This window comes from Paenarthrobacter nitroguajacolicus, assembly GCF_007786235.1.
Classification (GTDB): Bacteria; Actinomycetota; Actinomycetes; order Actinomycetales; family Micrococcaceae; genus Arthrobacter; species Arthrobacter nitroguajacolicus_A.
In genome coordinates this window covers 115,344-159,233 of the sequence record NZ_VNFK01000011.1, presented here as the reverse complement: position 1 = coordinate 159,233, position 43,890 = coordinate 115,344, and the positions used below count along the sequence as shown (strand labels likewise).

Here is a 43,890-nt window from a genome sequence, read left to right as displayed (position 1 = left end):
CCTGGCAAAATTCAACCAATCAAAAAACAATCGGTATCAACAAACTTGGCACACTATTGAGTTCTCAAACAACAGACACAACCGGCACCACCCACACCCCACAGGGTCCAGGATCGCTCCAGAGCAACTTTTCAAACTTACCGGCTGGCTTCCTCCGAGTCAAATCGGCAAGCTTGACTTGATTTTTCCTTGCGGTTTCTTGTCAGCTTGCGATCTCTACTCGTGGAGCAGCGCGGGTACTAACTATACCCCTACTCCGCCCAGATGGCAAAGCCAGTCAATGACGGCTCGCCTCGCATCCCCGAAACCCCCGGAAACAAAGGGAAGAGGGCCCGGAAGCCAAGGCTCCGAGCCCTCCAACCCTGTGGGTGTTACTGAGCCAATGTGAACCAGGAGGCTCCCAGCGGCGGAAGCGTGACGGTCAGCGCTGCCGGCTGACCATCGGTCCCCGGCGTCGAGGCCTTCAGCGATCCTGCATTGACTACACCCGACCCGCCATACGTTTCGGCATCGGTGTTCAGCACTTCGGTCCACTCCCCCGCCGCCGGAACACCCAGGATGTAGTCCTGGTGCGGTCCGCCCGAGAAGTTCACGGCACACACCAACGGCTTGCCGTCCTGGTCCCAGCGAATAAAGGTGAGGACATTGTGGTCCGCATCCCCTCCGTTGATCCACTGGAATCCGCCGGCTTCGTTATCCCGCTGATAGAGAGCCGGGGTGGAGGCATACAGCTCGTTGAGATCCTTGACCAGCAGCTGGAGTCCACGGTGTGCGGGGATGTCGGCGAGGAACCAATCGAGTCCGTACTGTTCGGACCACTCGGCTTCCTGGCCGAACTCGGTGCCCATGAAGATGAGCTGCTTGCCCGGGTGCGACCACTGGTAGGCGAAGAAGGCGCGGAGGTTGGCCAACTGCTGCCAACGGTCACCGGGCATCTTGCGCAGCATGGATCCCTTGCCATGGACTACTTCGTCATGGCTGATGGGCAGCAGGAAGTTCTCGGTAAAGGCATAAACCATGGAGAACGTGATGGTCCCGTGGTGCCACTTGCGGTTGATGGGGTCTTCGGAAATGTACTTAAGGGAGTCGTGCATCCAGCCCATGTTCCATTTCAGTCCGAAACCCAAGCCGCCGTGGTTGGTGGGTGCGGTAACACCAGGGAAGGCCGTGGACTCTTCGGCGATGATGATTGCCCCGGGGTGGGATTTGTACACCGTGGCATTGACTTCCTGCATGAAGGAAATCGCCTCGAGGTTTTCGCGGCCACCGAACTTATTGGGCCGCCATTGTCCTTCTTCACGGGAGTAGTCCAGGTAGATCATCGAGGCCACGGCGTCCACTCGCAGGCCGTCGATGTGGAACTCCTCAAGCCAATACAGGGCATTCGCCACCAGGAAGTTCCGGACCTCGCTGCGGCCGAAGTCGAAGATCAGGGTTCCCCAGTCAGGGTGTTCTCCCAGTGCCGGGTCGGAGTGCTCGTAGAGTGCCTGGCCATCGAACTGCGCCAAGGCCCAGGAATCCTTGGGGAAGTGTGCGGGCACCCAGTCCAGCAGGACGCCGATTCCGGCCTGGTGCAGGGTGTCAACCAGGAACCGGAACTCGTCGGGATGCCCAAAGCGGGAGGTGGGCGCGAAGTACGACGTCACCTGGTAGCCCCACGAACCACCGAACGGGTGCTCGGCCACCGGCATGAACTCCACGTGCGTGAAGCCCAGCCATTTCACGTAGTCCACAAGTTCCTTGGCCAACTCTTTGTAGCCAAGGCCCAGCCGCCAGGAGCCCAGATGGACTTCGTAGACGCTCATTGGCGAATTGTGGGGGTCCCTCTGCGCTCGGGCAGCCATCCACTCTGCGTCCTTGAAGCGGTAGCTGGGGTCCACTACGCGTGAAGCGGTCAGCGGCGGAACCTCGGTACCGAAAGCCAGGGGATCGGCCTTCTCCACCCAGTCCCCGCCCTTGGTCAGGATCTCGTATTTGTAGCACGCCCCTGCTACAACGCCGGGAATGAAAAGTTCCCAGACACCGGAGGAGCCCAGCGAGCGCATGCCGTGGGAACGTCCGTCCCAACCGTTGAAGTCGCCCTTGACGCGGACAGCCTGCGCGTTGGGCGCCCAAACAGCGAACGAGACACCGTCCACTTCGCTCAAGGCGGAGCGGTAGTGCTGGACGTGCGCTCCGAGAACATCCCAGAGGCGCTCGTGCCTGCCTTCGCCGATCAGGTGCAGGTCCACCTCACCTACGGTAGGCAGGTAGTGGTACGGGTCATCGATGGTGACCGGTTCGGCGTCGTACACCACTTCCAAGCGGTAGTCCGGCACATGGCCGGCCTGAAGCGGTTCCAGGACAGCTGTCCACACTCCGTGCGACTCATGCTCCATGGGGGTTCGGCCGGCCTCGGTCACCACCGCCACGGACTTGGCCAAGTGCTTCACGGTGCGGACGGTGACGTGGCCATGGTCGTCCAGGTGGGCGCCGAGAACCGAGTGCGGCGCATGGTAGGCGCCGGCTGCCACGCGTTCCAAGGTCTCGGAGTCCACGTGCAGGGGAACTCGGGGCCGTTCGGTGCGTGCAGAGCCAGTCATGTCATTACCTTCCGCTGTAGCTGCCGCATGCTTGCCGCGGCTTGTAGTGTCGAGGATTCGTCGCGAAGCGTTCACCGGGATCGACAACCAGTCGGGCCGGTTACGCAGCTCGTAGACCACCTCATATAAGGCCTTGTCCAGCCACAATGCCACAAACAGTGGCGAGCGGCGGTCTATGGTTCCCGGGGTGACTTCGCTGTATCCCTCAAGGAACGCAGCAGAGCAGTCATCCACCCAGGTTTCGGGCACCTTGGCGTCCGCGTTCTCGCGTACGGCGGCGCCCGCGGCGTAGTCGAACGAACGGAGCATGCCGGTGACATCCCGAAGCGGGAGGTCGGGTGTGTTGCGTTCGTCGATGGTCCGCAGCGGCTCGCCTTCAAAATCGAGGATTGCCCACCGGCCCGGTTCTCCCTCCGCGCCTGGCACCCTGAGGATCTGCCCCAGGTGGAGGTCGCCATGGACGCGCTGCAGCTGCCCCACGTCCCGGGGGTCCAAAGCCGCCAGCAACTCTTCCAGGTTGTCGTCATAAGGCCCGACGGCGGATGCGGCCTCAGCCCACGACTGGCGGACCCGCCGGGCTACCGTCGCGATGATGTCCAGGCCTTGCGCCTGTCCGTCTTCGGTGCCGAAGGTTTCCGCGAGCCTGGCGTGAACGGAGGCGGTAGCGGCTCCAAGTCCGCGGGCCTCGGCCGTGAAATCCTCGCCGGCCGCCGCGGCATCGACGGCCAACCGCCAAGCATCCAGGCCGCCGAGCAGGAATTCGTGGGCAACGGTCAGTTCACCTGTCGCGGCAGTGGAACCGTTCGACGCCGGTTCGCCCCAGGAACCCGTAATCCAACCGAGCGTCGCGGGAACCTCGCTGGTCCCGGCCGCGGTCAGGGCTGCGCCAAGTTCCACTTCGGGGTTCCTGCCTGCGGCCAGCACACGGAAGATCTTCACGATAGCTGCCGAATCGCCGTCGTCGATGATCACGGACGTGTTGGACTGCTCGCCGGACAGGACCCGCACGGATGTGGGGTTTTCCGGAAGCGCCACACGGCCACGGGTGAGGTGCCCCTGGGCGCCGGCCGCAGTGCCTTCACTCCGCATGAGCTCCAGCCAGGCGGTGACGAATTCGGAATCGTAGACGGCGTCGTACACCAGTCGGAGGCCCAGCTCAGGGTCAGTGAACTCACCCAGCAGCGCTGACGGCGCGTCCGCCAGCGGCTGGCTGTGGAAGCTCAACGGAACCTGGACAACGTCAGTCCGGGGACCGCCGTCGGCCGTCCGGTAGGTGACCGCCAGCAGTACGACCTCCAGCGCGGCGTCGCCGCCGGTGCCCGGCAGGCTGAAGCCGCCCACCCGCTTGATCGCAAAGTCCGGGCTCTTGACCGGGAACCAGCGCTTGCTGGGAAGCCAAGAGCGGAGAAGTCCTTCAATGGAGGGGTTCAAGTTGTCCTTGCTCATCTCATCCTTTGGAGGTCACCACGGGAATCGCCTGGGTGAAAGGCGACGCGGGATTGGAAAACGCCGAGCGCACCCGCAGCCAATAGAAGCTGTGGCTGCCCAGCATCACGGTCAGGTGACCGTTGTCGCCGACGGCCGGGAAGGGCTGGCCGCCGAAAATGTCGCGCAGGCCGCGGCCGGCAAACTCGGGCAGGTCAAGGGTGGCGGCCACGGGGTGCTGCGAGAGGTTGAAAACGCAGAGGATGGTTTCCGCGTCCTCCCCTTCCGGGTTGCCCGGTGCCAGTTCCCGCACGTAGGCCAGGACCACCTCGTGGTCCGCCTCAATGTGCCGGAAGCCGCCCAAGCCAAAAACGGGATGGTTCCTGCGGACGCTGAGGATCTGCCGGGTCCAGCGCAGCAACGAACCGGAGTGCGCAGCCTCTGCCTCAACGTTGGCCATGCTGTAGTTGTAAACCAGCGATTGAATGACGGGAAGGTAAAGCTTGCCCGGATCAGCCCCGGAAAAACCGGCGTTACGGTCCGGGTTCCACTGCATCGGAGTGCGGACGGCATCGCGGTCATCGAGCCAGATGTTGTCGCCCATGCCAATCTCGTCCCCGTAGTACAGGAAGGGACTGCCGGGAAGGGAAAGCAACAGGGCATTGATGAGCTCTATCTCGGACCGGGAGTTGTCCAGCAGAGGAGCCAACCGCCGCCGGATGCCGATGTTGGCGCGCATCCGGGGATCCGGGGCGTACCAGCCGAGCATCGCGGCACGTTCTTCCGCGGGAACCATTTCCAGCGTCAGTTCATCGTGGTTCCTCAGGAAAGTCCCCCACTGCGCGCCCTTGGGAATCTCCGGGGTGTCCCGCAGGGTGTCGATGATAGGCCCTGCTTTCTGGTCACGCAGGGCGTAGTAGAGCCGCGGCATGATGGGGAAGTGGAAGGCCATGTGGCATTCAGGAGCTTCCTCGGTGCCGAAATACTCCACAACCTCGTGCGGTGGCTGGTTTGCCTCGGCAATGATCACCCGGCCCGGATAGTTCGCATCCACCATCCGGCGAAGATCCTGCAGGAACAGGTGCGTAGCCGGCAGGTTCTCGCAGTTGGTGCCGTCTTCTTCGAACAGGTAAGGAATGGCGTCGGCGCGGAAACCGTCGATCCCCTGGTCCAGCCAGAACCGAACCACGTCATAGAGGGCTTCGATGACCTTGGGGTTCTCGAAGTTCAGGTCCGGCTGGTGGCTGAAAAAGCGGTGCCAGAAGAACTGCCGACGGATGGGGTCGAAGGTCCAGTTGGACTCTTCGGTGTCCACGAAGATGATGCGCGCGTCCTGGTACTTCTCGTCCGTGTCGCTCCACACATAAAAATCGCCATAGGGTCCTGTGGGGTCCTTGCGGGATTCCTGGAACCAGGGGTGCTGGTCAGAGGTGTGGTTCAAGGGAAGGTCGATGATCACACGGACACCGCGGGCGTGGGCCTCGGCAACCAACCGTTTGAAGTCGCTGATGGTGCCGAACTCATCCAACACGGACGTGTAGTCCGCAATGTCGTAGCCGCCATCGCGCAACGGGGAATGGAAGAACGGCGGCAACCAGAGGCAGTCCACACCCAACCACTGAAGGTAATCAAGTTTGTCGATCAAGCCGTGGAAGTCGCCGGAACCATCTCCATTGGCATCCGCAAAGGCCCGCACCAGTACCTCGTAGAAGACTGCCTTGCGGTACCAGTGCGGATCATGCTGGAGACCTGGGGCGTTCAACTCGAAGGTGTTCTTCGGAGTGAAGTACTGGCTGGGGTTCTGCGGAGAAAAACTCACTAAGGCTGCCTCCGGATGCTCAGGATGTGCGCGGGCTCAACATGGGCATCCAGCCGAACGTAGTTGTGCTCGCCCCACTCCCAGCTCTGGCCGCTGATCAAGTCATCCACCCTGAACCGACCGTCCTCATTGAGGTCGGAGGGGTCCAGGTGCAGGGCGGCCAGGTCCAGGGAAACCGTGCTCTCGCGGGTGCTGTGGGGGTCCACGTTCACCACGATGATCAAGGTGTCCTTGGTGCCGTCCGGCAACGTCTTGTGCTTGGAGTAGACGATCGTGGCATCGTCCGTGCTGCGGTGCAGGGTGAGGTTCTGCAGGTCCCCCAAAGCCAAGTGGTTCTTGCGGATGGTGTTGAGCCTGGTGATGTACGGCGCCAGGGTCCGTCCGGACTCGGCGGCCCCCTCCCAGTCCCTTGCCTTGTACTCGTACTTCTCGTTGTCGATGTACTCCTCGGCGCCTGGACGGGCCACGTGTTCGTACAACTCGTAGCCCGCGTAGACACCCCAGAGCGGGCTTGCTGTCGCTGCCAGAGCGGCACGGATACGGAACGCCGCCGGGCCGCCGTACTGCAGGTACTCCGTCAGGATGTCCGGGGTGTTGACGAAGAAGTTGGGGCGGAAATACGCCGGGCTTACATGGCTGACCTCGTGGAAGTACTCTTCCAACTCGGTCTTGGTGTTCCGCCACGTGAAGTACGTGTAGGACTGCTGGAATCCTGCACGGCCCAACGCGTGCATCATCGGCGGGCGGGTGAAAGCCTCCGCCAGGAAAACAACTTCGGGGTTCTTCTTGTTGATCTTGCCGATCAGCCATTCCCAGAACCACACGGGCTTGGTGTGGGGATTATCAACGCGGAAAATCTTCACGCCATGGCTGATCCACAGCTGAACGATCCGAAGAATTTCCTTGGAAAGGCCCGTCGGGTCATTGTCGAAGTTCAGGGGATAGATGTCCTGGTACTTCTTTGGCGGATTTTCGGCGTAGGCGATGGAACCATCCACACGGGTGGTGAACCATTCGGGGTTGGACGTGACCCAGGGGTGGTCCGGCGCGGCCTGCAATGCGAGGTCCAAAGCGACTTCGAGTCCCAGCTCATTGGCCCTGGCCACAAAAGCGTCGAAGTCCTCGAACGTTCCCAGTTCCGGGTGGATGGCATCGTGGCCACCGTCCTTGGAACCGATGGCCCATGGCGAACCCGGATCCTGGGGTCCCGGCGTCAGCGTGTTGTTGCGTCCCTTGCGGTGCTGGAAACCGATCGGGTGGATGGGCGGCAGGTAGATGACGTCGAAGCCCATGTCCGCAACGGCGTCGAGCCTCCTGGCTGCCGTGCGGAAATTACCGGAGGTCCACACACCGGTGGCGTGGTCCACCACGGCCCCCTCGGAGCGCGGAAAGAACTCATACCAGGAACCGCGGCCAGCGAGATCGCGCTCCACCTGCAGCGGGAAACGCTCAGAGACCGTCACCAGTTCACGGATCGGAAGACGTCCGACGGCGGCCAGCACCTCGGGGCTGAAACCGGCACCAAGGCGCTCCTCGGCAGTCTTGGTGGTATCGGCCAGCACGACGGAAGCGGCACGCAAGGTGCGCTTGTCAGCACCGGTGCGTCCGGCGTCGTCCGCAGCACCCGCAAGGAGGGCAGCGCCCTCGGCGAGCATCAACTCAACGTCAATACCGGCGGCCACCTTCACCTCGGCATTGTGGTGCCAGGTGCCGTAGCGGTCGTGCCAGGCCTCGATGACGAATGACCAAGCGCCGGTACCGGCCGGCGTGATGAGGCCTTCCCAGCGGTCCAGGCCTTTCCACTCCTCACCCTGAGCGGGGGCCAGCCGCACACGCTGGCGCTCCCTGCCCCTGGGGTCGAGCAGGACAGCGGACACGCCCAGCTGGTCGTGGCCTTCACGGAAGACCGTGGCGCCCACCACGAGATCCTCCCCAGGCAGGGCCTTCGCCGGGAAACGGCCACCCTCAACCACCGGCTGGACGGCCGTGATGGGGAACCGGCCGAAGCGAAGTCCGTCGGTGATGTCCGTTTTCGTCTTGGATTTCAGGGCGGTGGTGGTTCGCACGGTATTCGTCACAAGCACGACGTTAGCGACAAAAATCACAGAATGCTAAGCACACGACCTTTCTCCTCGACGCAAGATGTCTTTTACCTAAAAGAAACCCAAAGCAGTTCCGACTGCCATGTCAGTCAGTTAGTGTGGCGCTCGTGAAGGCTATTCGAAGGTTTACAGTCCGTACCGTCCTCCCCGAGCCCATCCGGCCTCTGGCCCGTTTGGCGACTAATTTGCGTTGGTCCTGGCACCGGCCCACTCGGGAACTTTTTGCGAGCCTCAACCCGGCTCTCTGGGAGGCGTCGCAGCACGACCCCATTGCACTCCTGGGGTCGATCAGCCGCGAACAACTGCAGGACCTCGCCAACAACGGCGACGTCGTTGACCGCGTGCAGCACGCCGCGGCCGACCTTGACCGTTACCTTAGCGAACCGCGCTGGTACCAAGGCCTCGGCGAAGACGCTCCGGCCTGCATCGCGTACTTCTCCCCCGAATTCGGCATCACCGAGGTACTCCCGCAGTACTCCGGCGGCCTCGGCATCCTCGCCGGCGACCACCTCAAAGCGGCCTCCGACCTCGGCGTGCCGCTGATCGGCGTCGGACTCCTTTACCAGGCCGGCTACTTCAAGCAGTCGCTCTCACGCGACGCCTGGCAGCAGGAAACCTACCCGGTGCTGGACCCCGACGGGCTCCCCCTGACGCTGCTTCGCCACCCTGCCCGGGACGGCGTCCCCGGCAAACCCGTTCAGATCTCCCTGCCGCTGCCCAACGGCCGCGAGCTTCACGCGCACGTGTGGCGCGCCGACGTCGGACGCGTTCCGCTGCTGCTGTTGGACTCCAACGTCCCCTCCAACGACGAAGCCGCGCGCGGCATCACCGACCGCCTCTACGGCGGCGGCGGCGACCACCGCCTCCAGCAGGAACTCCTCCTGGGCATGGGCGGCGTCAAGGCCCTGCGCGTTTACCAGGAAATCACCGGCACACCCGCGCCCGAAGTCTTCCACACCAACGAAGGCCACGCCGGCTTCCTGGGAATCGAACGCATCCAGGAAGCCATGTCCGATCCCAACCAGCCCCTCAGCTGGGACGAAGCACTGGCCGCAGGTCGCGCGTCCACAGTCTTCACGACGCACACGCCCGTTCCCGCAGGCATCGACCGCTTCGAAACCGTACAGATCAAGCACTTCTTCGAGGCAGGCCTGGCTCCCGCAGTGCCGACCGACCGGATCCTGGAACTCGGACGCGAAAATTACGACGGCGGCAACCCTTCCGTTTTCAACATGGCGGTGATGGGCCTGCGCCTGGCGCAGCGCGCCAACGGCGTGGCCAAGCTGCACGGCGTGGTGTCCCGCGAAATGTTCGCCGGGCTCTGGCCAGGATTCGACCACTCCGAAATCCCCATCACCTCCGTCACCAACGGCGTCCACGTACCCACCTGGGTGGATCCCAGGATCTCCTCCCTGGCCCGCAACCAGTTCGGCGCGGAAGCCGAAGCACTCGGACGCTGGGACCTGGCCTACAACGTCAGCGACGAAGATGTGTGGGCACTCCGCCGGGAGCTCCGCGCCCAACTCATTGAGGACGTTCGACGCCGGCTCCGGGCCTCGTGGAAGAAGCGCGGCGCTGCCGACGCCGAACTCGCGTGGACTGACTCCGTGCTGGACCCGGACGTGTTGACCATCGGCTTTGCCCGCCGCGTGCCCACCTACAAGCGGCTCACCCTCATGCTGCGCGACCCCGCACGTTTGAAGGCGCTCTTGCTCGATCCCAAGCACCCCATCCAGTTGGTCATCGCAGGCAAGTCGCACCCGGCCGACGACGCCGGCAAGAAAATGATCCAGGACCTGGTCCGCTTCACTGACGACCCCGAAGTCCGGCACAGGATCGTCTTCCTCCCGAACTACGACATCGCCATGGCACGGACCCTGTTCCCAGGCTGCGACGTCTGGCTCAACAACCCGCTCCGTCCCCTGGAAGCCTGCGGAACGTCCGGCATGAAAGCCGCCATCAACGGCTCGCTCAACCTGTCCGTCCTGGACGGTTGGTGGGACGAGATGTACGACGGCGAAAACGGCTGGGCGATCCCCACTGCCAACAACAACTCGTCCTCCGAGGAACGCGACGACATCGAAGCGTCGGCACTGTACGAGCTGCTGGAAACCCAGGTGGCTCCGCGCTTCTACGGCACCACCGTGGCCCAGGGAGCCGGCGCTGCAGGACCGTCGGAATCAAGCCGTGAGAGCGTGCCCACCCATTGGGTGTCCATGATCAAGCACACCCTGGCACACCTCGGCCCCGCGGTTTCGGCCGAACGCATGCTCCACGACTACGTCAACAACCTCTACTGCCCGGCCGCCGTATCCGGGCGCCGCGCCGTGGCCGAATCCTTCAAGGAAGCCAAGGAACTCGCTGCCTGGACCTCCAAGGTCCGCAGCGCATGGCCTGAGGTTGTGGTGGAACACGTGGATTCCGTGGGTGTCTCCGAGGAACCCCAGGTGGGCGACACACTCCAGGTCAACGCCTACGTGGCCCTCAACAACCTGACCCCGGACGATGTCTCCGTGGAGGTGGCCTTCGGACGCGCCGAGGAATCGGACGAGCTTGAGGACATCGTGGTGGCCGAACTGGACTCCGTGGAGGACCTCGGCGGCGGACGCCATCTCTTCCACGGATCCTTGGTCATCAACCGCTCAGGCTCGTTCGGCTACACCGTCCGCGTGTTCCCGAAGCACAGCGCGCTGGCTTCCAAGGCCGAACTGGGGCTGATCGCGAACGCCTAGCCCCAGGAACGTGGCTGGCCCGCATTTCCGTTGCTGCTCAACGACGGAAATGCGGGCCAGCGACGTTAATGCCGGGGCCGGAGCTTCTCAGTGGCATCCACGTACTTCTGGCTCTCCTTCTTGAGCTCAGCAAGAACTTCCTCATTCTGCCTAATGAGCGGTAACTGGTAGCTTGCTTGAATATCACCGAGCGTTTGGGTTAGTCGTACTTCCTGATTACACTCGGCCTCAATCGTGGCGATTCGGATGCCCTCAGCTGCGTCTGACTTTGAAGGGTTTCGCTGATCGGTCCTCAGCTGCAGGTCAAAGGACTGCTGGCTCGACCACTTCGCTTTGGTGGTGTCCCGTCCCGGCGTCAGACCGGCCGCTGAAATGCACTTGTCCCAGTCGTCTTTGGCGTTTTTCCAGGCATCAGTTTCTGAGGCCATTGCCAGGCTTTTCAAAGCAATTTCACCTGCAACACCGCCATTCATCAGATCATCCGATGGAGTAACTTCATCGATCTTGCTCTTTTCGCTGGCAAGACACTCGTATCTGGCATCACCCCACGAGCCCGCCTTATCGTGCTCCGGGTTCGATTGAGCGTCTTCCCCAATAAGCCGGAATCCGTTCTGCCTCACTCGATCAACGTTCCACACGCCGTAGTTCCGGTTTTCTGCCTTCGGATAGGCAGCATTCGGATCATCGATGAAGCCGAATTTCTTCATGCACGTAGTCATGATGACTTCCCTCGCAAGGAGAATCCGAGAGCGATCATGGGTCGAAATTCTGTACGCGTCAACTGGGAATACGATGAGAGAGTTCTCGTAATCCAGCTGAACTTTTCCCGATGGGTCCGGCGTGATTGAACTACCCGCCGCACCGGAACAAGACGAAATAGCCAGCGCGACGCCTGTGGCAAGCGAGGCCACCACATACCCTGCCCAGCGTTCCCGGCGTTCCCGGCGTTCCCGGCGTTCAGGAATTCTTATCGACACTTTCCGGCTTCCCATCTCATGTCTTGCGCGCCGACTTAGTAGTCGAGCTTCTTCTCCGACAGCAAATTTGACCTGGCGATACTTTGCACCGCATGTCAAAGCATAGTGCCGTTCGCTCAGTCGATAGGCGAAATTTCAAATTCTTGAAACATATGAAAAAAATCAAGAAATGATCTAATTTTCGCGTCACGATTGGCGAATATTCAGCACTAAGGCGCTTTTCGACTCGATTCATCAACCCATGGGAACCAACGCTGGGCTACGTCTCAGCTCGCCGCATGGTCATTCCAGGCGGTTCCTGTCCGGGCGTTGGCCAGCACGAAAGGTACGTCGGCGCAGTTAGTGCTCGAAGACCGCGATGACCGCCAGATCCCGGCCGGCGTAGCGCTCGGCGTCCTGCAGGATTTCGCACACGACGCCGAAGGAGCGATCCGTGCGGTAGGCCGCGGGGACCTGCCAAATCATGGTGACCGGGCTGCCGTCGTCCTCCGAGAGCGCATCCGCGTAGTCGTGCAGGGAGTCGTTCAGGGCGTCCAGGTTCACGCCGTAGTACTCCGGGAAGTCCAGGACCTGTCCGAAGACCTCAAGGACGGCCTGCTTGGTGGTGGCCGGTGGGACCATTACGGTCCTGCGGCCTGCGTCGGAAATCTGCTCCTGCAGTTCTTCGAGGGTCCAGGTGTCTGCGGAATAGATCTTCATGGGCTCCTACTTGCCTTCGACGATGAACTTGAACGACTCGTAATGGTCCGGGGTGTAGTACTTGGCGGCGTCCTTGCCTACGATGATGCGGCGGGCGCCACGGTCCGATTCTCCCGGAGTGGGGACCGTGTACTCCTTGTAGAAGCCACCGGACTTCTTGGGCAGCAGGCCCTCGAAGTTGCCGAAGTTAACGCCGTCGCGGTCGTACGGGTACGGGCCACCCTTCGCGATAAGGGCCAGTGTCTGCCGGCCTTCTTTGGGTAACTGCGAGGCGTTGATGGTGGGCAGGGCGGACGGGTTTGCAACCACCGGTGCGGTCGGCGCGGTGCCGGGTTCCGGCGTCGTGGTTTGAACGCTGGAGGGCGGCGCTGTGGACGGCGCCGTCAGCCCGCCGCCACCCACCATGGCCACCACAAGTACGACGACGGCGATCACCAGCCCCGCGAAGGCCACCAGTTTGCTGCGGCTGCGGTTCATGCAGAGGACTCCCGGTTGAGTTGCTGTCTAGGTGCGGTAGATGTTGATGGTGTTGGCTTGCAGGATATCCCGCTCCCCCGAGGCAACCAATGCGCCCTTCCGGCGCTCATGCAGCACCGACGTGGTGAAGCGAAGTTCGAACATGCGCTTGCCGATGCCCGATTCGCTCAGGATCTCCGGCAGGACCATTTTCACGTCCTTGTTGCTTCCGTTCACCACGATCAGACCCCGGATTTCGCTGTCCTCATGGCCCATGAGCAGCTGGACGGAGCGGACGTTGGGATCGTTCCAACGCGCGGGTGTCATGCGTTTGCCCTTGTCATCGAACCACTGCAGGCTGGAGTCATTGGCTTTGCCGGGGAAGCTCTCCGGCTGGTGCCGCAGGAACCAGCGGCGTAGACGGACCAACTCCCGCGTGGTCCTGAACATGGCATTGGCTTCCTGGGTCCGGCTCCAATCAAGCCACGCCGTGGGGTTGTCCTGGCAGTAGGCGTTGTTGTTGCCCTGCTGGGTCCGGCCAAGTTCGTCGCCGGCCGTGATCATGGGGACGCCGAAGGACAACAGCAAGGTGGCCATCAGGTTGCGGATGGACAGCGAGCGGGCAGCCACAATGGCCTCGTTTTCGCTCCTGCCCTCCACGCCATGGTTGTAGCTGCGGTTATCGCCGTGGCCGTCACGGTTCTGCTCCCCGTTGGCCTCGTTGTGCTTCCGGTCGTAGCTGACCAGGTCCTTGAGCGTGAAACCGTCGTGGGCCGTGATGAAGTTGACCGAGGCCAGCCGGGTTCGCCCGGAGGATGCGAAGAGGTTGGCGGAACCGGCCATCAGCTCAGCCAACGAGGCCACCGAGCCGCCTTGGCCGCCGGCCTCGATGGCAGCGCGGTCGGACAGCCAGAAGCTGCGGACGCCGTCCCGGAAATGGTCGTTCCAATCCGACCATCCTTGCGGGAAACGGCCCGTCTGCCAGCCCCCATAGCCCACGTCCCACGGCTCGGCGATGAGCTTGACCGCAGACAGAACCGGGTCCTCGGCGATGGCCTGCAGGAAGGGGTGCTGGGGGTCGAAGGTGTTGCCGGCATCCCGGCACAGGGTCACGGCGAGGTCGAAGCGGAACCCGTCCACATGGAAGTCGTTCACCCAGTACCGCAAGGAGTCCAGCGCCAGATCCACCACTACGGGATCGCTGAAGTCCAAGGTGTTGCCACAGCCGGTGGTGTCCAGGTAGCGCCCGTGGGCATCATGCCGGTAATAGCGCGACTCCGCGAGCCCGCGGAAGCTCAGGGCGGGGCCGTCAGGACCGGCCTCCGCGGTGTGGTTGTACACGACGTCCAGGATGACTTCGATTCCGGCGGCATGCAGGAGCTTGATCATGCCCTTGAGCTCGTCCTGCACCGCGTGCGGGCCGGCGTTGCGGGCAGCTTCCGTGGCGTAGTCCGAATGGGGTGCAAAGAAGGCAGCGGTGTTGTAGCCCCAGTAATTGGTCATGCCCAGGTCCTGGAGATGCGATTCATCCAGGTGGAAGTGGATGGGGAGGAGCTGCACCGCGGTAATTCCAAGTTCTGTCAGGTGCTGGATCATCACTGGATGCGCCATGCCCGCGTACGTCCCACGCAGGTGCTCCGGGATGTCCGGGTGCAGCATCGTCTGTCCGCGGACGTGGGCTTCATAGATCACCGAGGTGCGCAGGGGTATCCGAGGTGGCAGGTCGTCGCCCCAGTCAAAGCCGGTGTCCACATGGACACTCGTCAGGAATTCGCCCCGCTGGTCCACAGCGCGACCATACGGATCCAGCAACAGCCGCTGTTCGCCGTCGGCATCCAAATCCAGCGCGGGAACCGACATGGGCAACCCGTCCTCGGTGGGTGCGGCGCGGAAGCCATAGCGCGTACCCGGCGGCATTCCACTGACCAAGCCAAAGTGCACGCCGTCTTCCACGTTGGGGAGGACGTGGGCGCGCCAAGGCTCACCGGGTGCTTGGAAGGCCACCTCAACGCGTTCGAGGTCCGGCGCGAAGACAGCAACGTTGACCTGATGGTTCTGCGTGTTTTCGACGTCGAAAAGCCCGGGCTGGGGCGTGCTCAGTCCGAGGGGTCTTGGCCCCGACGCGTCGACGGCAGCTGCTGTGTCAAAAATAGGCATAACCATTGCTTGCAAGTTTAGTTCCACGCCCAGTATGTGCCGCGCCGGCCGCCCATGTGACGACGTTCTGCGTCTCGATTTCGTTAATTGGCATACTGGAACGGAGACAACTGGAGGTTCTATCGTGCGCGTGGCACTCGCCCAAGTCATCACCGGCCGGGATCTGGCCGACAACCTGCGGCTCCTTGAGGAGTACGCCCGCCGAGCCAAGGCAGGCGGCGCCGAGCTGGTGGTCTTCCCCGAGGCGATGATGCGCGCGTTTGGAAACTCGCTGTTGGACATCGCTGAACCGTTGGACGGTCCGTGGGCGAGCAAGGTGCGCTCCATCGCCGACGAACTGCAACTGGTGATCGTGGCGGGCATGTTCACGCCCGGCTCCCCCACCGGCTCCGGGGACCGGCGCGTTCGCAACACGCTGCTCGCCACCGGTCCGGGCGTCGATACGAGCTACGACAAGGTCCATCTCTTCGACGCGTTCGGCTTCGCGGAGTCGGATACCGTCGAGGCCGGTACCGAGCCTGTAACGTTCGACGCCGGCGGCCTCACCTTCGGTTTGGCCACCTGCTACGACATCCGCTTTCCTGCCCTGTTCACCGCCAACGCAGACCGCGGTGCCGTGGTGAACATCGTGTCCGCCTCATGGGGTTCCGGCCCAGGCAAGGCCGATCAATGGCAACTCCTGGCCCGCGCACGAGCCGTGGACACCACCACGTTCGTGCTCGCCTGCGGCCAAGGTGATCCGGCCACCCAGGGTGTTGAAGCCAAAGGCGCCGCGCCTACGGGAGTGGGGTACTCCGCCGTCGTGAGCCCCTTTGGCCAGGTCCTGGAAGCCCTCGACGGCGAACCGGGCCTTATCTTTGCCGACCTGGACCCCGCAGTGGTGGACGAAGCCCGCCAAAAACTCCCGGTCCTGGCCAACCGCCGCGACTTCTAACGGACGCCACTCAAATTCGCCGGCGCCACGCAAACGGATGGGCGCTACCCGAATATAGGTGGCGTCATCCGGTATACGTGGCCCAAAAGAAGACCGGCAGCGAAAGCATCCCGCCCCATTCCAGCCGGCGGCGTCAGGAAGTGAAAGAGCGTCCTGCAAAAGCCGACGGGATGTGAGAGAGCGTGCGAAAGGCGCCGCAGGGGCCATCCGGAAGTGCGTCTAAGCGAGGCACGAGCGAGCACGCGGAGGGCGGCGGCCGCGACAGCGACCCCCGCCCTCACCAGGGATTACTTAGCGGCGCGCTGCCTCGACACTTCGTACAGCGAGATGCCGACGGCCATGGAGGCATTGAGCGATTCCATGGCGGAGTCGATGGGGATCGAGACGATCTGGTCGCAGTTCTCCCGGACCAGCCTGCTGAGGCCCTTGCCTTCGGAACCAACCACGATGCAGACGGGTTCGGTGGCGACCGTGAGGTCGGGCAGCGAGACGTCGCCGTCGCCATCAAGGCCAAGCACGTAGATGCCCATGTTCTTGAACTGCTTGAGCGCATTGTTAAGGTTCGACGCGCGGGCCACGGGTACGCGGACGGCGGCACCGGCGCTGGTCTTCCAAGCGGACGCCGTAACGCCGACCGAGCGACGTTCGGGGACAATCACGCCGTGGCCGCTGAACGCGGACACGGAGCGGATGATCGCGCCGAGGTTGCGGGGGTCAGTGATGCCATCCAGCGCCACGAAGATGGGGGCGTTGGAGATGTGCCCCTTCTTCCACTTGGCGAGGGTTTCCTCGGCGAGGTCGTAGGCGTCCTGGTATTCGTACGGCGGGATCTGCAGAACGAGTCCCTGGTGGACCGCTTCCTCGGTCATGCGGTCCAGCTCCGGCTTGCCGGTTTCGAGCAGCGGGATGCCACGCTCGGCCGCGAGCTTGAGGGATTCCTTGACGCGGTCGTCCATTTCGATGCGGATGGCCACGTGCAGGGCCTTCGCCGGGATGCCTGCGCGCAGGGCTTCGACCACCGAGTTACGGCCGGTGACCAGTTCTTCGGTGGCACGGCCCTTGGGACCCGAGCGGGCGCCGGTGCCGGGGCGTGCCGGGCCGCGCTTGGCTGCCGAACGCTCGGAGAGCTGCTTGTTCTTGTATGCCTTGTGGTAGGTGCGATCCTCCGCCTTGGGCGTGGGACCCTTGCCCTCCAGGGCCTTGCGGCCGTGGCCACCGGTTCCGGTGGTGGGGCCCTTCTTGTTCTTGACCGACCGGCGACCATTGTTGGCCATGAGATTCCATCCTTGATTTTGTGAGTAAGTCTGGAATCAAGTCTACTGACCCGATGCAATTCGGCCGCAGCGCCCTTTGGTCAGTCGCGTTTGAGGCTCCAGGTGGCGCCGTCCGCACCATCTTCGACCACCACACCGGCGGCGGCGAGTGTGTCCCGGATTGCGTCGGACGCGGCCCAGTCCTTGCTGGCCCTGGCAGCGGCGCGGGCTTCGAGTTGCGCTTCCACCAGGACCTTCAACGCAGCATGTTCGCGGCCTTGGACGGCCTCTGGCATTTTGACCGAATCCAGTCCGAGGACCCCGGTCATGGAGACCACGCTGTACAGGGCCTCTTTGGTGGCTTCGAGGTCGCCTGCGGCCAGCGCAGTGTTGCCTGCGCGGACCGTTTCGTGCAGAACGCCAAGGGCCTGCGGCACGTTGAGGTCGTCGTCCATGGCTGCAATGAAGGCTGCGGGCATGTTGGCCTGCGGGGCAACATCCGAGGGGTCCGTCACCTTGGCGGAGGCCTTGCTGATGAAACCATCAATACGTTCCACGGCGGCAGCAGCCTCCTGCAGGGACGTGGGACGGTAGTCCAGGATGGAGCGGTAGTGCGCCTGGCCAAGGTAGTAGCGCACCACGCGGGGTGAGGCGAGCTCCAGCATCTCAGCGGGGCTCACCGTGTTCCCGATGGACTTGGACATCTTTTCGCCCTCGAACGTGACCATGCCGTTGTGCATCCAGAAGTTGGCGAACTCGTCCCCGGCAGCTTGGGATTGCGCCATCTCGTTCTCGTGATGCGGGAAGCGAAGGTCCAGTCCCCCACCGTGGATATCGAAGCGCGGACCCAGGTATTTGGTGACCATGGCGGAGCATTCGAGGTGCCATCCGGGACGTCCGGCGCCCCACGGTGACGACCAGCTGGCGGACTCGGGTTCGCCGTCTTTGTAACCCTTCCACAGCGCGAAGTCGCGGGGATCGCGCTTGCCGCGGGGGTCAGCATCCGTGGCGCCCTGCATGTCGTCGATGTTCTGCCGCGTCAACGATCCGTATTTGCTCCACGAACGGACATCGAAGTAGACGTCGCCGGAGTCGTCCAGCGCCGGGTAGGCATGGCCCCGGTCGATGAGGCGTTGGATGAGCGCGTGCATTTCCGGGATGTGTCCGGTAGCGCGGGGCTCGTACGTGGGCCGCTGGACTCCGAGGGAGTCGTAGGCATTCTCGAATTCCTGCTCGTAGCGGTAGGCCAGAGCCCACCATTCTTCGGCCTGGCGTGCGGTGGGTTCGGCATCCCAGTCCGGCCCAAATGATTGCGCCGACTTAGCCAGGATCTTGTCGTCGATATCCGTAACGTTGCGCACCACGGTGACACGAAGTCCGCGGAACTCAAGCCAGCGGGTGAGTTGGTCGAAGGCGATGGCCGACCTGACGTGGCCCACGTGGGGCATGCCCTGAACGGTGGCCCCGCAGTAGTACACGCTGGCCTTGCCGTCTTCGAGGGGAACGAAGTCGCGGACTTCGGCGGAGGCAGTGTCATAGAAGCGCAGGGTCACCGCTCCAGATTAGCCGATGACGCGGCGTGACCTGCCTACTTGCAGTATTCGCCGATTGTGTTGAAGTGCACGGTCAACTGTTGCTGCTGTTCCTGCGTGGCTGCTCCCAGCGACGACGCCGCCGCTTTGTCCATGATGGCCGCCATCTCCTTGATGGGGTCGCCGATTTCCGGAGCAAGCTTGTCCGCAATCTGGTGGTAGTGCTCGGCGATCTGTTTGGACTGCTGTTGCTGGTTGCCGTCGGGCTTGAAGGTGTCGTTGTTCAGGAACTCACAACTGGCCTTCACATCCATCCTCGGCGTCCCAGCACAACCGCCTACCAGCAGCGCGGCGGCCAAGCCCGCGGACAGCAGCACCGCAGAACGCACGACGCCGGCACGCGACCTAACCATGCGGCGCACCTTTCGCGGGGCCGGGCTCGGACACCGTAACCGGGTACACCAGCGCCGTAGCCACAGCGGAGATGCCCTCGCCACGTCCGGTGAAGCCCAAACCGTCGCTGGTAGTGGCCGAGACGCTGACGGGAGCGTTGGCAGCCTCACTCAGTACTCGCTGGGACTCTTCCCGGCGTGGCCCGAACTTGGGACGGTTGGCGACGAACTGGACTGCGACGTTTCCGATTTCGAAACCCGCAGCACGTACGATCCTGGCTGCTTCGCCGAGGAGCTTGACTCCTGAGGCGCCGGCGAACTCAGGACGGTCGGTGCCGAAATGCGTACCGAGGTCGCCAATGCCACAAGCGGAGAAGAGGGCGTCCGCGGCCGCGTGCGCGACGCAATCGCCGTCGGAATGTCCCGACAACCCTTGCTCGCCTGCCCAGAAGAGCCCGCCCAACCAGAGCGGCTGCGGATCCTCGGCGGGGGCAAACGCGTGCACGTCGATGCCGATGCCTGTGCGGGGCAGGACCATGTTCGCGGGCAAGTGTTGCGACATCAGCCTTCCACCCAACGAATTCCCAGCGGGCCTTCCAGGAGGCCTTCGGCGATGATGAGGTCCAGCGGCGTGGTGATTTTGAGGGACTGGCTGGCTCCTCGGACGGCGTGGACCGGGACCCCCAGCAGTTCCACCAGCATGGCGTCATCGGTGACGGCTGCGGACTGTTTGTCGTCGAAAAGCCCGGCAGCCTCGTGCGCCCGCCGCAATGTGGCCAGCTCGAAGCCTTGGGGAGTCTGCACAGCACGGAGCTGTTCGCGGGGTGCTGTGCCGGTGACAACCTCTGGGGCTATTGAGGTGTCCGCACCGTCCGTTTGCGCGACGGTCTTGATGGTATCCACCACGGGCATGGTGGGGATGACCGCCTTCGCGCCGGAGGCCAAGGCGTCGGCCACGCGCTGGAAGACCCGCTCGGGAGTCAGCGCACGGGCGGCGTCGTGGACGAGCACGAATTCGGTTCCGTCCTCCAAGGCAGCCAAGGCAGCGCGGACGGAATCCGCCCGGGAGGTTCCGCCGTCGACAACGGAAATTTCGGGGCCACCGTCCACGAGGTCGATGGTGAACTCGGCGATCAACGCGCGGAGCTCGGTGTCGCCCTTCGGCACCGCGATGCAGATTTGGCGCGCGACGTCCGATGCAATCACGCCGCGCAGCGCGTGCATCAGGATGGATTCGCCACCCAGTGGTACCTGTGCTTTGGGGATGCCGTAGCCGAGGCGTTCACCGGAACCGGCAGCAACCACGATCACGGCCGTAACGGCGCGCTGGGAAGGAGTACTCATGGTCACCAGAGTACTGCGACCCATCAGGAGCGTTTGTGACCCATCAGCAGCGTTTGGGCAAAAAGAAACCCGGCGGCGCTTTCGCACCACCGGGGCTCAATTCTTAGGAAGCCAAGACCTCGTCAAGAACGCTTGCAGCCTTCTCTTCATCGGTCTTTTCCGCCAGGGCCAGTTCTGAAATCAGAATCTGCCGCGCCTTGGCAAGCATTCGCTTCTCGCCTGCTGACAGGCCGCGATCGTGATCACGACGCCAAAGATCGCGAACGACCTCTGCCACCTTGATGACATCGCCCGAAGCAAGCTTCTCCAGGTTCGCCTTGTAACGACGTGACCAGTTGGTAGGCTCTTCAGTGAACTCGGCGCGGAGAACGTCAAATACGTGCTCCAAGCCTTCTTTGCCCACTACGTCCCGGACCCCAACAAGGTCAACGTTCTCTGCTGGAACTTCAATGGTCAGATCACCCTGAGCCACCTTGAGCTTGAGATACATCTTCTCTTCGCCCTTGATGGTGCGCATCTTGATTTCCTCAATTTTTGCTGCACCGTGGTGAGGGTAAACTACTGTCTCGCCGACCTCAAAAACCATGTGGACTTTCCCCTTTCCCGCAGATTAGTCTATCACGATTAAGGCATACGACTGGCATCACACAGCCCCTCCTGCCGCGCCAATAAAGGGAATAAGGCCTTAAACGACTTCCTCCAACCTCTTGACGAAACCGGGGAAAGATGCTTCAAGCAAGCAACCCGGCCGGCAGATCTTCCCCGTCGACTCCGCCACAAAGCCCTCCCGAATCCTTCTTTTGGACCGTTTGCCGATAGGCTATGGCTGAAAAGTGTTCCAATGACTCTTGAGGAGTAGGTGTCGTGCGCAATACTGCGATGAACCCTGTCCAGCGCGGCAAGCTGGCAATTGCGGCGGCTGCAATCGGCGTCGGTCTTCTGTCCGTCACCGGCTGCGGATTCGTCAACGCCCAGCAGACTACCCACCAGTACTCGGCATCGGATGGGATCAAAGCTGATCTCGGACAGCTGCAGTTGCGCAACATCCTGATCGTCGCCTCGGGCGAGAACGAACCGGGCCGCGTGATCGGCGCTGTGTTCAACCAGTCCAGCTCGGATGCAACGCTGACCATCAGCGGTGCCAACGGCGCCCAGACCGAGATCCCGGTCAAGGCCAACTCCCAGACCTACCTGAATGACTCCGCGGATGCTGCCATCCTCAGCACTGCCGGTGTCATCCCCGGCGGACTGACGCCCATTACCATCCGCAGCGGATCGGACTCCGCAACGGTTAACGTCCCGGTAGTTGACGGCACGCTCCCCGAGTACGCCAAGTACCTGCCGACAACGCCGACCCCCACGGCGACTCCGACGTCGACTGCAACGTCCACGGAGTCCGCAGCGGCCGGCCACTAGCAGCCGGCACGCTACAAGCTTTACAACAACGGAAGGGTCCCGCCGCGGCGGGACCCTTCCTTTGTGTGATGTGGCTGCCGATGCGGACACCCATATTCACCAGGGCCACTCTGTCGGGCTGACGACGCCCGAATCCGGGTGTCGTCAGCCGCTCTCCGTGGCGCCAACGACTGCGCGTGTCCCCGGCGAGGTACGCTTTACGGCTCGAACTTGTAGCCCAGTCCCCGGACTGTCACCAGGTACCTCGGCGCCGAGGGATCGGGCTCGATCTTGCTGCGGAGCCGCTTCACATGGACGTCCAGCGTCTTGGTATCGCCCACGTAGTCCGAGCCCCACACACGGTCGATCAGCTGCCCGCGCGTCAACACCCTGCCCGAGTTGCGGAGAAGCATCTCCAGCAGTTCGAACTCCTTCAGCGGCAACGACACCTGTTCGCCGTTGACACTCACCACGTGGCGCTCGATGTCCATGCGGACCGGGCCCGCCTGCACTGTGGAGGTGATGAGTTCTTCGGGTTCACCCTGGCGACGGAGGACGGCGCGCACACGTGCCACGAGTTCCCGGGAGGAATAGGGCTTGGTGACGTAGTCGTCGGCGCCCAGTTCCAGCCCAACAACCTTGTCGATCTCCGAATCCTTGGCCGTCAGCATGATGACGGGAACGCTGGAGCGCTGGCGCAACTGCCGGCAAACTTCCGTTCCCGGTGTTCCCGGCAACTGCAGATCCAGGAGGACGAGGTCGGCGCCGTTACGGTCGAACTCCACCAGGGCGTCGCTGCCGTTGTCCACTACCTCGACGTCGAAACCCTCTTTGCCCAGCAGATAGGACAGGGGGTCGCTGAAGGACTCTTCGTCCTCCACAATCAAAATCCGGCTCAAGCGCTGGCTCCTTGCTCTTGGGCGCCGCTGGCGCCCGATTTTTCACTCGCGTGTTGGCTCGCGTGATGGGGTTCGACGGCGGCAGGAACCGCCGGAAGTTCGGTGGAAGCAGCCGCGGTGGCAGCGGGAGTCGGCAGGCCGGCGTCGTCGTCCTGGCCTTCCATCTCCGGCAAGCGGATGGTGAACGTGGATCCTTGGCCGGGCTGGGACCAGACGGTCACCTCGCCGCCGTGGTTGGACACCACATGCTTGACGATGCTGAGCCCAAGGCCGGTTCCGCCGGTGTGCCTGGAGCGTGCTGCGTCAACGCGGTAGAACCGCTCGAACACACGCTCCTGGTCCTCGGGAGTCAATCCCTCGCCCTGGTCCGTGACGGAGATGGCCACGACGCCCTCCCGGGTCCGGACGCCGACACCCACGCGGGTGTTCTCGGGTGAGTAGCGGATGGCATTGTCGATGAGGTTGCGCAGCGCGGTCACCAGGAGGTCGCGGTCGCCGAACACCAAGGACTCCGAGTGGCCGCCCACCACAATCTGGATGTTCTTGCTTTCGGCTGGCAGCTGCGAACGGTCCACGGCCTCGGTGATCACGGTGTTGATGTCAACGGCGTGGCCCTGCTGGGCGACATTGGCGCCCTGCAGGCGGGAGAGTTCGATGATGTCCTGAACCAAGGCCGCGAGCCGTCCGGACTCCTTGTGCATGCGCTTGGCGAACCGCCGCACGGCCTCCTCGTCGTCCGGCGAGGCCTCCAAGGCTTCGGCCAGGAGCGAGATCGCCCCCACGGGGGTTTTCAGTTCGTGGGACACATTGGCCACGAAGTCGTTCCGGATCTCTTCGGTGCGGGTGATCTCGGTGCGGTCGTCAGCCAGGAGCACGATGTATTCCCAGCCGAGCATGGCTGCGCGGACCTGGACCACAATGGTGCCCTTGCCCAGCGGCCCGCGCGGGAGTTCGTACTGTTCCTCCAGGATCACGCCGTCGCGGCGGACCTTCGCGGTCATGTCCAGGAGCTGCTTGTGCACCACTGTGTGGCCACGGACCAAGCCGTACGCATACGCCGCAGGGCTGGCGCGGACCACGCCATCGATCGCGTCAACCACCACGAAGGCACGCCCGACGACGGCCAGCACCTCAGCGGCGCCCTCGGGAAGCAGGGGTTCGGTAACGTCCAGGTCAACGATGCTGCGTTGCCGCTCGCTGATCCTGAAGGCGAGCATGCCGAAGACGCCCAACGACAGGCCAACGAGGCCTGCGACGACACCTATAAGCAATGGATCCACGTGTCCAGCTTATGCTGTGGAAACATGGCAAAGCATTGATCCGGCGCCAAACGCGGACGGTTCAACTAACGTTCATCTAAAGATGCCGAACAGTTCACTGGCCCCTGACACAGTTACTGGTTGGACTGCCAATGGTTTTGAAATCCGGCCCGGATCACGGGAAGCGGATTTCCAAGGAAAGGACGCCTTAGTGCGCAAGGTTTTTCAGGAGGAGCTCACCCAGGTAGGTGACGACCTCATCGAGATCTCCAAGCTGGTTCACGAAGCAATCACGAAGGCCACTACTTCCTTCGAAGGCGCCGACGTGGATCTTGCCCAGGACGTCATCGCGGCAGATGCCCGCATCGACTTCCTGCAGAACAGCCTCGACGAGCGCGCCATCGACATCCTGGCGTTGCAGGGCCCCGTTGCCAGCGACCTCCGCATGATCGTGGGCTCGCTGCGCATGAGTGCGTCGCTGGAACGCATGGGTGACCTCGCCCGCCACGTGGCCCAGCTGGCACGCCTCCGCTACCCGGCCACCGTCATCCCCGCTTCGCTGACCCAGACCTTCAAGGCCATGGCCCAGCACGACATCGAGATCACAGCCAAGGTCATCGAGCTCCTTGAGACCCGCAACCTTGAGGTGGCCCGCGACATCCTCAAGATCAACATCGCCGTGGACGACCTCCACCTCAGCGTCTTCAAGGCCATCGCTTCCCCTGAGTGGAGCGAGAGCCCTTCCACCACCGTGGACGTCGCCTTGGCCAGCCGCTACTTTGAGCGCTTCGCCGACCACGGCGTATCGGTTGCCCGCAAAGTCACCTACCTGGTGACCGGCGAATGGCAGCCTGAGGGCTTCTAGCCTGACAGCATTAACGACGACGGCGGCCGGTCACCCAAGGTGACCGGCCGCCGTCGTTTAAACTGCACCGTAGCTGGTGCCGCGGCAGCAGCGGAGGATTTACTTTTTGCCCTGGTTGGCCACCGCGAGGATGGCCTGGGCTGCTGCGTCGGGATCCAGGTAGGTTCCGCCCGGGTTGATCGGCTTGAAGTCCTCATCCAGTTCGTACACCAGCGGGATGCCGGTGGGGATGTTCAGCGAAGCAATGGCTTCGTCGCTGATGCCGTCCAGGTGCTTCACGAGGGCGCGCAGTGAGTTGCCGTGGGCCGTGACCAGGACGGTCTTTCCGGCCTTGAGGTCTTCCTTGATGTCCGATTCCCAGTACGGGAGCAGACGGACCAGGACGTCCTTGAGGCATTCGGTCCGCGGCAAAGCGTCGCCGAGGTCCGCGTAGCGGGGGTCGTGTGCCTGGGAGAATTCGCTGTCGTCGGACAGGGGCGGCGGCGGGGTGTCGTAGCTGCGGCGCCATTCCATGAACTGCTCTTCACCGAACTCGGCGAGGGTCTGGGCTTTGTCCTTGCCCTGCAGGGCACCGTAGTGGCGCTCGTTGAGGCGCCAGTCGCGCTTGACCGGGATCCAGCCGCGGTTTGCCTTGTCCAGCGCCATGTTGGCGGTGTTGATGGCACGCTTCAGGAGCGAGGTGTAGAGGACGTCCGGGAGGATGTTGTTCTCAACCAGGAGTTCCCCACCGCGCACTGCTTCTTCGCGGCCTTGGTCGTTCAGGTCTACGTCCACCCAACCGGTGAACAGGTTCTTGGCGTTCCAGTCGCTGTGGCCGTGGCGCAGCAGAATCAGCTTGTAAGTCATGGTTTTCATCCTAGCCGAGCGGTCCGGTGCGCTGCCGGGCATTACGTTCGTCAACGGAAGCAGCCAGGCCGAACGGCAGGGATGAAACCCGGCAGGGATAAAGTGGTGGCCGTGGTGCAAAAAGCGGAACGGGTGGGCTCTCCCCGCAGTCGGGGCGGGAAGCCCGTTGGCAACATCACCCGCGGCACCACCAACCCCAACCGCATGCGCCGCCTGGACCGCTGGCTGGCCGGTCCGCAGGCGTGGCGGCTGCGCGCCGCCGTCGACCCTTTAGTGGTGGACCTGGGCTACGGCGCCTCGCCGACAACCGCCGTCGAACTCTTCGAACGGCTGCAAGCCGTGCGGCCCGATGTGCGGGTTTGTGGAATTGAGATTGAGCCCGAACGCGTGCGGACCGCGAAGGCCCTTGAACGTCCCGGGCTGAGCTTCCACGTTGGCGGGTTCGAAGTGCCGGTGCCCGGCAATCCCGTGTTGGTACGGGCGTTCAACGTGCTGCGTCAGTACGAGGAGGCGGATGTCCTCGGAATCTGGGCGCTGGTGCAATCACGGTTGGCGCCCGGCGGACTGTTCATCGACGGTACCTGCGACGAGATCGGCCGGCGGGTAACGTGGGTGGCGCTGGATGCCGAGCGGCCGCTGAGCCTCAGCTTCTCGGTGCGGTTCGGAAGTTTCGAGCTACCGTCGGAGGTGGCCGAGCGGCTGCCCAAAGCCCTTATTCACCGTAATGTGCCGGGCGAAGCGATCCATGCGTTCCTTCAGGCCATGGACAAGGCATGGCTTGAAGCTGCGCCGCTGGCGTCGTTCGGGAACCGGCAGCGCTGGACGGGTATGTGCCGATCACTGCGCGACGGCGGGTGGCCGCTTCAGGATGGTCCCGCGCGGTGGCGCCTGGGTGAGCTGACCGTGGCGTGGGATGCCGTGGCACCACGGTGAGTCTGATGTACCGGTAGCGCCGGTTACCAAGGACCGTAGGGGCCGACGTTGCGGTTGCCGCCGCTGCCCGCTTCGCGAAGGGCGGGACGGACATCGGCGAGGTACACGCAGGACGCCGTCACGGCGGCGATGCCGAACAAGCCCAATCCGCTGCCACCTGTGAGCAGGGTCAAGGCGCCGATGGCAAGGGCCACGCCCGTGAGCGCCAGCCAGAACGTCTTGGTGCGCTTGGAGGCCGCCACGAAGAGGGTCGGCCTATGGCGCAGGCAGTCCGCGAAGGCCCACAGTTCCAAGGCCAGGGCCACCAGGCCAAGGATGAGGTAGACCCCGCTGGTGACGTACGCAATCAAGATTTTTCCGTCCACGCCCTTTAGCCTAGCCGTCCAGCGACTTCAGCGCTTGCTCAAGGTCGGACCAGAGGTCTTCCACGTTCTCAATGCCAACGCTCAAACGGACCAGGTTCTCCGGGACGCTGAGCGGCTCAGCCGTGTGCCGGCGTCGGCGTTCAATCAGTGACTCGACCCCGCCCAGTGATGTTGCCGGGAGCCAGAGCTGCAAGGCGCGGACCAATTCGTCGGCCGCATCGGCGCCGCTGCGGTGTTCGTCGCCTGCGATCTGGATGCAGAGGATGGAACCGAAGCCCTTCATCTGCACCTTGGCGCGCTCGTGTCCCGGATCGGTCGAGAGTCCCGGGTAGCGGATGGCTTCGACGCGGGGGTGGGTGCTGAGCCGTTCGGCGAGCGTGGCGGCGGACGCCTGGGAGCGTTCGATCCGCAGCGCGAGCGTGCGCAGGCCGCGGAGTGCAAGCCAGGCCTCGAACGGTCCGGCAATGCCGCCGTGGATGATGCGGTGGTGCAGCAGCGTGGCACGCAGCTCCGGGTTTGAGGTGACCAATGCGCCAAGCACGACGTCGGAATGCCCGGCCAGGTATTTGGTCACCGAGTGGAGAACGACGTCGGACCCCAGGCTGAGGGGTTGCTGAACCAACGGGGTGGAAAAGGTGTTGTCCGTGACCACGATGGCGCCCACAGCGTGCGCCGCGTCGGTGAGTGCCCGAACATCGGCGATGCCGAGCATGGGGTTGGTGGGGCTTTCCAGCCAGAGCAGGTCCGCTTTCTTTCCCTCGTCCGGGTTGATGAGCGCCTTGACTGCGTCCGTGTCCGTGATGTCCACGGTGCGCAGTTCCAGGAAACCCTTCCCTGCGAGCTCGGTGGCCATCACGAGGGAACCGGCGTAACTGTGCGAGGGCATCACCACGACGCCGCCGGCAGGAACCAGTGAAAGTGCCGAACTGACCGCTGCCAGGCCGGAGGCATAGAGCAGGCCCGGAAGCGTGGCGCCTTCCAGCTTGGCCAGGGCGTCTTCGAACGGATCCCAAGTGGGGTTCGCGTAGCGTCCGTAGCCGCGATCTCCGTCGCTGAGTGAACCCGTGCCGAAGTATGTGGAGGACAGGACGATGGGTGGGTTCACCGGCTCATCGTGGGCTCGCTCAGGGCGGCCGGCAGCAACCACAACGGTTTCCGGAGACAATTCGGCGGCATGCTGATCGGAAAGGCTCATGGTTTCAGCGTAGTCGGGGGCAAGGCTGTGGAAGAAAGGCATTACGCGCCTTTCATGTCAGGGAAGCTCGGTAGGCTAGAGCCGTGAGTATTCAGAGCCAAGGCCTTTTCATCGCCTTCGAAGGCGGGGACGGAGCGGGCAAGTCCACCCAGGCCGCCCGGCTCTCCCAAACCCTTGAGTCGCGGGGAATCTCCGTGCTGCGCACCCGCGAACCAGGCGGCACCCCCATCGGCGAGAAACTGCGCTCCCTTGTCCTGGACCACGGACACGGCACCATCGATGCCCGCACCGAAGCCCTCATGTTTGCGGCCGCCCGCGCCGCCCACGCCACCCAAGTGATCCGCCCCGCGCTGGCCGACGGAACAGTAGTCATTACGGATCGCTATATTGACTCTTCCGTTGCCTATCAGGGTGCTGGCCGCGGTTTGGGTGCCGAGGGCGTTTTGACGCTTAACGAGTGGGCCACGGAAGGTTTGCATCCGGACCTGACGGTACTGCTCGACGTCGACCCCTCCCACGGCCGCCAACGCCGCACCGCCGGTGACGCAAAAGAGGACCGGTTGGAGTCTGAGCCTGACGACTTCCATTCCGCCATCCGGCACGCCTTCCTGGCCCTCGCCGAAGCTGCACCCTCAAGTTACTTGGTGCTGCCGGCCAGTTCCGACATCGAGACACTGGCGGCACAGATTCTGGAACGCGTGGAGTTGTTGTTGTTGGGCGAGCATGTTCCGGCCGAGCCCATAGCGGGCGACCTTCCGTGAGCGTCTGGGACGACCTCCAAGGGCAGGCGCCCGTGGTGGCGCAATTGAAGCAGGCTGCTCAGGGCGAAACCGGCCTCACGCACGCGTGGCTCTTCACCGGCCCCCCGGGCTCCGGCCGTTCCAACGCGGCCAAGGCCTTCGCCGCGGCACTGAACTGCCAACAGGACGACGTCACCCTCCGCGGCTGCGGCGAGTGCGCTGCATGCCACACGATCCTCGGTGAGACGCACTCGGATGTCACGTTCGTGCGGACCGAGAAAGTCACCATCACCATCGACGAAGCCCGCGAGCTCGTCTCCAAAGCCGGCGACCGGCCGTCCACTGGCCGATGGCGGATCATCGTGGTGGAGGATGCGGACCGCATGGCCGAGCGCACCACCAACGTGCTGCTGAAGGCCATCGAAGAACCCACCCCGCGCACCATCTGGATGTTGTGCGCGCCTTCACCCGCCGACGTCCTGGTCACCATCCGTTCCCGCTGCCGTCCGGTCAGCCTGCGGCTTCCGCCGGCTTCCGATGTCGCCGACCTCCTGGTGCGGCGCGACGGCGTCGAACGCCAACTCGCGGACCGTGCAGCGCGCGCGGCGCAAAGCCACATAGGAATCGCCCGGCGGCTGGCCCGCGACGCCGATGCGAGGGAACGCCGGATGGAGACTGTCCGAATCCCCTTGGGGCTCCGAGGAGTTACGGCCGCAGTCATGATGGCCGAGAAGCTCGTCAGGATCGCCACGGAGGAAGCCAACAGCTCCAACGACGAACGTGATGCCGCGGAGAAGATCGCGCTGCTCGCAAGCCTGGGCGCCCCGGAATCCGGTACCTTGCCGCCATCCATGCGCAGCCAGGTGAAACAGCTCGAGGATGACCAGAAGCGGCGTGCCAAGCGCTCCATCACCGATTCGTTGGATCGCACGCTCACGGATCTGTTGTCGTTCTACCGCGACGTACTGATCATCCAGCTGGGGAACGCCGTGGAACTGGTCAACGTTGAGCTGAAGGGCGAGCTTGAAGAATACGCAGGCCGCTCAACGCCTGAGACCACCCTGGCCCGGATGGACGCCATCAATAAAGCCCGTGTGCGTATCACCACCACCAACGTAGCCCCACTGTTGGCGGTCGAGTCCATGGCCACGAGCCTCATCCAGCAATAGGAGAATCCATGAAGTCCGCACCCCGCCGGTTCGCAGCGCTGTGCGTCGCTCTTGCTTCCATGCTGGTACTGAGCGCCTGCACGGTTCCATTCCTGCCAACACCCACGGCCAAGCCGTCCACCAGCACGGTGGATCCGTCCATCGCAGCTTCCGCGCCCAAGGGCCTGGAGAAGTTCTACTCCCAGGCCGTGGAGTGGAGCTCCTGTGAAAACGGCCTCCAATGCGGCAAAGTCCAGGTGCCCCTCGACTACGCCAATCCCGGTTCCGAAGAAATCACCCTCTCGGTGATCAAGCTGACAAGTACCGGCAACAAGCAAGGTTCCATCCTGGTGAACCCCGGTGGTCCGGGTGGCTCCGGCGTGGACTTCGTCCGGGATGCCGGCAACACACTGCTCACCGAGAAGTTGAAGGCAAACTACGACGTCGTAGGCTTCGATCCCCGCGGTGTGGGCCGGTCCGCGCCCGTCACCTGCATGACAGATGCGGAGAGGGACGCGGCACGCGAAAAGGTGTTCAGGAAGAACACCGACGAAGGGCTCGCAGCGGCCCTGGCGTTCAACAAGTCCTTCGCAGACCAGTGCTCCCAGCAGACCGGCGCCGTGCTGGGCCACATCGACACCGTGAGTGCCGCCAAGGACCTGGATGTCCTGCGCGCCGTGGTCAACGATGCCAAACTCAACTACCTGGGCTTCTCCTACGGGACGTTCCTCGGTTCCACCTACGCATCACTCTTCCCGGACAATGTCGGCCGTCTGGTCCTCGATGGCGCAGTGGACCCCTCCATCAGCAACGAGGAACTGACCGCCGGACAGGCAAGGGCGTTCGAACGGGCAATCCGCACCTATGTGGCCAGCTGCCAGGAACAGAACTCCTGCCCGCTGAGCGGTTCAGTGGACAACGGAGTTCAGGAAATCCGTGACCTCATCAACGCCGTCGACCAGAATCCCCAGACCGCCAAGGACGGCCGATTGGTAACCAGCAACGACTTCGTCAACGGCCTCATCCTGCCGCTGTACAACGACCAGAGCTGGCCCGCCCTGACCCAGGCCCTGGACAGCGCGTTCTCCGGTGACGTTTCCCAGATGATGCGGCTGGCGGATCTCGGCGCCGACCGGGAGCCCAACGGCACCTACAGCTCCAACTCCGCCTTCGCATTCCAGGCCATCAACTGCCTGGACTACCCCATGGTCACAGACACTGCCGGCATGCGGGCAGAGGAAGTCCGCCTGATGCAGGACTCCCCCACTTTCGGGTCGTTCTTTGCTTACGGCGGAGTCAACTGCAAAGACTGGCCGTACAAGAACACCCGGACCCCGGCGCCTGTTGAATACAACGGATCCGCACCCATCGTGGTGGTCGGCACCACCGGCGACCCTGCCACTCCCCTCGAATGGTCGGAGTCGCTGCGCAAGCAGCTCGAGAACGCCTCCTTGGTCACCTGGGACGGCGAGGGGCACACAGCCTACGGCCGTTCGAACTCCTGCGTGAGCACCGCCGTCGACGACTACTTTGTCGACGGAAAGCTGCCGCAGGATGGCCTCAAGTGCTAGAGGTGCCTGGCTTCGCGCTTCTCCACCAGGAGCGGGAGCTGCTTGATGGAATCCACCACCACGCTGGCTCCGGCCGCGCGTAGCGTGGCTTCCGAGTGCGAACCCGTCAGGACGCCCGCGATCAGCGATGCGCCGGAACGGACCCCTGAGAGCATGTCCGAGCTCGTGTCACCCACCACTGCCACCTCCCGCACGTCATCGAGGTCCAATGCGAGCACTGCGGTCAGGATCATGTCCGGATAAGGGCGTCCACGTCCAGCATCCGCCGGGCACAGGCTGAGGTCCGCCAGGCCCATCCAACCCAACGATTCCAGCACCATGTTCTGCGTGTGACGGCCGAAGCCCGTGGCCAGGCAAACCTGCATGCCGGAATCGCGCATCCACAGAATGGCGTCCTCCGCGCCCGGAATGGCGCGTACACCGCCGTCGTCAATCAGTTCGTCGTAGGCCTTCTCGAAGACCTTGTTGGCGCTCCCGGCCACCGCAGCGTCCTCGAACAGGTGGCTGAAGACCGTCATTTTGGAGAAGCCCATGGTGTCCCGCGCATAGCCGAGCATGCTCTCGAAACGGGTGCTGCCCGGTTCAACGCCGTGTTCCGCAAGGGCCCGGCACATGGCCCGCTCGGTGCGGCCATCATCGGTGATGGTGGTGCCCACCATGTCCACCACTGCAAGCCGCAGCCGGTTGGGTGTAAGGCTGGCGTCCCTGGTCAATGCATCCCCGGTCATTGAGCGGCTCCTTCGTCTGAATTCGCGCGGCGGGTGGACTCCGCCACAGTTGATTCCCCAGCTTCCGGGGGCCGGGAAACCGCAGCCTGAACCCGGTCCGACGAGCGGGTGAACATCCCCGCAACGGCCGCCGCCACCCTCGTTTTGACCCGGGTGCGGTGCCTCTATTACAGTTATGTCTTGCGTGATCGCCCGGGAAACCGGTGATGGACGCGGTGCTTCCTTAGCTCAGTCGGTAGAGCGTTTCACTCGTAATGAAAAGGTCATCAGTTCGATTCTGATAGGAAGCTCGGTAGAGAACCCCTTGGAAACCAATGGTTTCCAAGGGGTTCTTTTGCGTTGGTGAAAGGCGGATCTCCAGAGTCGGGCTTCTGCCAGGAAAGTCGCATCCGGGCGTTCGATGTATCTGATCGGCGCGGCGGCCAAAGCCTCAGGGCTGGGGAATCCCCCTGGACATGGGAATCCGCGTTCTGACCTTTGATCGGCCAGGTTACGGCGGGTCTCCACGGCAACGCGGGCGGCAAGTGGCCCGCTGGCCGGCATGTTGCCCGAAACAGCCGCAGAATTCGAAGCCGCCACCCAGGGAGAGAACCCGCTCCGCGCCTTCATCAATTCCCTGGGGTCCGCTGACGAGGCGCTCGATGCATGAATGGAGGCCCTTCCGCACAGCGACCTTGAGGTCCTCTCACGTGAAGACGTGCGACAAGAGGAAGCCCGCGAAGCAGGGGAATGGGTTGTTACGGGTTTTGATGGCTGGATCGATGACGACTTGGCCTTGGTGCACGCCGCATGGGGGTTCCATCCACGGCAAGTCAGTCAACCCACGCTCTTGGTCTACAGAGGCGCGGGGCTTTGGCCTGGGCCGTCAGCGGGTCACCCGTTCTTGCCGAGTCCTGAGCGTATGCCGAACACGGCAACACATGGGACGGGCCCCGCTGACCAACATCTCAAACGCCCACCAACCGCTGGATGGTGGACGCCAAGGAGCGCAGCTGCGGGTTACGTTCGGGCTCACCGGTCCGGGTGGCGAGGTACACGGTGTTCAGCGGTGCGAATTCCGGCGTGTGAAGGGCAACCAGGGTTCCAGCGGTGAGGTCGTCTTCCACAAGGTAGCGCGGCAGCACTGACATTCCCGTGCCGGCCAGGATGGCTGCACGCACGCCACGAAGGTCGGGCACGATGCAGATGGTCCGGAGATGGTCGGGGCGTCGATGGAACACCGTCCGCCAGTAGCGGCGAATGATGGGGAGGTTCTCGGCGTATGCCACCACCGGGACAGCGGACAACTCACCATCGGCAGGTTCAACGCCCGTGATGCCTGCCGTCCAGGAGGGCGCTGCCACCAACACAAATTCCTCGTCATACAGGGGTACGCCGCTGATCCCCTGAACCCGCGGCCGGACAGCGCTGATCACGATGTCCAGGGCACCTGAACGCAATTCCTCGAGGAGGTTGTCCACCAGGCCAAAACGGATTCGCAGCCCTCCCGCTATGGCCTTGGCTAGGTCCGGGGTGTGGGGCAGGAGCATGGCGGAGATGAACTCTGCAGGACCGCCCAGGTGGATCGACTCATTGCCGCCGGACACAGCGGACATGAAGGCCAGATCATCCAAGGCATCAATGTGTGGGCCGACGTCCCGAGCCAGGCCGTCGGCTTTGGGAGTGGGGGTGACGCCCGAAGGACTTCGCTCAAAGAGTCGCAAGCCAAGATTCTGTTCGAGGGAATGAACGTGCGTGGAGGCAGTTGGCTGCGAAATGCCGAGCAACCGCGCGGCCTCGGTCAACGACCCCACGCGGTAGACGGTGAGGAAGGTCCGCAAATGTTCCAGGTTGTGAGTGGCCATCCGTGCCATCCTCGCACGAGCGGGTCCAAGGAATTCCAATGGGGGCCACAGCATTTTTCAATAAGTCCCTCAAGGGGCTGAAGAGCATGATCGGTGGACAGCCAACCATTCCCGAAAGGCAAACAATGTCCCGCATTCTCATGATCGTTTCAGCAGCCAACTCCCTTGAACTCGCCGACGGCACACAGCATCCCACGGGCGTGTGGGCCGAAGAACTGGTGGTGGCTCACCAGTCCCTCAAAGCAGCGGGTGCCGGCGTTACCATCGCCAGCCCAGGCGGCAGGAAGCCCACGGTGGACCCTGGATCCCTGAACCCGGAAATTGTGGGCGACGAGGACAAAGTCCTCGGCTTCAAGCAATACCTTGCGGACATCGCAGGGGAACTCGAGGCACCAGTGTCCCTCGCCTCCATCAACGTTGGCGACTTTGACGCCGTCGTACTGCCCGGCGGACACGGCCCCATGGCGGACCTCGCAACGGATGCGGATCTTGGTGACCTGCTCATCCAAGCCAACAATGCGGGCACCATCATCGCGCCCTTCTGCCACGGACCTGCCGGCCTGCTCAGCGCCACGAACGGGGACGGTAGCTTTGCGTTCGCGGGCCGTGAGCTGACAGTGTTCACGGACGAGGAAGAACTCACCGGCGGAACGGGCCAGAAGACCCCGTGGCTGGTGGCTACCACTTTGGCCGAACGCGGCGCAGTGGTCAGGAGCGGCCCGGCCTGGAACAGCTTTGTGGTCCGCGACGGCAATCTGATCAGCGGCCAGAACCCCCAGTCCAGCGAGGCCGTAACAGCAGCCGTGATCAAAGCCCTCGCCGAATAGCGTCACACCGCTGCACCGGCTGTTCCGCCTCTATCCCCGAAGCCCCTGAATCTGAATACTGGGAGTGTGAAAGAGCGGTCGGATCGAACGGCTGAACGCCTGAGGAGCTGGCTAAAAGCCCTGGGCACGGTCGGTGCAGCGGTCAACGGGGGCATCTCCCTGGATGAGCTGCTCAACATGGTGTCCCGAACTGCCAGCGAATTGATGGGCTACGACTTTTGCTCCGTGACGGTCCCGGACGCCAACAATACTGTCCTGGTGATCAGTGGCTCCTACGGCCTCTCCGAAGACTACATCCGGGAAGTCAACGCCCTGCACCCCATCCGGTTGCAGGGTATGTCCATTCCTTCACCATCCACCCAAGCCTTCAAACTGGGGATCCCGATTCAAATCGAGGACACCGCAACCAATCCATCGTTCGTGCCGTGGGCTGCCGCAGCTCAACGCCAGGGCTTCTCGTCGATGATCGCCGTGCCGATTGCAGCGCCCAACGGAACGCTTGGGACGCTGAACTGCTTCACCCGCCGTCGCCACCCTTTCACCAGCGAAGAGGTATCGCTCCTGACGATCCTGGCCGATCAGGTGGCCATTGCCATCAGCACGGCCAACCTTCGGGCCGAACAGGCACGCGCCATCGTCGAGCTGACGTCGCTGAACAAAGCCCTGGAGGAGCAGTACACCCTGCAGCGTCAGGTAGCCGACGTGCACCGCCACCTCACATCACTGGCTCTGGGCGGGGGCGGCATTGAGGATGTGGGAACAGCGCTTGCTGAACTGCTCAAACGTCCCGTGGTGGTCCGCAGCGACCAGGACACGGTGATGTGCGGCCCAGAGAATGACGCAAGGAGCCTGATGGACGGGTTGAAGGAATCCGCTGCCAGGCCTGCCCTTCCTAATCCCTCCCCGGCGCTATCGGACGTCGAGTTGCCGCTGCCGGACGGGTCATCAGTGCCGGCAGTCAGTGCGCCTGTGGTTATCAGGGATGAGGTTGTGGCGACGATCTGGACCACGGGAGCCCTGTCTGGGTTGACGCCCTTGGAACGGCACGCCATGGAACATGCGGCAACAGTCATGGCGTTGGAATTCCTTCACGCGCGCAGCATCGCGGAGTCCGTATGGCATCGATCGGGACAGATTCTTTCAGGCATCCTTCTGGGTTCCGGCCCATCGCCATCGGTTCTGTTCGACCAAGCCCGCAGGCTGGGGCACGACCTCGCAGAACCGCACGCCGTGATCGTCACGCGACACGATCGCGTCTCTGAGAGCGAACTTCAGAGCAGGCTCACGAGTGTCCTGACAAGCCGCTCGGGAGGTTCCGATCCGCGTCCTTTCATGGGAGCCCACAAGGACTACGTCATAGCCCTCTGGCCCGTGGGATCGGAGCCACTCGTGGCGGCACGCGCAATTGCTGATGAGATCAGGCTGTCCCTGAGCGAGCGCGGGACTCTTCAGATCTCCGCGGTGGCCGGCCCGGCATCTGATCCTGCAGGATACGTCGAATCGTTCGCCACCGCGCGGGGTGCAGCCGAACTTGGCCGGCTCAGGGGGATCTCCGGACAGACTCTGCTCTTGAACGATTTGGGAATGGCAGCGGTGTTCCTCCAAGGACCGGATACAGCCAGGCTCCGCTCCTACTGCGAGGAAGTCCTGGGGCCGTTGCAGCGATACGATGCCGCCCACGGCACCGCACTGATCCATACCCTGTCGGTGCTGCTCCATTGCGATCTCGACGCCCACAAGGCAGCAGCGCAACTGTCCGTACACACGTCAACCATCCTCCGGCGTCGTCGACTCATTGAGGACACTTTGGGGCGGGAGATGACGAACGTGGCCGCCTTAACGAGTATTGCTGCGGCCCTCCAACTGGAGGAGATACTGGCGGTCACGGGCGCTCAAGGGCTCGGTCAGCAACCCGATCCCCTGCCCTAATTCCAAGAGAGCCCCAGCGTCAAACTGCCGCGTGCAGCCCTGGCAGTGCCTGAACGAGCGGTGCAAGCTCAGCGGTTTCCCCTGCGGTGGCCAACGCCTGTTCCAGCGTCCTGTCGTGGGCAGGCCGGGCCGCACTGAGCAGTTCGCTCCCATCGGGGGTGAGCTCTGTGTAGATCCCGCGCCTGTCATTCGCGCAGAGAACGCGCTGCAGGAGCCCCCTGCTCTCCAACCGGTTCACGAGGCGGGTGGTGGCACTCGGAGACAGGGCAGTGGCCCGCGCCAATTGCTGCATCCTCATGTGCCAGCCGTCCTGCCTGGCGAGCGCATCCAGGACCGTGTATTCAACCACTGACAATTTGGCTGTGGACTGAAGCGCCTCTTCGAGTTGCCCCTCTATGAGTGCATGCAGCGCTGCGAGCGTGCGCCAACCTCGGGCCCGCACCTCCAGGGCGTCGTCTTCGATGCTCATGTCATGTTCCTTTCATCCGCGCCGACCACGTCATTCACGCACCCGCAAAGTAGTTGCTTGCGCGTTGTATCTTCTTGTGCAAAGATATTACAAGCGTCTGCAACTAACAGCTTACGCGCACTATCCTCTGACGTAAAGATTTCAAGGAGATTGTTATGCCTGTCGGGCTCATCGCCTTAGCCTTGGGTGGCTTTGGCATCGGACTCACCGAGTTCGTGATCATGGGACTTCTCCCCGAAGTCTCCGCCGATTTCGCCGTGAGTGAGGCAACCGCCGGCTGGCTGATCTCCGGCTACGCCCTCGCAGTGGTGGTGGGAGCCCTGCTGCTCACCCTGGCCATGGCGCGCATGGACCGGAAAAACGCCCTCGCATTGCTTCTTAGCGTTTTCGTAGTGGGCAACGTCCTCTCAGCGATCGCCCCCGACTACTGGACCATGATGTCGGGACGGATCATCGCGGCCCTGGCTCACGGTGCATTCTTTGGCATCGGATCGGTAGTGGCGGCCGGCATGGTGGACCGCACCCGGAAAGCCGCGGCCATTGCCATCATGTTCACGGGCCTGACAGCCGCAAATGTACTCGGCGTGCCCTTCGGCACCATGCTGGGCCAAACAGCCGGATGGCGGTCCACATTCTGGGCCATCAGCGTTATCGGAGTCCTGGCCCTCATCGGCATCCTGACGTTCGTGCCACGTACAGCGGGCGCCGACGACACGCCGTCGGCCGGTATCCGCAGTGAGCTGCGCGCCTTCAAGTCAGGCCAGGTCTGGCTCTCCATCGCTGTGACGGTCTTGGGCTACGGCGGAATGTTCGGCGCGTTCACCTACATCGCCTTTACGCTGACGGAAGTCTCCCACTTCTCGGCAAGCACCGTTCCGTGGCTGTTGATCCTCTTCGGTGTGGGCCTGTTTGTGGGCAACGCACTGGGTGGCAAGGCAGCTGACCGCAACGTCGACCGCACACTGTTGGTGATACTCGCCGTATTGGTGGTGGTCCTGGTGGCCTTCGCCCTGACGGCCGGCAACCAGCCTCTCACCATCGTGTTCCTGGTCCTCATGGGCGGCTTCGGCTTTGCCACGGTTCCCGGGTTGCAAATGCGCGTTATGAACTACGCCAAGAACGCACCAACCCTTGCCTCGGGCGCCAACATCGGAGCCTTCAACGTCGGCAACGCCCTGGGCGCCTGGCTCGGTGGCGTCACCATCACGGCCGGCTGGGGGTACACCTCACCCATCTGGGCCGGTTCCGCCATCACCTTCCTGGGACTCATCGTCATGGTGATCGCCGCAACCAACGCCCGCCGCGCAGCACGGATTTCCGCCCAGACGCCCCGGCATGCAGCACCACAAGTGGTCGAAGAATACTCACGCTGAGAACCACAGTCACCGAAATCCAACTCCCCTGATCGAGAGGCCGGCATGACCCGGACAGCAGACATATCCCACCGCCCATCGCCCGCTTTGGCAGCGCTCAGCCGGAACGACGACGGCCTGAGTATCGGCGTCGAGTTTCCCTTGGATAATGATTTCGCCCGGTTCAGCCGGGCGGAGTCCGACGCCCAGTTCGGCATTCCGGACCTTAGCCATCAGCGGCGCAGGGCCGAACTTGCGGACCGGCTGGGTTTCAAAGCCCTCTGGCTTCGCGACGTCCCTCTCTGGGTGCCCGCTTTCGGCGACGCCGGCCAGGTGTTCGATCCCTTTCCCTACCTGGGCTACCTTGCGGGCGTTACCGAATCGATCCTGCTGGGAACCGCCGCAGTGGTCCTTCCACTGCGCCACCCCCTGCATGTGGCCAAGATGGCAGCGTCCATCGATCAGCTCTCCGGAGGCCGCCTTATCCTGGGCGTCGCCTCGGGCGACCGGCCCAATGAGTATCCAGCGTTCGACGCCGATTTCGAGTCGCGCGGCGAGCGGTACCGCTCCGCGGTGGACACCATCCGGACGGCATGGCGCGAAAGCTCCGGCCCGGACAACGCCATAAAGGTCCTGCCGGCGCCCGCCCAAGCCGAAATTCCCCTGGTGGCGGTGGGCCGCGCCCAACAGAGCACGGACTGGATCGCCTCCGCCATGGACGGCTACATGACCTACCACCGTTCCGGGCCGCTCATGAAACCAGTGGTGAATCGCTGGAACCACGCCGTTCCGGACGGACAAGCCAAGCCTGTGCTGACCACCATGCTGGTGGACCTTCTGGAAGACCCGTGGGCGCCGGTGGAACCGATCCGCTTCGGCGCCCGCCTGGGCCGCAACTCCCTCGTCCGGTATCTGGCGGAGCTGGAAGAATCGGGGGTTGCCCACGTGGCCCTGAATTTCAGGCCCAGTTCACGGCCGGTGGAGCAGGCGATGGAAGAAGTGGCCCGGCACGTTCTGCCGTCTTTCTCCTAGGGAAAGATCGAGTCGACGTAACCGCCGTCGACCCTCAGAGCGCCGCCAGTGGTGGCCGAGGCCTGGGGAGAACTGAGGTAGACCACCATGTTGGCGATCTCGGCCGGGTCGATGAGCCGCTTGATCAGGGAGGCGGAGCGTTCAGTGGACATGAATTTGCCCTCGGCTTCCTCCCACGGCATGACCGGGCCAAACTTGCTCCTGATGAAGCGGACGGCGCCGTCGGTCCTGGTGGGCCCGGCTATTACCGAGTTGACCGTCACGCCGGATCCTGCAGCCACCTTGGCATAGCCCCTGGCCGCCGCAACCAAGGCGGTCTTCGACACACCATAGTGCAGCATGTCGTGGGGCACGGCGATGGCGGCATCGCTGGCGAGGTACAGGACCCTGCCCCACTTCTGCTGCATCATGGCGGGGAGAAGGGCCCGCGTCAACCGAACAGCGGAGAGCAAGTTGACATCCAGGTAGTCCTGCCAGTCGTCGTCGGTGATGTCCATGGCGTCCTTGGACTCGTAAATACCAAGGTTGTTGACCAAGATGTCGATGCCGGCCACTTCCCCCAGCAGATCCGCAATTCCCTGTTTGGTACCCAGATCCGCTGCCACAGTCCGGGGCTTGCGGACTCCGGCGGCCTCCGAAACAGCAGAGGCGGCGTCATCCAGCGAGTCACGGCTCCTGCCGCTAAGCACCACATCGGCTCCCGACGTGGCCAGCGCCGTGGCGATGGCCAGGCCGATGCCCTGGGATGAACCCGTGACCAAAGCTGTCTTGCCAGTGAGATCAATCTTCATTTTTAGCGCAACCCCTTCGAAACGAACCACTAGTCAAGTAGCCTGTTCTTATAGTACGGACATAATGTCTGCTTGGCGATAATAATTGACATTCTTTCTCGCCTTTGTCCCGCTGTGGTGCGAAGCCACGTGAAAAATATGGAGTAGCAAATGGATCAGAATCGATTCCTCGGAAAAACAGTCATCGTCACGGGGGCCGGGTCTGGACTGGGGGCTGCCGTCTTCAAGAGGTTCCTCCTTGAAGGGGCCAACGTCGTCGGTTTGGACCTCAGCGCAGAACCGATGGAACGGTTTCGGGAGCGAAACTCTGTCCTATCGGCGCAAATGACACTCAAGGTGGCCGACGTCAGCGATCCGGACGCCATCGCCGCCGTCATTAACGAGAGTGTGGAAGAACTTGGCACGCTGGATGTACTGGTCAACAATGCCGGCATCGCCCCGACGGGCCCGGCGGCAACCACCTCGAACGAGCTCTGGCGGACCGTCATGAAGGTCAACGTGGATGGCCTGTTTTACGCAACACGGGCCGCACTTCCCCACCTGATCCGCTCCCAAGGCAACATCGTTAATACTGCGAGCGTCTCAGGTATCGGCGCTGACTACAGCTATGCCGCCTACGACGCCTCGAAGGGTGCGGTCATCAACTTCACCCGCAGCGTCGCGGTGGACTACGCCCAGCGGGGTGTGCGCTGCAACGCCGTGGCTCCCGGACCTGTACTGACGCCGCTGCTGCAGAAGAACCTGGATACCACCGCCGGCCTCAAAGAAGCCTTTGGACGTTCCATCCCGTTGGGCCGCATTGCCGTCCCGGAGGAGATTGCCCCTGCGTTCACCTTCCTCGCCTCAGCCGACGCCTCTTATATCAACGGACACATCCTGACCGCTGACGGCGGAGTCACTGCTTGGAACGGGCAGCCCAATCCCCACGAACTCTGAACAAACCCCACCTGACAAAAACGAACGCTCCCTCCACAATTCGTGGAGGGAGCGTTCGCTTGTTGGAAGTGGAGTCATGTTCGTTTCAGCGGAAGGTTGCCACGGTCGCTGATGACCGCCAGCACAATCACGACGCCGATCACCACCGGTTGGAGATTCGGCGACACGTTCAGCAGGGTAAGCCCGTTGTTGAGGACGCCGATAATCAGAAGGCCAATGAACGTACTGAACATGGAACCCACACCGCCGGACAAGCTGGCCCCGCCAATAACAACTGCGGCGATCACGCTCAACAGATCGGAGGCACTTCCCGCAGTTGGCTGCGCCGAATCCAACCGGGCTCCGACTGCCAGACCGGCGAGGGCCGCCAGGAACCCGGCAATGACGTAGACGCGTGCCTGGGCAAGCCGGACGCTGATACCTGACAGGCGGGCTACTTCCTCGTTGCCGCCAATGGCGTAGAGCTGGCGGCCGGAGGGCCGGTACCGCAACCACAGAGCGGCAAGAATGAAGACCAGGAGCATGAGGTAGACCTGCAACGGGATTCCCAGCAGTCGCGTACGGGACAGGCCGAGGAACCAATCAGGGAAGCCGACCACCGGGTTTCCATTGGTGATGTACAGAGCCAGCCCCGCACCGGCGAACATGGTTGCCAGCGTCGCGATAAATGGCTGGACATGCCCGAAAGTCACCAGGAGCCCGTTCACCAGTCCGATGAAGGCACCCAGAATGAGCCCGCAAACCATGGCGAGCCAAAACGGCAAGCCGATTTCCTTATAGAGGAACGCCGTAGCCATGAATGACAACGCCATGGTGGAACCCACAGAAAGGTCTATTCCACCGAGGATGATGACCAACGCGGCCCCCACGGCCATCATCCCGATGTAGGAAACCTGGCTGAGGACGTTAATGAGGTTGTTCGGAGTGAGGAAGTACGGCGAGAGCAGCGACATCGCGATGCAAATGACCACCAGGCCGATCACGGGGCCCGGGACACTCTTGGCGAGCTGCTTGATCCTTGCTTGCAATGGCTCGGGGCCGATGCCTGAGCCGGTGTTATGCCGGGCGCCTGGCTCGGCCTTGGCGCCGATGGTATTTGTTGTGGGCACTATCTTAACTTTCTGTCGTGAAGGGCATGAAGTGCGCTACGGCACTGAGAGTTCCATGACACGGTCTGGAAGGGCTTCGTCCCGGCTCAGAATGCCGCGCTGCCTTCCCCCTGCCATGACAAGTACGCGATGGGAAAGGCCCAGGACCTCTTCAAGTTCGGAAGAGACAACGATGATCGCTACCCCTTCAGCTGCCAGCTTCCTGACGATCTCGTAGATGGCTGCCTTGGCACCGACATCCACGCCACGAGTGGGTTCATCAAGGATGAGCACTTTCGGTTTCCGGACCAGCCATTTGGCCAGCAGGACCTTTTGCTGGTTTCCTCCGGACAGGAACAGGACCGGGATGCTCAGATTGCCCCGAATGTCCAGTTCAAGGGCTTGCTCGCGCTCGACGCGCTTCACGGTCCTGTTGGTGACGAAGCCGCTGGGGGTCAGGGTGTTTTCCCACGGCAGGACCATGTTCTCTCCCCCGCTCCTGCCAAGGTTCAACCCCTGGCCTTTGCGGTCTTCAGGGACCATGAAAATGCCTTCGCGTATGGCACCTGCAACATTGCGGATCTCAACGGCCTTACCTTCGACCGTCACCTTTCCGGCATCCGCCCGGTCGGCTCCGGCGAGGGTCCTCACAACTTCCGTGCGACCCGCACCGACCAAGCCGGACATCCCCAGGATCTCCCCCTTGCGGACCGAGAAGGAAACATCGCTGAAGACTCCCTGACGGGTCAGGCCGTCCACTTCCAGCACCACGTCCTCTTGGGCTGGTTCCGGTTCCTGATGGGCGTAAACGAATTCCCTCCCCACCATGGCGTGAATCATCTGGTCCTTGGTGACCCTTCCGGTGTCCCACGCCATCGCACGGCGACCATCCCGGAGGCAGAGTATTTCATCGGCAATCGCGGAGATTTCGTCCAGGCGGTGACTGATATAGATCACGCCTGCGCCCCGGTCACGGAGGATCCGGATTTGATCAAGGACCTTCTCGGTCTCCTCCTGCCCCAGAGAGGCGGACGGCTCGTCGAAGATCACGTAGGACGGATCGCGAAGAATTGCCTTGGCGATCTCTATCTCCTGTTGGGCCGCCATGGACAACCCGGCGACGGCCCGGCGTGGGTCTATTTTGGCTCCCAGAACGGCCAACGCCGATTCAGCCTGCTCGGCCATGGATGCTGTATCCACGCGGCCCCGCTTTTTCGGCCACCGTCCCAGGAACATGTTCTCAGCGACGCTGAGCCGCGGCACCATCTTGATTT

38 protein-coding genes and 1 tRNA gene (1 of these 39 cut by a window edge) are annotated in these 43,890 nt (G+C 63.1%); 15 read left to right on the top strand and 24 right to left on the bottom strand.

Going from position 1 to position 43,890, the window contains the following annotated elements; all coding sequences use genetic code 11:
- A partial coding sequence (locus FQP90_RS23445; protein ID WP_208760017.1) for a hypothetical protein occupies positions 1-182 on the top strand: 182 nt, incomplete at its 5' end.
- A gap of 189 nt (positions 183-371) precedes the next feature.
- Here the strand turns inward: FQP90_RS23445 and FQP90_RS15035 are convergent.
- From FQP90_RS15035 to FQP90_RS15025, 3 genes are read right to left on the bottom strand one after another with little or no spacing between them, the layout of a single operon-like run.
- Entirely contained in the window at positions 372-4,028 is a 3,657-nt protein-coding gene (locus tag FQP90_RS15035; protein ID WP_144651831.1) for a 1,4-alpha-glucan branching enzyme, read from the bottom strand.
- Position 4,029: 1 nt separating this feature from the next.
- Positions 4,030-5,826 (bottom strand): maltose alpha-D-glucosyltransferase, encoded by a 1,797-nt coding sequence (gene treS / locus FQP90_RS15030; protein ID WP_144651829.1) that lies wholly within the window; start codon positions 5,824-5,826, stop codon positions 4,030-4,032.
- Positions 5,826-7,910: an alpha-1,4-glucan--maltose-1-phosphate maltosyltransferase gene (locus FQP90_RS15025; protein ID WP_280115985.1), complete on the bottom strand. Its 2,085-nt coding sequence runs from the start codon at positions 7,908-7,910 to the stop codon at positions 5,826-5,828. Before FQP90_RS15025 ends, treS begins: the two co-directional genes overlap by 1 nt.
- 125 nt (positions 7,911-8,035) lie before the next feature.
- Between FQP90_RS15025 and glgP the strand changes: the two genes are divergently transcribed.
- Entirely contained in the window at positions 8,036-10,660 is a 2,625-nt protein-coding gene (gene glgP / locus FQP90_RS15020; protein WP_208760016.1) for an alpha-glucan family phosphorylase, read from the top strand.
- Positions 10,661-10,725: 65 nt separating this feature from the next.
- Here glgP and FQP90_RS15015 read toward each other — a convergent pair whose 3' ends face one another.
- The 4 genes from FQP90_RS15015 to glgX all read right to left on the bottom strand — a co-directional run bounded on the left by FQP90_RS15015 (position 10,726) and on the right by glgX (position 14,955).
- Positions 10,726-11,637 carry a hypothetical protein gene (locus tag FQP90_RS15015; RefSeq protein WP_144651824.1) on the bottom strand — a complete coding sequence of 304 codons (912 nt, stop codon included), beginning with the start codon at positions 11,635-11,637 and terminating at the stop codon, positions 10,726-10,728.
- A gap of 339 nt (positions 11,638-11,976) precedes the next feature.
- Positions 11,977-12,336, bottom strand: a complete 360-nt coding sequence (locus tag FQP90_RS15010; protein WP_144651822.1) for a barstar family protein — start codon at positions 12,334-12,336, stop codon at positions 11,977-11,979.
- A 6-nt stretch (positions 12,337-12,342) separates the two neighbouring features.
- Complete coding sequence (locus tag FQP90_RS15005) at positions 12,343-12,813, bottom strand: ribonuclease domain-containing protein (protein ID WP_144651820.1); 471 nt, start codon at positions 12,811-12,813, stop codon at positions 12,343-12,345.
- Positions 12,814-12,840: 27 nt separating this feature from the next.
- Entirely contained in the window at positions 12,841-14,955 is a 2,115-nt protein-coding gene (gene glgX, locus FQP90_RS15000; protein ID WP_144651818.1) for a glycogen debranching protein GlgX, read from the bottom strand.
- A gap of 118 nt (positions 14,956-15,073) precedes the next feature.
- Between glgX and FQP90_RS14995 the strand changes: the two genes are divergently transcribed.
- Positions 15,074-15,883, top strand: a complete 810-nt coding sequence (locus FQP90_RS14995) for a carbon-nitrogen hydrolase family protein (RefSeq protein ID WP_144651816.1) — start codon at positions 15,074-15,076, stop codon at positions 15,881-15,883.
- 287 nt (positions 15,884-16,170) lie between these two features.
- Here the strand turns inward: FQP90_RS14995 and rlmB are convergent, their stop codons facing one another.
- The 6 genes from rlmB to FQP90_RS14965 all read right to left on the bottom strand — a co-directional run bounded on the left by rlmB (position 16,171) and on the right by FQP90_RS14965 (position 20,990).
- On the bottom strand, positions 16,171-17,157 hold the full coding sequence (gene rlmB / locus FQP90_RS14990; protein WP_144651814.1) for a 23S rRNA (guanosine(2251)-2'-O)-methyltransferase RlmB: 987 nt from the start codon (positions 17,155-17,157) through the stop codon (positions 16,171-16,173).
- 80 nt (positions 17,158-17,237) lie between these two features.
- Complete coding sequence (gene cysS, locus FQP90_RS14985) at positions 17,238-18,689, bottom strand: cysteine--tRNA ligase (protein WP_144651812.1); 1,452 nt, start codon at positions 18,687-18,689, stop codon at positions 17,238-17,240.
- 35 nt (positions 18,690-18,724) lie between these two features.
- Positions 18,725-19,081: a hypothetical protein gene (locus FQP90_RS14980; RefSeq protein ID WP_144651810.1), complete on the bottom strand. Its 357-nt coding sequence runs from the start codon at positions 19,079-19,081 to the stop codon at positions 18,725-18,727.
- The gene (ispF, locus tag FQP90_RS14975) at positions 19,074-19,598 is read right to left on the bottom strand and encodes a 2-C-methyl-D-erythritol 2,4-cyclodiphosphate synthase (RefSeq protein WP_434374505.1); all 525 of its coding nucleotides are present in this window, start codon (positions 19,596-19,598) and stop codon (positions 19,074-19,076) included. Before ispF ends, FQP90_RS14980 begins: the two co-directional genes overlap by 8 nt.
- Before the next feature lie 23 nt (positions 19,599-19,621).
- Positions 19,622-20,404, bottom strand: a complete 783-nt coding sequence (gene ispD / locus FQP90_RS14970; protein WP_208760015.1) for a 2-C-methyl-D-erythritol 4-phosphate cytidylyltransferase — start codon at positions 20,402-20,404, stop codon at positions 19,622-19,624.
- A gap of 103 nt (positions 20,405-20,507) precedes the next feature.
- On the bottom strand, positions 20,508-20,990 hold the full coding sequence (locus FQP90_RS14965; RefSeq protein WP_011690592.1) for a CarD family transcriptional regulator: 483 nt from the start codon (positions 20,988-20,990) through the stop codon (positions 20,508-20,510).
- A 293-nt stretch (positions 20,991-21,283) separates the two neighbouring features.
- On the opposite strand from FQP90_RS14965, the gene FQP90_RS14960 reads away from it, so the two are divergent.
- Positions 21,284-21,820, top strand: a complete 537-nt coding sequence (locus FQP90_RS14960; RefSeq protein WP_144651853.1) for a hypothetical protein — start codon at positions 21,284-21,286, stop codon at positions 21,818-21,820.
- A 197-nt stretch (positions 21,821-22,017) separates the two neighbouring features.
- Here the strand turns inward: FQP90_RS14960 and FQP90_RS14955 are convergent, their stop codons facing one another.
- Both FQP90_RS14955 and FQP90_RS14950 read right to left on the bottom strand, forming a co-directional pair.
- The gene (locus FQP90_RS14955; RefSeq protein WP_020608526.1) at positions 22,018-22,698 is read right to left on the bottom strand and encodes a response regulator transcription factor; all 681 of its coding nucleotides are present in this window, start codon (positions 22,696-22,698) and stop codon (positions 22,018-22,020) included.
- Entirely contained in the window at positions 22,695-23,969 is a 1,275-nt protein-coding gene (locus FQP90_RS14950; protein ID WP_208760018.1) for a sensor histidine kinase, read from the bottom strand. The genes FQP90_RS14955 and FQP90_RS14950 overlap by 4 nt, the downstream gene beginning before the upstream one ends.
- A gap of 199 nt (positions 23,970-24,168) precedes the next feature.
- On the opposite strand from FQP90_RS14950, the gene phoU reads away from it, so the two are divergent.
- Complete coding sequence (gene phoU, locus FQP90_RS14945) at positions 24,169-24,822, top strand: phosphate signaling complex protein PhoU (protein ID WP_144651806.1); 654 nt, start codon at positions 24,169-24,171, stop codon at positions 24,820-24,822.
- Between the two features lie 99 nt (positions 24,823-24,921).
- On the opposite strand, the gene FQP90_RS14940 is transcribed toward phoU, so the two are convergent.
- Positions 24,922-25,668, bottom strand: a complete 747-nt coding sequence (locus FQP90_RS14940; protein WP_144651804.1) for a phosphoglyceromutase — start codon at positions 25,666-25,668, stop codon at positions 24,922-24,924.
- 111 nt (positions 25,669-25,779) lie between these two features.
- Between FQP90_RS14940 and FQP90_RS14935 the strand changes: the two genes are divergently transcribed.
- A complete protein-coding gene (locus tag FQP90_RS14935) occupies positions 25,780-26,601 on the top strand; it encodes a class I SAM-dependent methyltransferase (protein ID WP_208760014.1) in 822 nt (273 codons plus the stop codon).
- A 23-nt stretch (positions 26,602-26,624) separates the two neighbouring features.
- Here FQP90_RS14935 and FQP90_RS14930 read toward each other — a convergent pair whose 3' ends face one another.
- Positions 26,625-26,966, bottom strand: coding sequence for a DUF2516 family protein (locus FQP90_RS14930; RefSeq protein WP_144651802.1), 342 nt, complete (start codon positions 26,964-26,966; stop codon positions 26,625-26,627).
- Positions 26,967-26,976: 10 nt separating this feature from the next.
- Entirely contained in the window at positions 26,977-28,161 is a 1,185-nt protein-coding gene (locus FQP90_RS14925) for a trans-sulfuration enzyme family protein (protein WP_144651848.1), read from the bottom strand.
- A gap of 83 nt (positions 28,162-28,244) precedes the next feature.
- Between FQP90_RS14925 and tmk the strand changes: the two genes are divergently transcribed.
- From tmk to FQP90_RS14910, 3 genes are read left to right on the top strand one after another with little or no spacing between them, the layout of a single operon-like run.
- Complete coding sequence (tmk, locus tag FQP90_RS14920; protein ID WP_144651800.1) at positions 28,245-28,922, top strand: dTMP kinase; 678 nt, start codon at positions 28,245-28,247, stop codon at positions 28,920-28,922.
- A complete protein-coding gene (locus FQP90_RS14915; protein ID WP_144651799.1) occupies positions 28,919-30,070 on the top strand; it encodes a DNA polymerase III subunit delta' in 1,152 nt (383 codons plus the stop codon). The genes tmk and FQP90_RS14915 overlap by 4 nt, the downstream gene beginning before the upstream one ends.
- 8 nt (positions 30,071-30,078) lie before the next feature.
- Complete coding sequence (locus FQP90_RS14910) at positions 30,079-31,620, top strand: alpha/beta hydrolase (protein WP_244296793.1); 1,542 nt, start codon at positions 30,079-30,081, stop codon at positions 31,618-31,620.
- Here FQP90_RS14910 and FQP90_RS14905 read toward each other — a convergent pair.
- A complete protein-coding gene (locus FQP90_RS14905; RefSeq protein ID WP_144651797.1) occupies positions 31,617-32,348 on the bottom strand; it encodes an HAD family hydrolase in 732 nt (243 codons plus the stop codon). The genes FQP90_RS14910 and FQP90_RS14905 overlap by 4 nt on opposite strands.
- Before the next feature lie 217 nt (positions 32,349-32,565).
- Between FQP90_RS14905 and FQP90_RS14900 the strand changes: the two genes are divergently transcribed.
- Positions 32,566-32,638: transfer RNA gene (locus FQP90_RS14900), tRNA-Thr, on the top strand.
- Positions 32,639-33,295: 657 nt separating this feature from the next.
- Here the strand turns inward: FQP90_RS14900 and FQP90_RS14895 are convergent.
- Positions 33,296-34,192, bottom strand: a complete 897-nt coding sequence (locus FQP90_RS14895; RefSeq protein WP_144651796.1) for a LysR family transcriptional regulator — start codon at positions 34,190-34,192, stop codon at positions 33,296-33,298.
- A gap of 125 nt (positions 34,193-34,317) precedes the next feature.
- On the opposite strand from FQP90_RS14895, the gene FQP90_RS14890 reads away from it, so the two are divergent.
- Both FQP90_RS14890 and FQP90_RS14885 read left to right on the top strand, forming a co-directional pair.
- Positions 34,318-35,019: a type 1 glutamine amidotransferase domain-containing protein gene (locus FQP90_RS14890; protein ID WP_144651844.1), complete on the top strand. Its 702-nt coding sequence runs from the start codon at positions 34,318-34,320 to the stop codon at positions 35,017-35,019.
- A gap of 66 nt (positions 35,020-35,085) precedes the next feature.
- Positions 35,086-36,948, top strand: a complete 1,863-nt coding sequence (locus FQP90_RS14885) for a helix-turn-helix domain-containing protein (protein WP_144651794.1) — start codon at positions 35,086-35,088, stop codon at positions 36,946-36,948.
- Positions 36,949-36,967: 19 nt separating this feature from the next.
- Here FQP90_RS14885 and FQP90_RS14880 read toward each other — a convergent pair whose 3' ends face one another.
- Positions 36,968-37,417, bottom strand: coding sequence for a MarR family winged helix-turn-helix transcriptional regulator (locus tag FQP90_RS14880; RefSeq protein ID WP_144651792.1), 450 nt, complete (start codon positions 37,415-37,417; stop codon positions 36,968-36,970).
- 155 nt (positions 37,418-37,572) lie between these two features.
- On the opposite strand from FQP90_RS14880, the gene FQP90_RS14875 reads away from it, so the two are divergent.
- Together FQP90_RS14875 and FQP90_RS14870 are read left to right on the top strand one after the other, a co-directional pair.
- Positions 37,573-38,790 carry an MFS transporter gene (locus FQP90_RS14875; protein WP_144651790.1) on the top strand — a complete coding sequence of 406 codons (1,218 nt, stop codon included), beginning with the start codon at positions 37,573-37,575 and terminating at the stop codon, positions 38,788-38,790.
- Positions 38,791-38,835: 45 nt separating this feature from the next.
- Entirely contained in the window at positions 38,836-39,801 is a 966-nt protein-coding gene (locus FQP90_RS14870) for an LLM class oxidoreductase (protein WP_144651788.1), read from the top strand.
- On the opposite strand, the gene FQP90_RS14865 is transcribed toward FQP90_RS14870, so the two are convergent.
- Positions 39,798-40,592: an SDR family NAD(P)-dependent oxidoreductase gene (locus tag FQP90_RS14865; RefSeq protein ID WP_144651786.1), complete on the bottom strand. Its 795-nt coding sequence runs from the start codon at positions 40,590-40,592 to the stop codon at positions 39,798-39,800. The two genes, FQP90_RS14870 and FQP90_RS14865, sit on opposite strands and share 4 nt — an antisense overlap.
- Positions 40,593-40,742: 150 nt before the next feature.
- Between FQP90_RS14865 and FQP90_RS14860 the strand changes: the two genes are divergently transcribed.
- Entirely contained in the window at positions 40,743-41,528 is a 786-nt protein-coding gene (locus FQP90_RS14860; protein ID WP_144651784.1) for an SDR family NAD(P)-dependent oxidoreductase, read from the top strand.
- A 74-nt stretch (positions 41,529-41,602) separates the two neighbouring features.
- Here FQP90_RS14860 and FQP90_RS14855 read toward each other — a convergent pair whose 3' ends face one another.
- On the bottom strand, positions 41,603-42,637 hold the full coding sequence (locus FQP90_RS14855) for an ABC transporter permease (RefSeq protein WP_144651782.1): 1,035 nt from the start codon (positions 42,635-42,637) through the stop codon (positions 41,603-41,605).
- A gap of 36 nt (positions 42,638-42,673) precedes the next feature.
- On the bottom strand, positions 42,674-43,890 hold the 3' portion of the coding sequence (locus FQP90_RS14850; RefSeq protein WP_144651780.1) for a sugar ABC transporter ATP-binding protein. 313 nt of this gene lie beyond the right edge of the window; 1,217 of the gene's 1,530 nt are visible here — the last part of the coding sequence; the start codon falls outside the window, past its right edge; its stop codon occupies positions 42,674-42,676.

What these genes read in the sequence shown, in the direction of transcription:
- FQP90_RS15035 (WP_144651831.1), bottom strand. Translation starts at nt 4,028, where the DNA reads ATGAGCAAGGACAACTTGAACCCCTCCATTGAAGGACTTCTCCGCTCT.
- FQP90_RS15010 (WP_144651822.1), bottom strand. Translation starts at nt 12,336, where the DNA reads ATGAAGATCTATTCCGCAGACACCTGGACCCTCGAAGAACTGCAGGAG.
- FQP90_RS15005 (WP_144651820.1), bottom strand. Translation starts at nt 12,813, where the DNA reads ATGAACCGCAGCCGCAGCAAACTGGTGGCCTTCGCGGGGCTGGTGATC.
- glgX (WP_144651818.1), bottom strand. Translation starts at nt 14,955, where the DNA reads ATGGTTATGCCTATTTTTGACACAGCAGCTGCCGTCGACGCGTCGGGG.
- rlmB (WP_144651814.1), bottom strand. Translation starts at nt 17,157, where the DNA reads ATGGCCAACAATGGTCGCCGGTCGGTCAAGAACAAGAAGGGCCCCACC.
- FQP90_RS14980 (WP_144651810.1), bottom strand. Translation starts at nt 19,081, where the DNA reads ATGGTTAGGTCGCGTGCCGGCGTCGTGCGTTCTGCGGTGCTGCTGTCC.
- ispF (WP_434374505.1), bottom strand. Translation starts at nt 19,598, where the DNA reads ATGGTCCTGCCCCGCACAGGCATCGGCATCGACGTGCACGCGTTTGCC.
- ispD (WP_208760015.1), bottom strand. Translation starts at nt 20,404, where the DNA reads ATGAGTACTCCTTCCCAGCGCGCCGTTACGGCCGTGATCGTGGTTGCT.
- FQP90_RS14965 (WP_011690592.1), bottom strand. Translation starts at nt 20,990, where the DNA reads ATGGTTTTTGAGGTCGGCGAGACAGTAGTTTACCCTCACCACGGTGCA.
- FQP90_RS14960 (WP_144651853.1), top strand. Translation starts at nt 21,284, where the DNA reads ATGAACCCTGTCCAGCGCGGCAAGCTGGCAATTGCGGCGGCTGCAATC.
- FQP90_RS14940 (WP_144651804.1), bottom strand. Translation starts at nt 25,668, where the DNA reads ATGACTTACAAGCTGATTCTGCTGCGCCACGGCCACAGCGACTGGAAC.
- FQP90_RS14925 (WP_144651848.1), bottom strand. Translation starts at nt 28,161, where the DNA reads ATGAGCCTTTCCGATCAGCATGCCGCCGAATTGTCTCCGGAAACCGTT.
- FQP90_RS14910 (WP_244296793.1), top strand. Translation starts at nt 30,079, where the DNA reads ATGAAGTCCGCACCCCGCCGGTTCGCAGCGCTGTGCGTCGCTCTTGCT.
- FQP90_RS14905 (WP_144651797.1), bottom strand. Translation starts at nt 32,348, where the DNA reads ATGACCGGGGATGCATTGACCAGGGACGCCAGCCTTACACCCAACCGG.
- FQP90_RS14895 (WP_144651796.1), bottom strand. Translation starts at nt 34,192, where the DNA reads ATGGCCACTCACAACCTGGAACATTTGCGGACCTTCCTCACCGTCTAC.
- FQP90_RS14890 (WP_144651844.1), top strand. Translation starts at nt 34,318, where the DNA reads ATGTCCCGCATTCTCATGATCGTTTCAGCAGCCAACTCCCTTGAACTC.
- FQP90_RS14880 (WP_144651792.1), bottom strand. Translation starts at nt 37,417, where the DNA reads ATGAGCATCGAAGACGACGCCCTGGAGGTGCGGGCCCGAGGTTGGCGC.
- FQP90_RS14875 (WP_144651790.1), top strand. Translation starts at nt 37,573, where the DNA reads ATGCCTGTCGGGCTCATCGCCTTAGCCTTGGGTGGCTTTGGCATCGGA.
- FQP90_RS14870 (WP_144651788.1), top strand. Translation starts at nt 38,836, where the DNA reads ATGACCCGGACAGCAGACATATCCCACCGCCCATCGCCCGCTTTGGCA.
- FQP90_RS14865 (WP_144651786.1), bottom strand. Translation starts at nt 40,592, where the DNA reads ATGAAGATTGATCTCACTGGCAAGACAGCTTTGGTCACGGGTTCATCC.
- FQP90_RS14860 (WP_144651784.1), top strand. Translation starts at nt 40,743, where the DNA reads ATGGATCAGAATCGATTCCTCGGAAAAACAGTCATCGTCACGGGGGCC.